Here is a 57,155-nt window from a genome sequence, read left to right on the forward strand (position 1 = left end):
CCGTTCCTGATCGTCGTGGACGACTGCGAGGGGACCGAGGCGCTGGTACGGGAGATCGACGCCCTGCCCGTCCTCGCCGGCCCGCCGCCGGGGCGCGTCCCGGGGCCGTCGCCGTACCGGCGTACCTACTTCTTCTCCGGCTTTCCGCCGGGCGCCGCCTCGGCGCCCTCCAGCGCGGCCAGCGCCGGGTCGAGGACGATGTCCTCGGCCCGCGCCTCGGTCGACGGGTCCTCCGGGAAGTGGCAGGCGGTCAGATGACCCTCGTCGTTCCCGGAGAGCCGCACCAGCGGCGGCTCCTCGGTCGCGCACTTGTCCTGCGCCTTCCAGCAGCGGGTCCGGAACCGGCAGCCGGACGGCGGCATGATCGGCGAGGGCACGTCGCCGGAGAGGCGGATGCGTTCCTTCGCCTGGCCGTCCATGTCGGGCTCCGGCACGGCCGACAGCAGGGCGTGGGTGTACGGGTGCCGGGGCCGGTTGTAGAGGGAGTCGCGGTCCGCGACCTCCACCACCTTGCCCAGGTACATCACCGCGACGCGCTGCGAGAAGTGCCGGACCACGGCCAGGTCGTGGGCGATGAAGAGGAAGGCGATCCCCATCTCGTCCTGGACCTTCTGGAGCAGGTTGACGACCTGCGCCTGGATCGACACGTCCAGCGCCGAGACCGGCTCGTCCGCGACGATCAGCTTCGGCTGGAGCGCCAGCGCCCGGGCGACACCGATGCGCTGCCGCTGACCGCCGGAGAACTCGTGCGGGAAGCGGTTGAAGTGCTCGGGGTTGAGACCCACGACCTCCAGCAGCTCACGGACCTTGTTGTCCCGGCCGCCGGGCGGGTTGATCCCGTTGACCTCCATCGGGCTCTTGATGATGGAGCCGACGGTCTGCCGGGGGTTCAGCGACGAATACGGGTCCTGGAAGATCATCTGGATCTCGGACCGGATCGGTGCCAGTTCCTTGCGCCCGGCGTGGGCGATGTCCTGGCCCTTGTAGACGATCTTGCCCTCGGTGGGCTCCAGCAGCCGGGTGACCAGTCGGCCGGTGGTGGACTTGCCACAGCCGGACTCGCCGACGAGACCCAGGGCCTCACCCTCGTACACCGTCAGATCGATGCCGTCGACGGCCCGTACGGCGCCGACCTTCCGCTTGAAGGGGAACCCCCCGTAGATCGGGAAGTGCATCTTCACACCCTCGACGGAGAGCAGCGGCTCACCGCCCGGGCCTTTGTCGGTCGAACCCTGCTGCTTCGGCAGAGTGACGTTCTCGCTCATGTCTCTGCGTCTCCCTAGCCCAGCCGGGGCTTGATCTGATCGATGAAGATGGACTGCTTCTGCCCGTCCGACAGATGACACGCCGCGGCCCGCCCGGCGGGGAGCGACGGGCGCTCGGCCGAGCACAGACCGCCGTCCACCTGGTGCTTGAAGGCACACCGGGGGTTGAAGGGGCAGCCGGGCGGCGGGTTGAGCAGACTGGGCGGGGAGCCGGGGATAGGAGTGAGTGCCTCGTTGACATCGCTGCTGAGCCGCGGCATCGAGCTGAGCAGACCCCAGGTGTAGGGGTGGCGGGGCGTCCGCAGGACTTCCTCGACGCTGCCGCGCTCCACGGCCCGGCCCGCGTACATCACCAGCAGGTCGTCGGCCATATTGGCGATGACGCCCAGGTCGTGGGTGATGAAGATGATCGCGGAGCCGAACTCCTGCTGGAGGTCCTTGAGCAGATCGAGGATCTGGGCCTGGACGGTCACGTCGAGGGCCGTGGTCGGCTCGTCGGCGATCAGCAGGTCCGGGTCGCAGATCAGCGCCATGGCGATCATCGCCCGCTGGCGCATACCGCCGGAGAACTGGTGCGGGTAGTCGTTGAAGCGGGTCGCGGGCTGCGGGATGCCGACCTTGGCGAGCATCTCGATGGCCCGGGCCTTCGCCTCCTTCTTGGAGGCGCCGGTGTGCTTCATGTACGGCTCGGCGATCTGCCGGCCCACCGTGTAGTACGGCGAGAGCGCCGTCAGCGGGTCCTGGAAGATCATCGCGACCTTGTTGCCGCGAAGCTTCTCCAGCTCCTTCTCGGGCGCGCCGAGCAGCTCCTGGCCGTCCAGGTGGATCTCGCCGTCGATGGCGGTGGTCTTCTTGCTGTGCAGGCCGAGGACCGTCAGGTTGGTGACGGACTTCCCGGAACCCGATTCGCCGACGATACCGAGCGTCTTGCCGCGCTCGACGTCGAAGGAGAGCCCGTCGACGGCCTTGACGATGCCGTCCTCGGTGGAGAACCGCACCCGCAGGTCGCGCACCGAGAGGAAGGCGTCCGGTCCGGTCGGGGCCGGGGTCCCCTCGGTCTTGGTCAGAGTGGTCACGGTCGTTCTCCTAGGCGAGGCGCACGCGCGGGTCGATGTAGGCGTAGGCGATGTCCACGATGATGTTCAGGATCAGGATGAAGAACGCTCCGAACAGCATGATGCCCATGGTCATCGGCAGGTCCTTGGTCAGCGACGACTCCACCGCGAGCCGGCCGACACCGGCCAGGTCGAAGGTGAACTCGGTGACCACGGCGCCGGTCAGCAGTGCGGAGAGGTCCATGCCCAGGATCGTGACGATCGGCGTGAGCGAGCCTCGCCAGGCGTAGCGGAAGAAGACGTACCGCTGGCGCATGCCCTTGGCGCGCGCGGTGCGGACGTGCTCCTCCTGGAGCTGCTCGATCATGGTCGAGCGCGCCATACGCGTGTACTGCGCGGTGAAGATGGTCGCCATCACGGCCCACGGAATGAGCATTCCGGTGAACCAGGCGGCGGGGTCGTCGGCGGGCGATGTGTACTTCGGGAACTCCATCCAGCCGGTGCTGAAGACGAAGATGCCGAGGACGATCGGGCCGAGGAAGTAGATCTGGAAGGAGCTGAGCACCATCGAGGCGCCACTGACGAACTTGTCGACGGGGGTGCCGCGCTTCCAGGCGGCCAGCATGCCCGAGCCGAGGCCCAGGATCAGGAAGACGACCAGGCCGCCGATGGTGAGCGAGAGGGTCAGCGGGAAGCGGTCGACGATCGACTCCCAGACGAAGTCGCCCGAGTCGAAGGAGACCCCGAGACACGGCGCCGGGCAGTGGCCGACGGCGAAGTCGCGTCCGGTCACGATGCCACCCATGAACTCCCAGAACTGGGCGGTGATGGGCTTGTCGAGGCCGAGGTTCTCGCGGATGATCGCGATGTTCTCCGGCGTGCAGGTCTTTCCGCAGGCGAGTTCGGCGAAGTCCTGGGGGATTGTGTAGAACAGGAAGAACGTGAACGCGCCGATCAAGAACATGATCATGACGGCGCCGGTCAACCTGCGGATGAGGAACTGAAGCATCGCGGGAGGCTGCTCTCTTCGAAGGCGGCGGGGGTGAGACGTGGCCCGTGGGGGCGCGCTCCGCCTGGCGCGCGCCCCCATGGGATCAACCGTGAACCGGGGTCAGCGAACCGGTCTTACGGGTTCTTCAGGAACAGGTTGTTGATGTCGATGTAGCTCGCCTCGGTGTCGTACCGCAGACCGCCGATGTTGGAACCGGAGAGCTGGATGTGCTTGGCGTAGTACACCGGGGCGGCCGGGTTGATCTGCTCGACGATCCGCTTGTGGACCTTCTCCCACTCACCCGCGGCCTCGGTCGGCGGAAGCGCCAGGGCCTTCTTGATACCCGCGTTGACCTCGGGGTCGTTGATGTGCGAGTAGTTCGAGCCGCCGTCGGAGACCTTGGTGCCGTCGTAGACGGGGGTGATCACGGTGGAGGCGGACGGCCAGTCCTGGCCCCAACCGGTCATGTACAGGTCGTACGGGTTCTTGACCTTGCCGATCTGCTCGTAGAAGGTCGCGCGGTCGATCTCCTTGGCCTGGACGTCGAAGCCCAGCTTGCCGAGGGTCTCCTTGACGATCAGCATCTGCTTCTGGCCACGCGGCGAGTTGGAGTAGGCGTAGGTGAGCTTGGTGCCGCTCTTGACGCCGGCCTCCGCGAGCAGCTTCTTGGCCGTCGCCAGGTCACCGTTCGGCTTCTTGCCCTTGCCGTACGGGTCGTAGTTCGGGTCGTAGCCCGGGAGCGTCGGGCCCATCAGACCGCCGGCCAGCTCGCCACCGTAGCTACCGCCGTCGGCGCCGATCATCCGCTTGCTGGGAAGCGCGTGGGTGATGGCGTCGCGGACCTTCTTGTCCTTCATGGTCGCGGAGTCGAGGTTGAAGGTCATCTGCCAGACGTAGGGCTGGTAGCCCATCACCGAGCGGGCCTTGACCTCGGGCTTGCTGACGACGTCCTTGATCATGGCGCCGTCCACCGAGTCGGTGAACTGGATGGCGTTCTTGGCCTCGCCCTGGTCGGCGATCAGACGCTTGGTCTGGCTCGCCTGGTCCACCGTGAGGTTGAAGTTGAAGCCGTCCGGGTACGCGTGGCGGACGGAGTCGGTCTTCGGGTCCCAGTGGGTGTTCTTGACCAGCTTGAGCGACTTGCCCGACTTGAACTCGGCGATCTTGTAGGGGCCGAGCGCGACCGGAGCCTTGTCGTACTTCTCCTTGGTGTCGCCCTTCTTGGGGACGATGCTGTAGCCCGGCATGGCCAGCGCCTGCGGCAGGTCACCCTGCGCGGTCTGGAACTTGAAGACGATGGTCTTCGCGTCCGGGGTGGCCAGCACGGTGTCCGGCAGGCTCTTGCCCGTGTACGGACCGTCCGGCAGCGCCTTGCGGTACTCGTCGCCCGAGAGCCAGCTCTGGACGTAGGTCGGGCCGTCGAAGATGAACTTCGCGTACAGCCGCTCGATGGTGTGGCGGACGTCGGCCGAGGTGATCGGGTTGCCGTTGGCGTCCTTGATGCCGTCCTTCAGCGTGTACGTCCAGGTCTTGCCGCCGTCCGACATCTTGCCCGCGTCGGTCGCGAGGTCGCCGACGACGGTCAGGTTGCCGTTGGCGTCCTCCTTCCAGTTGGTCAGACCGCGGTGGATGAGGTTGGACAGCTGCCCGGCGTCGCTCACATAGATCTGGCCCGGGTCCATGTGGCTGATGTTGGACTGCATGTAGACATTGATGAACCCGCCGGGCTTGGCGCCCGGGACCTCGGCGGCGGGGCCGGTGGAGCCCGCCGCGTCGGCGTACTCGACCGCCTTGGACTGAGCCGCGGCGTCCTTCTTGGACTTGGACTCGTCCTTGGTCTTGCCGTCGTTGCTGGAGCAGCCGGTGAGCGCCAGGGAACCGACGACAGCTGCGGCGGCTATGACGCGCACGGGACGTGAGCGAAGTGGCTTCATGATGCTTGATGCACCTACCTGTCCGTTGTCATTCATCAAGTGCTGCCTGCCGTCCGGTTGCCCGGCGCGGGGGCGGCAGCGGCCCCCGCCCTGGGACGTCACCGTCCGGTCTTGGGGTCGAACGCGTCTCGTACCGAGTCGCCGAGGAGGTTGAACGCGAGGATGAAGACCACCATGGCGATGCCGGGGAAGAACATGAACGCGGGGTTCTGTTCGTAGTTCTCGGCGCCGATGGCGAACATCCGGCCCCAGTCGGGGGTCGGCTCCACGAAGCCCACTCCGACATAGGAGAGGAACGCGATGGTCAGGATCGAGCTGGGCAGCATGTAGGTGCCCTGCACCAGGATCGGGGTCACGATGTTCGGCAGGATCTCCTTGCGGACGATCCGCCAGCGCGAGGCGCCGGAGACCTTGGCGGCCTCCACGAACTCCCGCTCCCGGAGGGAGAGGACGGAGCTGCGGACCAGTCGGGCCAGACCCATCCAGCCGAGGAACCACATCACCAGGATGATCGCGACGGCCCGCAGATAGGTGGGCGTCTCGTCCTTCGGGGAGACGAACATCGCGGTCACGACCGGCATGAAGGCGATGAAGAACAGCTGCTGCGGGAAGGCCAGGAAGAAGTCGGTGATCCGGCTGAGCCAGTAGTCGACCTTGCCGCCGAAGTACCCGGCCACCATGCCGATGATCACACCGGTGAGCACCATCAGGACGGTGATGACCAGCGCCATGTAGAGAGAGGTGCGGATGCCGTAGAGCAGCATCGTGAACACATCACGGCCGACGTCGGGCTCGACCCCGAACCAGAACTCCCCGGAGACGCCGCCGAAGGTGCCGATCGGCATGGAGAAGTCGTCGAGGATGTCCTCGTATCCCTCCTCGCCCGGGTAGAGCGTGTACGGGTCCTTGCCGTACAGCCACGAGATCACCGGCGCCAGTGCGGAGATGACGAAGAACGCGATCACCACGACGGCGGAGATCAAGCCGGTGCGGTCGCGCTTGAAGCGCGCCCACATCAGCTGGCCGGGCGAACGGCCGGTCACGGCGTCGCCTGCGGCGCCCTTCTCGGTCGCGGTGTTCTTGTCCAAGGCGACGGAGGAGTCAGCGCCCTCAGTCTCGATTGGACTGGTCATGATGTGTCCATTCACGGGTGTCGGGTGACCCGCGTTCCTGCGCACGGCGGTCCGGACGGCCGAGTGGATGTACTCGTACCGTCACAGCCTCCGGTCGACGATCCCCGCATACCGGCCGCCTCCCGTCTCACGGGTACGGCCGGTTCACCATCCGCCTACGGGCTAGCCGTGGGCAAAACAGCAGCAATGGATGTCTATAGGGATTGATCCCACCCTCATCAGGAGCGCGAGCCGAGCGGTTGACCGGGGCTCAGAGTCGCTGTCCGCCGCCGGGAGCGGCGCGATGGGATGGAATGCGCTGGAAACCGGTCGCCCATACCATCTGCGACGACCCGACCCCGCTGGCGCTCGTGGCACCGCGCATGGGTTCCTCCTCATGAGTCCACGTGTTCACTGCAAGGCTGGGCGCAGTACACCCGCCGACACCCCTGACGGCGAAGAGCTGCACCCCGTGTGCTCGTGAGTCGGCGCTCCCCACAGCGCATGACCCGTTGACCCGAGCTCAGTGAAGCCAACTATTGGGTAAGTTCGCGCCGTAAACCACACTTAAAGCATCTCGTTTTGGCAACATCAGCGGGGGCCGGAGGCTCAGAATCCGGACAAAGTGATCGCAGACAGACACCCCCGAAACGGACTGTTAATACAGGTTTCCGGTGAGCTACGCCCGATAGTCGGACATTCGCTATCCGAAAACCCGTTGACGAACGCCCCCCGGGGCCGCTCCAATCCGGGAGCCTTCCACCCTCGCGCGAGACGCAAACGGCCCGGGTGGCCCCAACCTGGGGGACCGCCCGAGCCGTTCCGGTTCGTGCTTTATGTCTTATTGCTCACATCCGGCTGTGCCGACTCGGCGGAGCGCTGCTCCGTCCGGCCTGCGACCACCGGCCGTGACCGCCCGCCGCGAGGGCGGGCGGGGCCGCGTCAGCCGTGCTTGGCGCGGGAGGCCGCGCGGGCGCGCTCCCGGGCGTCCAGGTTCACCTTGCGGATCCGGACGGACTCCGGAGTCACCTCGACGCACTCGTCGTCGCGGCAGAACTCCAGCGACTGCTCCAGGGAGAGCTTGCGCGGCGGCACGATCGCCTCGAAGGAGTCCGCCGAGGAGGAGCGCATGTTGGTGAGCTTCTTCTCCTTGGTGATGTTGACGTCCATGTCGTCGGAGCGGGAGTTCTCACCGACGATCATGCCCTCGTACACCTCGGTACCCGGCTCCACGAAGAGGACGCCGCGCTCCTGGAGGTTGGTCATCGCGAAGGCCGTCACGGCACCCGAGCGGTCGGCGACCAGCGAACCGTTGTTACGGGTCGTGAGCGTGCCGAACCAGGGCTCGTGACCCTCGTGGATGGAGTGGGCGATTCCGGTACCGCGGGTGTTGGTCAGGAACTCGGTACGGAACCCGATCAGGCCGCGGGACGGCACCACGAACTCCATCCGCACCCAGCCCGAGCCGTGGTTGGACATGTTGTCCATCCGGCCCTTGCGGACGCCCATGAGCTGGGTGACCGCGCCCATGTGCTCCTCGGGCACGTCGATCGTCATGCGCTCGACGGGCTCGTGGACCTTGCCGTCGACCTCCTTGGTGACGACCTGGGGCTTGCCGATGGTCAGCTCGAAGCCCTCCCGGCGCATCTGCTCGACCAGGATCGCCAGCGCCAGCTCACCGCGGCCCTGCACCTCCCAGGCGTCGGGGCGCTCGGTGTCGAGGACCCGGAGCGAGACGTTGCCGACCAGCTCGCGGTCGAGACGGTCCTTGACCTGGCGCGCGGTGACCTTGCGGTCCTTGACCGCGGCCTTGTTGTCGGCGCCCTTGCCGGTACCACCGCGGCCGACGAGCGGCGAGGTGTTCGTACCGACCGTCATGGAGATCGCCGGCTCGTCGACCGTGATCAGCGGCAGCGCGACCGGGTTCTCCGGGTCGGCGAGGGTCTCGCCGATCATGATGTCGGGGATACCGGCGACCGCGCAGATATCACCGGGGCCCGCCACCTCGGCGGGCTTGCGGGTCAGCGCCTCGGTCATCATCAGCTCGCTGATGCGGACATTGGCGACGGAACCGTCGCGCTTGATCCACGCCACGTTCTGACCCTTGCGCAGCTCACCCTGCTCGACCCGGAGCAGGGCGATCCGGCCGAGGAAGTTGTCGGCGTCGAGGTTGGTGACATGGGCCTGCAGCGGGGCCTCGGCGTCGAACTCGGGGGCCGGGACGTACTCCAGCAGGGTGGAGAAGAAGGGCTCCAGGCTGTCGCTGTCGGCGGGAACGGTGCCGTCGGCGGGCTTGGTCAGCGACGCGACGCCGTCCCGGGCGCAGGCGTAGACGATCGGGAACTCGATCTGGTCCTCGTCGGCGTCGAGGTCCAGGAAGAGGTCGTAGGTCTCGTTGACGACCTCGTCGATCCGGGAGTCCGGGCGGTCCGTCTTGTTGATGCAGAGGATCACCGGCATCCGGGCCTGGAGGGCCTTGCGGAGCACGAACCGGGTCTGCGGCAGCGGCCCCTCGGAGGCGTCCACCAGCAGCACGACCGCGTCGACCATGGAGAGGCCGCGCTCGACCTCACCACCGAAGTCGGCGTGGCCGGGGGTGTCGATGATGTTGATCGTGACGGGGGCGCCGCCTGCCTTCGGGTGGTACTTGACCGCCGTGTTCTTGGCGAGGATCGTGATGCCCTTCTCACGCTCCAGGTCGTTCGAGTCCATCACCCGGTCGTCGACCTGCTGGTGGGCGGCGAAGGCGCCGGCCTGCTTCAGCATGGCGTCGACCAAGGTGGTCTTGCCGTGGTCGACGTGGGCGACGATGGCGACGTTACGGATGTCGTGGCGGGTGGGCATGCTGGCTGGCGCTTCTCTCGATCGTGGGATGCGGCGTTCGTGAGGGGCGGTGTCTTCCTCATGCGCCCCGCCGGGGCTGACGCGCCACGGCTGACCTCTATGGTACGGGGCCCCGGGATTCGGGGCCTCCTGGTCCACCGGCCGGGCACCGCGCGGAGGCGCGGAGCGGGGCCGTACGAGGCCCGCGGCGGAGGAATCCGGGGTCACGCGCGGTCGTCGGAAGCGGTGGAACGGCGGACGGACGGGGCGCCGGGCCGGGGCCTTGCGGATCTGCGGCCGGGTCTGGTGGGGGGCGGCGGAACATCGGCGGCCCGGCACGTATGGGGCGCGCCGAGCGGCCCGAACCTGGGTCGAGGAGGCCGGTCACGATCATGCCCACGACGGCCGTCGGCGGGCAAGGTCATTTGAGGCACTTCTGAGGTACCCGAGGTCAGCAGCCATTACCGTCGGTTACACCCCGGATGGTGACAGTCCCGGGGCAGGACCTCCCGGTCCTGCCCCGGGACTGTCACCGGCGCGGTTTCAGTTCGGCATCGGCTACTCGGTACCGCTTTCCTCGGTGTCCTCGGCATCTTCAGCGCCCTCGGACGCGCTCGGCGACGGACTCGGCAGGACCGGGGGAGGTCCGGCCTTCGCCGCCGCGGCCCGGGTGAAGCCGATGTCCTGGAGCCGGGGGGTGGCGAAGCCGAAGGCTCCCGCGTTGAGCACCGTCGGCCGGACCGCGACCAGCTCGGGCCGCTGATAGAGGGGGATCGAACCGGCCGCCGCCCAGATCCTGGCATCGGCCCGGCGCACCAGGTCACGGGCCTCGTCCTGGTCCAGCTCGGCCACGGCCTGGTCGAAGAGCTGGTCGATGTAGTCGGTGCCGACCCGGGTGTAGTTCTGCTCCACCAGCAGGGAGCCGTCGCTGGCTGGCTCCGGCTTGGCGTAGATGGGGCGGGCGTCGGTCGCCGGATAGGCGGTCGCGGGCCAGGAGTAGAGCGCCAGATCGTACTGGCCGGAGGCGATGTGGTCCTTGAAGTAGCTCTCGTCCGCGACCTTGGTGATCTCGGTCCGGACCCCGATCCGCCTCAGCATCCCGGAGATCTTCTCCCCCACGGCCCGCAGGGACTCGGAACCGGGCCCGGAGGGCAGCACGAACCGCAGGGTGAGCGGCTTGCCGTCCTTGCCGAGGCTGCCGCCCGCGGCCACCGGCGCGGCGGTGCCCGCCGGGGCGTAGGCGCCGGTGACTCCGCGCCCGGTGTCCTTGGCGTCCCCGTCCTTCCCGGCGCCGCGGCCGGTCTCGGTGTCGGTATCGGCCATCAGTCCGGCCCGGCGCTGGAGCGACAGGTCCTCGAAGGTGACGGGGGCCGGGGCGAGGACCCGGGTACTTCCGCCCGACTTCTCGTCGCCGACGATGTAGAGCCCGTCCTTGGTGGGAGTGTCCGGGCCGCTGCCTGCCGGGATCGTGACCTCGGCCTGCCGGGCGCTCCGCGCGGTGTTCTTCCCGTCCGGCCCGGCGTCCCCGGAGGGCGAGGCGGCAGGTGAGCCACTGGCCCCGGCTTTGGCGGAACCCGGCTTCTTCAGCGCCCCGCCCGGCGTCCAGCCCGCGTCGGCGAGCAGGGCCTGCGCCTCCTGGGTGTTCTGCTCACCGAGCGCCCCGCTGTTGTCGGTGTAGGCGCGCTGTCCCTTCAGGGCGAGATGGCTGCCGGGAGGCTCGGCCGGGAGGCCGAGGGGGCGCAGTACGGTCTCGGCCAACTCGCCGCGGTCGAGGGCGCGGGCGATGGCCCGGCGTACCCGGTCGTCCGCGAGAGGGCCCGACTCTCCGTTGAGGGCCAGCTGGGTGTAGGCGGGTTCGAGGGTCTTGCGGACCGTGAATCCGCGCAGTCCGGCCTGTTCGGCGGCGTATGCCCGGATGGCGTCGGCGGTCTTCAGCCGGGTGGCCCGGGCGGCTTCGGCGGCCTCCTCGTCGGAGCCGTTGGCGACGGCCCAGAGGTGGAGGGCCTTACCGGGGGTGAGCGCGGCCTGCGGGCCCTGGCCCGGTTGCTTGCCCCCGGTGGACTTGTTGCGCAGGGCGAGGGCGATCCGGTCGGCGGTGTTCCGGTCGATCTCGGCGATGTCGACCTTGCCCGCGGCGAGCGCCGCGGCCCGCTCGTCGCGCGGTACGGCGGTCAGGACCATGGCGTCCAGCTTGGTCTGCTCGCCCCACCAGCGGGGGTTGCGGACCAGGGTGATGTCCTTCTTCTTCCGGTCGATCTCGGCGATCCGGAAGGGTCCCGCGGTGGCCTTGATCGTATTGCGGGCGCCGTCGTTGAACGCCTTGGGGAGTCCGGTGACGTCCTTGGGGTACAGCGGGGTGAAGAGGGACTGCCAGTCGGCGTAGGGCTTCTTGAAGGTGATCCTCACCTCCAGGTCGTCGGCGCCCTTCTGGATCTGCTCGATCCGCTCGTACCCGGCGTTCCGGGCGGTCCAGAACGTGGTGTTCCGTCCGCTGAGCGCCTGCCACTGGGAGACGAAGTCGGCGGCGCCGATCTCCCGGCCGTCGCTCCACACCGCCTTCTGGTTGAGCTTGTAGAGCACCACCTGCTTGGGCTCGCGCTCGACGATCTCCGCGGACTCCACATAGTCGGGGTTGCGCTGGGGGCGGCCGTTGGCGTCGAGGGTGAAGAGGGCGGGCAGAACGGCCTGGGCGACCCGGGCGGTGGTGGCGTCGGCATCGGCCTGAAAGGTGTTGAGCGTCGTCGGCATGGTGTCGACGGCCCAGCGCAGGGTGCCGCCCTCGCCGACCTGCTGGCGCGCGGTCGTCGCGATGTCCTGCTGGGTGGCCCGGCCCGTCAGCTCGGCCTCGTCGGCCCCGCACCCCGCGAGAGCCGGCAGCGCCAGCACTCCGCCGGTGAGCAGCGCGGCGGAGCGGAGTGTCCGGGATCGGAAGGTCCGGGAGGTCCGGTCCTGGGCCATGGGTCCACCTCTTCGTCCTGAAGGTTCCGCGGTCGTACAGATGCGGAGGATGAGGAAATTTTTTGATGATCACACCGATTCCGGTCCACTGAAGTGGACGGACCCCGGGGGGCGGCGCCGACACGGCGCGCGCGGGCGGAAGGTCACCCGGGCAGAGCAGCGGAAGGCCCGCGAAAGCCGCCGAAACGGGATGAGAACCCGAAAATGGAAGGAGTGAGAATCGGACAACCGGAGGCGCACTCGCCACTCCTGCGCGGGAAGTCCCGGCACATCTCTTCACAACCGGGGATGTGACGCGGAACACTCGCAGGCGCATGAGCGACGCCACCGCACCCCGCGGAAGTGAGGGCACGTCATGTCCCAGCAGGAAGACCTGACCACGATGCAGCGCCGCCTCGACGACCTGGTCCAGCGGGTCGAGGAGCTGGAGCGCACCGTCGGCCGACTCGGCGGCACAGCCGGGCGGCCCCGTGGCACCGGCCCCGGTACGGGGACCGGGACCCGCCCCGGGGACCGTGAGGACCTGGTCACCATCCCGGATGTGCCGTACAACGACGCGCTGTGGACCGACTCCGACGACGAGGGGCTGGGCGTCCGAGACCGGCACGCTCCCTAGGAGACCTTCCGTTGGCCACTGGTACCGAACCACCACATGTCCATACGAGCGGGTCGTCGGACCCGGCATCCGGCGCGCGTACGGGGGTGCACGGCCCGACGCGCGCCGCCATCTCCCCCCGCCATCTGCGGACGGACCGCTGGTGGCTCGCCCCCGCGCTCACCGCCGCCGGGCTGTTCGCCTTCGTCGTCTACTCGACCTGGCGGGCCTTCGCCAATGCCGACTACTACGCGGCCCCCTATGTGTCCCCCTTCTACTCGCCCTGTCTGGCGGAGAACTGCGTCCCGATGAAGGGCGGGCCCGAGTGGGGGCTGGTCGGCGACTGGTGGGGGTTCTCCCCCGCCCTGCTGATCCTGATCCTCCCGCTCGGTTTCCGGCTGACCTGCTACTACTACCGAAAGGCGTACTACCGGGGGTTCTGGGCGTCGCCGCCCGCCTGCGCGGTCGCCGAGCCGCACCGCCGCTACACCGGTGAGACCCGTTTCCCGCTGATCCTCCAGAACATCCACCGGTACTTCTTCTATCTGGCGATCGTCGTGGCCGTGATCCTCAGCTACGACACCGTGCTCGCCTTCCGGGACGAGAACTACGACTGGGGCCATATGGGCCTCGGCACCGTCGTCTTCCTGATCAACATCGTGCTGATCTGGGCCTACACCCTGTCCTGTCACTCCTGTCGCCATATCGTCGGCGGGCGGCTCAAACACTTTTCGAAGCATCCGGTGCGCTATCGCCTGTGGGGCTGGGTGGGCAGGCTGAACGAGCGCCACATGCAGCTGGCGTGGGCATCGCTGATCAGCGTCGCGGCGGCCGACTTCTATGTCTATCTGGTCGCCTCCGGTGCCTTCGACGATCCGAGGTTCTTCTGATATGACGCAACTCGAACGCCAGCAGTGGGACGTCGTGGTCATCGGAGCGGGGGGCGCCGGGCTGCGGGCCGCCGTCGAGGCCCGGGAGCGGGGCGCCCGGACCGCCGTGATCTGCAAGTCCTTGTTCGGCAAGGCCCACACCGTGATGGCGGAGGGCGGGATCGCCGCCTCGATGGGCAATGTCAACGCCGGGGACAACTGGCAGGTCCACTTCCGGGACACCATGCGCGGCGGGAAGTTCCTCAACCAGTGGCGGATGGCCGAGCTCCACGCCCAGGAGGCACCGGCCCGGGTCTGGGAGCTGGAGACCTGGGGCGCCCTCTTCGACCGCACCCCCGACGGCCGGATCTCCCAGCGGAACTTCGGCGGTCACGAGTATCCCCGGCTGGCCCATGTCGGTGACCGGACCGGTCTGGAGCTGATCCGTACCCTCCAGCAGAAGATCGTCTCCCTCCAGCAGGAGGACGAGGCCGCCACCGGCGACGCCGAGTCGCGGCTGAAGATCTTCCAGGAGTGCACGGTCACTCAAGTGATCAAGGACGGCGACCGGGTCGCGGGGGTCTTCTGCTACGAACGCGAGTCGGGCCGGTTCTTCGTGGTCGAAGCGCCCTCGGTCGTCCTGGCCACCGGCGGTATCGGCAAGTCCTTCAAGGTCACCTCCAACTCGTGGGAGTACACCGGCGACGGCCACGCCCTGGCCCTGCTCGCCGGGGCGCCCCTGCTCAATATGGAGTTCGTCCAGTTCCACCCCACGGGGATGGTCTGGCCGCCCTCGGTGAAGGGCATCCTCGTCACCGAGTCCGTCCGCGGCGACGGCGGCGTACTGCGCAACTCCCGGGGTGACCGTTTCATGTTCGACTACATCCCGGAGGTCTTCAAGGAGAAGTACGCGCAGTCGGAGGAGGAGGCCGACCGCTGGTACGACGACCCGGACAACAATCGGCGCCCGCCCGAACTCCTCCCCCGCGACGAGGTCGCCCGGGCCATCAACTCCGAGGTCAAAGCGGGCCGTGGGTCGCCCGCCGGAGGTGTCTTCCTCGATGTCTCCACCCGGATGCCGGCCGAGACCATCCGGCGCCGGCTGCCGTCGATGTACCACCAGTTCAAGGAACTGGCGGATGTCGACATCACGGCGGAGCCGATGGAGGTCGGGCCGACCTGCCACTACGTGATGGGCGGGGTCGCGGTCGACTCCGACACGGCCGCCGCGGTGGGGGTGCCCGGCCTGTTCGCGGCGGGTGAGGTCGCGGGCGGGATGCACGGCTCCAACCGGCTCGGCGGCAACTCCCTCTCCGATCTGCTCGTCTTCGGCCGCCGGGCCGGGCTCCACGCGGCCCGGCACGCCCTGGAGGGCGGCCCCCGCCCGGCGGTGGACGACGCCCTGGTCGACGCCGCCGCCGCGGAGGCCCTGCGGCCCTTCAGTCCGTCCGGCGCGCCGGACGGCGGGCCGCCGGAGAATCCGTACACCCTCCATCAGGAACTCCAGCAGGCCATGAACGACCTCGTCGGCATCATCCGGCGGGAGGGCGAGATGCGGCAGGCCCTGGGGAAGCTGGTGGAGCTGCGGGAGCGCGCCGCCCGGGCCGGGGTGGAGGGTCACCGGCAGTTCAACCCCGGCTGGCATCTCGCCCTCGATCTGCGGAACATGCTCCTGGTCAGCGAGTGCGTGGCCCGGGCCGCCCTGGAACGGACCGAGAGCCGCGGCGGCCACACCCGGGAGGACCGGCCCGCCATGGAGCGGGCATGGCGCCGGGTCAATCTGCGCTGCCGGCTGGCCGACCCCGCCGAGCCCGCCCCGGACGGCGGGCGGATCGCCCTCGAACGGACGACGACCGACTCCATCCGACCCGACCTGCTCGCCCTGTTCGAGAAGGAGGAGCTGGTCAAGTACCTCACCGAAGAGGAGCTCCACGAGTGAGTGCGTACCAGGCCAGTTTCCGGGTGTGGCGCGGCGACCAGGACGGCGGTGAGCTGAGGGACTACTCCGTGGAGGTCCACGACGGCGAGGTCGTCCTGGACATCATCCACCGCCTCCAGGCCACCCAGGCGTCCGACCTCGCGGTCCGCTGGAACTGCAAGGCCGGAAAGTGCGGCTCGTGCAGTGCCGAGATCAACGGCCGCCCCCGGCTGATGTGTATGACGCGGATGTCCGTCTTCTCCCGCGAGGAGACGATCACCGTGACCCCTCTGCGGGCCTTCCCCGTCATGCGGGATCTCGTGACCGATGTGTCCTTCAACTACACCAAGGCCCGCGAGGTGCCGTCCTTCGTCCCGCCCCGGGGCGTGGCCCCGGGCGAGTACCGGATGCAGCAGGTCGACGTGGACCGCTCCCAGGAGTTCCGCAAGTGCATCGAGTGCTTCCTGTGCCAGGACACCTGCCATGTGGTCCGTGATCACGAGGAGAACAAAGCCGCCTTCGCCGGGCCGCGGTTTCTGATGCGGGTGGCCGAGCTGGACATGCATCCGCTGGACTCGGCCGCCGAGGAGGGCCTCGACCGGAAGAAGACCGCCCAGGACGAGCACGGACTGGGCTACTGCAACATCACCAAATGCTGTACCGAGGTGTGTCCCGAGGGGATCAAGATCACGGACAACGCCCTGATCCCCCTGAAGGAACGCGCCGTCGACCGCAAGTACGACCCCCTGGTGTGGCTCGGCAACAAGATCAGGCGCCGGGAAGGCTCCTGACCGCGGGGGCCGGGCCTGCGGAGCACCCCGCGCCGCTCCGCAGGCCCGGCCCCCGGCCGTACCGGCCATCTCCACGGCGGATGGCTCTCTCCTCTCTCCCGTCCGTCTCTTCCCTCTCCCGGGGCGGCCCGCGCCGCCGTCCGCCGTCACCCGGGCTCACTGTGCAGTTGTCAAGGAACGGACGCTCTCACGGGCTTCGACCGGCACGGCGCCGTACCCGTCTCGTCCGCGCACCGGATATCTCCCCGCGATTACTCAGAGTGACTCACGGATGGCGAGTTCTCGCCAGGTCGCGAGGCTCCGCATCCGGACATAACCTCCCCATGTGACGCGAATGTCAGCCGGAGTGGCCGCCGCCGTCCTGCTGACGGCCTGGTGGTCGGGCACGCCCGCCGTCCCGCCCGCGACGGCCGCACCCGCCCCGGCGTTTCCCGGTACGACCGCCGGGATCGCTCCGGCGGCCCCGCCCGCCGAGGACCCCGTCACCCTCTCCCGCGACGGCCCGGTCACCGACCGGGTCGACGCGCTCGACGGCCGCCGTACCGAGGTCGTCCGGGCGATCGACCGGCTGTACGCCGCCGAGCGGCTTCAGCTCTTCGTCGTCTACGTCCGGGACTTCTCCGGCCGGACCGCACCGGACTGGGCCGACGCGACGGCCCGCCGCAACGGCCTCGGCACCGACGATCTGCTGCTGGCCGTCGCCACCCACGACCGCCAGTTCGCCTACTGGGCCCCCGTCGAATCCCGCCTCACGGACGCCCAACTGGCGGAGGTCGCGCGGACCGCAGTCGTCCCCCCGCTCCGGCGCGACGACTGGGCGGGCGCCGCCGTCGGCGCCGCGGACGGCTACACCGCCGTGCTCTCCGGCCGCCCCGTCCCCACACCCGCGATCACTCCCGGCGACCCCGATCCGGGTACCCGTACCAGTACCGGTACGGGCGCGGCGGACCTGGTGCTTCCGGTGGGTGTCGCGGTCGCCGTGGGCGGTGCCGTCGCCTACGCGGCCGTACGGCGTCGGCGCCGTACCGCCACCCGTACCACCCCGCAGGGGGGCCGGGCGGGCTGGGGCGGCGGCGACACCGCGTCCGGGCCGACGACGGCCGAGCTGGACGCGAAGGCGCGACAAGCCCTCGTCGACACCGATGACGCGCTCCGAACCAGCCAGGAGGAGCTGGGCTTCGCCGCCGCGCAGTTCGGCGAGGACACGGCGAAACCTTTCGACGAGGCGGTCGGCTACGCCCGGGAGCAGCTCACAGCGGCGTTCCGGCTCCGGCAGCGGCTCGACGACGCCCATCCGGAGGACGACGCGACCCGGCGCCGGATGCTGACCGAGATCCTGACCCGGTGCGCCGACGCCGACCGGCGTCTGGACGCCGAAACCGCCGACTTCGACCGGCTGCGCGATCTGGAACGGAACGCTCCGCAGACCCTGGCCGCCGCCCGGGAGCACTTCACGGGCCTCAACGGGCGGATCATCCCGACCGAGGCGGCCCTGGCGGTGATGCGGGAGCGGTACGCGGAGTCGGCGTCCGCCCCCGTCGCGGGCGACGCCGCCGGGGCCAGGGACCGGCTGGTCTTCGCCAAGACCGCCGTCGACCGGGCCGGTACCGCTCTCGACGCCGGTGAGAACGCCTCGGCCGCCGTCCAGATCCGGGCCGCCGAGGGCGCGCTCGCGCAGGCGGAGCGGTTGATCGAAGCCGTGGACCGGCGAGCCCGTGAGCTGGCCGAGGCGGTCGGCGCTCTGCCGGGTGCCCTGACGGAGACCGACAGTGATCTCGCGGAGGCGCGCGGGACGCTCGCGGGGACCGCGGCCGGGGATTCGACGGCCGGACTGCGGGGCCGGATCGCCCGGGCCGAGACCGTGGCGGCCGAGGTCCGGCGGGAGATGGAGGGGCGCTACGACCCCATCGACGCGCTGCGGCGCCTGGAGGAGGCGGACGCGGCCCTGGACGAGGCGCTGGCGGGGGCACGCGTGGCGGAGGAGGAGGCCCGGCGGGCCCGTAGCCTGCTCGGCCAGGCCACGCTCGGGGCGCGCTCGGCCGTCGGCGCCGCCGCCGACTACATCGCCACGCACCGGGGCGCGGTGGGCAGCCCGGCCCGGACCCGGCTGGCGGAGGCGCAGCGGCGGCTGAGGCTGTCGGAGGAGCTGGCGGCGGGGACGGCGGAACCGGCGGACGGCGGGGGCGGCGGGGACGGCGTCGCCGCGGCGGGAGGGGACGGGCGGCGGAACGCGCGGGCCGCACTCGCCGAGGCGCAGCGGGCGGACGCGCTGGCGCGGGAGGCGCAGAGGCTGGCCGAGGAGGACGTCGACGGATTCGGGAACCCGTTCGGTCCGGGCGGTGCATCTCAGGCAGGAAGCGCGGGGGGCGGTCTCGGCGGAGCGGTGCTCGGCGGGATCGTGCTCGGCGGACTGTTCGGCGGGGGAGGGCGTCATGGTGCGGGTGGTGGCGGGTTCGGCGGCTTCGGGTCCGGGGGGTTCGGCGGCGGGTTCGAGGGGCGGCCCGGCAGCTTCGGCGGCGGGGGTACGCGCGGGCGGATGGGTGGTGGTCGCTTCTGAGGGATCCGCCGGCCCCGGATCGTTCCGGCTCCGCCCGGCGGTCGCGTCCGCTCCGACCGATTCGGCGACTCCGACCGGAGCTGCCGGTGCGGCCGGCTTCTGTGGTCGGGCGGGCCGTACCGATCGCCGCCGTACCCCCGTCATCCCGTTTTCCGCCGGTGGCCGCGGCTCGTGCGCCGCGGTCGTCCCTACCGGATTCCTCGGCTCCGACGACGAGCCCCGCAGCTCCGACAAGGAGAGGTGCCATGACCAAACAGACCATCCTCGGCCGGGTGACCCAGCTGGCCAAGGCCAATATCAACGCCCTGCTCGATCAGGCCGAGGATCCCGAGAAGATGCTGGACCAGCTGATCCGGGACTACGCCAACAACATCAGCGACGCGGAGCAGGCCATCGCGGGCACCATCGGCGATCTGCGGCTGATGGAGCAGGACCATCAGGAGGATGTGGCGGCGGCCCGGCAGTGGGGCGAGAAGGCGCTGGCGGCCAGCCGGAAGGCGGACGAGTTGCGGGCTTCGGGCGGGGCCGCCGAGGCGGACCGGTTCGACGGTCTGGCGAGGGTGGCCCTCCAGCGTCAGCTCCAGTCCGAGAAGGAGGCCGCGACGGCCGAGCCGGTGATCGCCTCCCAGACGGAGGTGGTGGAGAAGCTGAAGTCCGGGCTGGATCAGATGAAGGCGAAGTTCTCCCAGCTCCAGGCGAAACGGGACGAGCTGGTGGCCCGTTCCCGTTCGGCTGACGCGCAGAACAGGATGCTGGACGCGGTGAAGAGCGTCGACGTCCTGGATCCCGCGAGCGAGCTGGGCCGCTTCGAGGACAAGGTCCGCCGGGAGGAGGCCAGGGCGCTGGGCAAGAGGGAGCTGGCCGCCTCCTCTTTGGACGCCCAGTTCGAGCAGCTCGAAGGGCTGGGCGACACGGCGGAGGTGGAGGTACGGCTGGCGGCGCTCAAGTCGGGCTCCTGACCACCCCCGGACCCCCTCCCGGCCCGAAAGGCCCGAGCAGCCCGGACGGCCAGGACGGCCAGGACGGCCCGAACACCCGAAACGGGCGGAACGGTCAGAACATGCTCAGGAGCTGGTCCACGGTCGGCTCGGCGGCGCCCCCGCCCGGGAGGGCGAGTTCGAACCAGACGGTCTTGCCCCGGGGGGTGCGCCGGGAGCCCCAGGCCGCGCTGAGCAGTCCGACGAGCTGGAGGCCGCGACCGCCTTCGTCGGTGTCCCTGGCCCGGCGGCGGCGGGGCTGGACGAGTCCCGAGTCCCAGACCTCGCACACCAGGGTGCGGTCCCGGAGCAGCCTGAGCCGGATCTCGCCCTCGCCGTACCGCAGGGCGTTGGTGACCAGCTCGCTCACCAGCAGTTCCACGGTGTCGACCAGGGGTTCGAGGTCCCAGGCGACGAGCTGGCCGCGGGCCAGCTCCCGGGCCCGGCCCACCGAGCGGGGTTCCCGGGGCAGCTGCCAGTCCCCGACCGCCTCGGCGGGCAGCCCCTGGACCCGGGCCATGAGGAGGGCGATGTCGTCCTCGCCGTGGCGGGTGTCGAGGCTGTTCAGTACGTGGTCGCAGACGTCCTCCAGCGACCGGGGCTCCTGGGGCCGGGCCATGCGCGCGGGCACCGGGGGGCCGGGTATCGGAACGGTGGTGGCGGGCAGCCCTGCGGGGGCCGGGGGACCGGGCGGGAGGCCCGGTCCGGTGAGCAGGGTGGGCGAGGTGAGGGCGGCCCGGAAGGCGCTCAGCCCCTCGTCGAGGTGATGGTCGCGGGACTCGACCAGTCCGTCGGTGTAGAGGGCGAGCAGGGCGCCTTCGGGAAGTTCGACCTCGACCTCCTCGAAGGGTTCACCGCCGACGCCGAGGGGCAGGCCCGGGGGTACGTCGAGCAGCAGGGCCTCCTCCCCAGGTTCGACCAGGACCGGCGGCAGATGTCCGGCGTTGGCGAAGGTGCAGCGCCGGGTGACCGGGTCGTAGACGGCGTAGACGCAGGTCGCCAGGTAGACCTCGGCGAGATCGGCCTCCCGGGACTTGTGGGCCGCGCGGCTGCCCTGCTGGGTGCCGCCGGGGCCGCCGAGACCGCGGGCGATCTCGTCGAGGGCGGAGAGGACCTCGGCGGGTTCGAGATCGAGCAGGGCCAGGGTGCGTACGGCGGTCCGCAGCTCGCCCATGGCGACGGCGGCGCGCAGTCCGCGGCCCATCACGTCGCCGACGACGAGGGCGGTGCGGTGGCCGGGCAGCTCGATCACGTCGAACCAGTCGCCGCCGACCTCGGTGGCGGTGTTGCCGGGCAGATAGCGGCAGGCGATGTCGAGCCCGGCCGCTTCGGGGTCGCCCGGGGGCAGCAGGCTGCGCTGGAGGATGAGGGCCCGTTCGTGCTCCCGCCGGTAGAGGCGGGCGTTGTCGATGCAGACCGCGGCGCGGGCGGCGAGTTCGCCGGCGAGGGCCCGGTCCCGTTCGCCGAAGGGCTCGCTGCCCTTGGCCCGGGAGAACTGGACGAGGCCGACGACGGAGTCGTGGGCCACCATGGGAACGGCGAGGGTGGACTGGACGAGGCCGCCGCTCGTGGCGGGGATGTGCTGGACCCGTGCGGTACGCAGGGCGTTGGCGCAGGGCGAGTTGGCGCCGTAGCGGTGGACTTCGCCGACGGCGGTGGGGGTGGCGCCGCGGGTGCCGCAGCCTGGGGTGGTGATCAGCGGGGCGTCGGATACGGCGCTGGCGAAGGCGACCCGGCGCAGTTCGGCGCTGCCGCCGCAGCCGTCGGCGCCGGGGGCGTCCCAGGGGCCGGGGGCTTCGTCGTCGCCGGTGAGCAGGGCCTGGTAGAGATCCACCGACGCCAGGTCGCAGAAGCCGGGGACGGCGACGTCGAGCAGTTCGCGGGCGGTGGTCTCCAGATCGAGGGAGTTGCCGATCCGGGCGCTGGCCTCGTTGAGGAGGGCGAGATTGCGGCGGGCGCTGGCCGCTTCGCGGGCGGCGACATGACGGCGGGTGACATCGGTACCGATTCCGGCCACCCCGATGGTCCGGCCCGTACCGCTGTGGACGCGGTAGAGGTTGATCGACCAGTGCCGCCGTTCGGCGCTGAGGGGCGGCGCGCCGACGATCTGGAGGTCGAGGGCGGGCTCTCCGGTCTCCAGTACCCGGCGCAGGGACACGGTCATCCGGTCGGCCTCGGACCGGGAGAGATAGTCGTGGACCGTACGGCCCCGGTGGTCCTCGACGGAGCCGCCGAAGACGGTGGCGAAGCGCTGGTTGGCCCGCTGTACCCGCAGATCGGTTCCGAAGAGGAGGAACCCGAAGGGCGATTGGCCGAAAATCGCCTCGGAGGCGGCGAGATCCGTCTCTATCCGCCGCAGGGCCCGGACGTCGACGACGATACAGAGGGCGGCCCGCTCGCCGGTCTCCGTCTCACTGGGCATCACATAGATCTCGGCCAGGCCGCCCGCCCGGGGGCCGCCGGGCGACCTGAAGGGCACCAGGCCGGTCCATTCCTTGCCGTCGAGGATCTCCTTGACGTGCCGGTGGCCGCGCGGACGCAGTTCGGGCGGCAGAAAGACCTCGATCGGATCCCGGCCTCTGACCTGGGACGCCGTAAGCCCGAAGAGGTCGACGGCACGCTGGCTCCACTGGTCCACCAGGCCGTCGGGACCTATCGAGAAGGAGGCGACCCTGATGTAGTCGTAGATCGAGCCAGGCGGGCTGCTCTGCCACACGACATCGCCCGTCGTCCCAGATATCTCGCTCACGCGACCGTCCCCTCCAGCTCACCGCACCGGACCGGCCATGACCGCAGTATTCAGCACTACGGCTCCGACGCACACGGCGTTCACGATCACAGCACGGTCTCGTTCATTTTGCGCCGTCCGAGCCGTGATCGTTGTCCCTTCACACTTTTAACCAGTGAGAGACAGCTCGAACCACACAGTCTTCCCCGTGAGACCGCGTCTGGTCCCCCATCGGCGGGCGTTTCCGGCGACGAGTTGCAGCCCCCGGCCGGTCTCGTCGTCCGGTGCCGCCGTCCGGGCGACGGGCGGATCGGGCAGCGGGTCGGACACCTCGACCAGGAGGGAGGAGGCGCTCTCGGCGGATTCGGGCCGGCTGAGCCGGACGCCGATCGGCCCGGAGGCATAGCGCAGGGAGTTGGTGACCAACTCGCTCACCAGGAGCACCGTCACATCGCAGACGCCGTGGTCGAGACCCCAGTCGCGAAGGGTGTCGCGGACGGCGTGCCGAGCGGATCGTACGGCGTCGGGCTCGGCGGGGAAGGTCCATTCGGCGCACGCGCCGTCGATGTCGATCACGCCGCTCACTTCCTGGACCAGCAGCAGATCCACGTCCCGTGCGGGTGGCTAACCACCACATACCCGAATTACGGCCGGAGATATCCCTTTCATCAGGTTTGGTGGTTATTTGGTGATGGATAGACGCATCCTTGACGCAAACGGCCCAGCGGCCGGGGCGCCTCAGCCGCCCGCCGCCGGGCCCGCCGGGGCGGACCCGGCCCTCAGCCGCCGTGCGACCTCGGCGACGGCGGGACGGTCCTGGTCCAGCCAGTCCACGGAATCGGTCTCGTCGGGGCCGAGCCAGCGCAGGTCGTCGTGGTCCTCCAGCGGGCGCGGCTCCCCCGAGAGCAGCCGGACGGTCCACACCTGGAGCACATACCCCTTCCCGAGGGGCCATTCGCCGGGGATACGGTCCAGCGGCTCCGCCTCCACGCCCAACTCCTCGCGCAGTTCGCGCACCAGGGCGTCCTCGGGCCGTTCACCGGGCTCCGTCTTGCCGCCGGGCAGCTCCCAGCGCCCGGCCAACTCCTCGGGGGCGCTGCGGCGCGCGGCCAACAGGCGCCCCCGGTCGCACAGCGCACCCGCCACGACCACGCGGTCACGATCACGTTCCGTCATGCGCGGGAGCGTACCCCCGGCCGGATCAGCGCGCGGAACCCTCGACGGGCTCCACGGAGTAGAGCCGCCGCTGCCCCTCCGGGTAGAGCGTGTCCACCATCCGGCGGGCCTCGTCCTCGGTGTCGTACCGTCCGACCCGATAGCGGTTGCCGTTGTCGTCCTGGCGTATGACGAGCCAGGAAAGCGCGGCGTTGCCGTCGCTCATCGCACCCCTCCCCCGGTGGGTCCGCAGTACTGAGAAGATCGGAAAGATCGCCGGGAAACCGCGTTATGCATATGCCGGAGCCTACGCCTGACCTTCACTCAGAGCATGCGGTTTACCACAAAGAGATAGGAAAGAGGCCCGATCCCGGGATCTCGCGACCGACTCGTCGGTTACGTCCGGTACGGACGAAGGGCCCGGACCGGACTTCTACGGTACCGGCGGGCCAGCGACCGCGGGCGGCACCGGCCGGATTCTCATCGCACGGGAAGCCGGTAGGCGACCCGGAAACGATCCGCCGGTACGACGATATCCGCGGTTTCCACCGGGCGGCCCGACGCGTAGTAGGTCCGGGCCACCACCATGACGACATGCCCCGGAACACCGCCCAGCGCCAGCAGTTCGTCCGCCAGCCCCGGCCGGGCGCCGACCTCCTCGCTGACGTTGTCCACCACGACGTCGATCGCGGCCATCCGCTCGACCACCCCGCACCCCCCGAGCGGCCCCTCCTCCGGCAGCATCACGGGGGTCCGGCCGGTGACGTCCAGCGGCTCCCAGGAGGTGGAGAGCATCATGGCCTCCCCGTTCTCCCGGAAGACATAGCGGGTCCGCATCACCCGCGCCCCGACCGGGACGCCGAGCCGGGCGGCGATGTCGACGTCCGCCGCCTCCTGCTCGCTCCGGGACTCCCAGGTCCCCTGGACGCCGTCGACCGCCTGCTCCTGCCGGAAGGGGTTGGCGCCCGCGGGCGGCCGGAAGCCGGTCCGGGCGATCGGGCGGGGCACGGGCCGCTCCCGGACATAGGTGCCCGAGCCGGACCGGCCCTCCACCAGCCCCTCGGCCATCAGTACCTTGCGGGCTTCGAGGGCGACGGTGTCGGAGACTCCGTACTCCTCCCGGATCCGGGCCTGCGAGGGCAGCCGGGTGTGCGGCGGCAGCGTACCGTCGACGATCTTCCTGCGGAGGTCGCTCGCCACCCGAAGGTAGGCCGGCTGCTCACCGATGACCACGGACCACTCCCAACCACGCCCGACCGCACGCTGCGGATTGACAGACCGCAATAGCCTGACAACGGTGGGTTGTTGACCGCAACCACGGGCCAAAGCCTTACTCCCGGTAAGAAATCGCGGATGGGAGGGGTGCCGCGGAGGGCTGCCTACCGTTTCCCGGCAAAGCATTGACCTTAATGGTCCAGACCAATAGCGTCCTGTGCTGCACGAAGCCCGTTCACGGAGGAAGCCGGCACCGGCTGCGCGGACGCGCGCCCGACGCCGCGACTACGTACAGGAATGAGCCCCATGCGTCGAAGAAACCTTGTCAGGACGGCCGTTGCCGCCGCTTCCCTCTCGCTGCTCGCCACCCTCGCGCCCGCCGCCGTGGCGCACGGCGGCGATGACGACGACCGTCCCTCGTACAAGCGCATCGGTTACTTCACCCAGTGGGGCATCTACGGCCGGGACTTCCAGGTCAAGGATCTGGACACCAGCGGCCAGGCCGCCCGGCTGACGCATATCAACTACGCCTTCGGAAATGTCAGCCCCGAGGGCAAGTGCATGATCCAGGGCCCGGCGGGCCAGGCCGACCCCTGGGCCGACTACCAGCGCCCGGTGCCCGCGGCCGACTCGGTGGACGGGGTCACGGACGCCTGGGACCAGAAGCTGGCGGGCAACTTCAACGAGCTGCGCGAGCTGAAGGCCAAGCACCCCGGCCTCAAGGTGATGATCTCCCTCGGCGGCTGGAGCTGGTCCACGCACTTCTCCGACGCGGTGCTCACGGCGGAGAAGCGCAAGGAGTTCGTCCGCTCCTGCCTCGACATCTACATCAAGGGCAATCTGCCCGTGGACGGCCCGCGCGGCGGCGACGGCGCGGCGGCCGGGGTCTTCGACGGAATCGACCTCGACTGGGAGTGGCCGGGCTCGTCCGGCGAGGACGACACGATCTACCGGCCCGAGGACAAGCAGAACTTCACCGCGGTGGTCCGGGAGTTCCGCGAGCAGCTCGACGCCTACGCCAAGAGCCAGCCGCGGCAGAAGGACGGCAAGCGGAAGCACTACGAGCTCTCCGCCTTCGTCCCGACCGCCCCGGCGAAGATCGACGCGGGCTTCGAGGTCCGCAAGCTGATGAAGGACTTCGACTTCGTCAACCTCCAGGGCTACGACTTCCATGTCTCCGGCGAGAAGACCACGGCCCAGCAGTCGGCGCTCTACGCCCGGAACGACTTCAGCGTCGACCAGACCGTGAACGACTGGCTCCGCCGCGGCGCGCCCGCCCATAAGCTGGTGATGGGCATGCCCGCGTACGGCCAGGGCTGGACCGGGGTCAAGGGCGGCGGCGACGGCATGGGGCAGCCGGCCGATCGGCCCGCGCCCGCGGTGCACCAGGCGGGCTTCGAGGATTACAAGGTGCTGAAGAAGCTGGCGGAGTCCGGCCAGTACAAGATCTACCGCAAGTACGGTCAGGCATGGCTCTTCGACGGCAGCACCCTGTGGACGTACGACGACCCCAAGGTGCTGCGGGCCAAGACCGAGTACATCCGCGACAAGGGCCTCGGGGGCGCGATGTTCTGGTCCCTGGACGGGGACACGGCGGACGGTGAGCTGATGCGGACGGTCGCCCGCGGGCTGCCGCGCCGCTGACGAGACGGGGCGCGGACCGGGCAGGGGCCGGGAAGCGTCCTTGGAGGAGACCGGTGTCCGGGGGCTGTCGGTGGCTCTCGGTACCGGTCTCCTCCCCTTTTTCAGGTCCTCTTTTCAGGTCCTGTCAGGTCCTTCTCAGGTCCGGGTCTCCGGCGTCGGCTCGGTGGTGGCGAGCTTCAGGTGCTCCCGGATCGACTTCTCGGTCTGCGGCTTCAGCGCCGAGTCGGCGTCGTAGACGTGCAGCCAGAAGCTGTCGTCGTCCCGGGCCCGCGCGGCCAGGTCCCAGGCGGCCTTGGCCTTGGTGAACTCCGCGGCGCGCTTCTTGGCCAGGCCGTCCACGGGACCGGCCCACTGACGGCCCTTGAGCGCGGCGGACGCCTCCGTCAGCGCGGCCGATGTGGTCTTGGCCCAGGCCCGGTGACCGTCGGCGGACTCCGGGAAGTCCTCCAGGGGCATCGCGTCGATGGTGGCCAGCACCTTGTTCTCGGCGGTCAGATAGGCGAGCTGCTCCGGGTCGAAGGAGGCGGCTTCACGACGGACCGAGACCTTCACCTTCTTGCCGCCCTCGGTGGCGTAGCTGCAGGTGACACGGCGGTCGCCCAGCTTCCAGCTCTCGGCGGTCGGGGTGAGGAAGTACCGCTCCATCGTCGGGGGGATCGCCCAGTCGTCCAGGGCGTACGCGCGGTCGACGGCGGTGCACCGGCCTTCGGCGACGGGCGTCAGGGCCTCGTCACCGGGGTACGAGTCGTACCCCTCCAGCTTGAAGACGCCGGTGACCTCCGCCTCGTGCGGCTCGGCGCAGTCGACGACCCGGACCTCCGACACCTCCTCGCCGTCCTTGCCGGTGCTCCCCGGCAGGTTGTAGCAGTGCCCGGTCCGCAGATCCTCGACCGTCTTGTACGACGCCACCTCGTCGGCGGCCTCCTCGAACTCCCGCCATACGTCGTTCGCGGCACCGGTCGCGAGGAAGAGCGTCACGAGCAGGGTGGAGACGGTCGAGAGCACGATGCCCGTGATCGCCATGCCCTTGCCGCGCTGCCCCTTGCGCTTGATCTGCCGGAGCCCGATCACCCCGAGGACCAGACCCAGCGGGGGCATACAGCAGGCGATGCCCGAGATCAGGGACGCGACGGAGAAACCGTTCACCGACGGTGTCACGGGCGCCATGGGGTAGCCCGGGAACTGCTGGAACGGCTGGTACGCGGGGTGCTGGCCGGCCGCTCCGGGGTAGCCGGGCGGCCCGAAACCGGGCTGCCCGGGACCCGGCGGACCGGGGCGCGCGCCCTCCGGGGGCACCGCCCAGGGGTCGGGCTGCCCGGTGCCACCGGCCGGAGCCGTACCGTCCGGCCCTCCGGCCGGTCCGGGTCCTGGTCCGGGTCCTGGTCCGGGCCCCGGACCGGGGGACGCCTTCTCCGGCCGCGGCTCCGGACCTGGCTGCTGCTGCGATGGGTCCACGAAAGTACTGCTCCTCGTCGGGGTATGCGCCGGACCCCGACGGATAGCGGTACAAGCCGGGACCAAAGGGGGCGGGGGAAGGAAGCGCGGAAGGCTGAAATCGTATAAACATCCCGGCGCTGGGGATACAGCGGGGCGCGTCCCGCGGGATCGGCGCAGACTGCGATACGGGAACCCGCCCCGCCACCGTCCGTACGCGCCACCCGCCTGGCGCGCCACCCCGGCCTCCCGGAGGATCCTGTGCATGAGCAGCGCCCGCCCCGCCACCACCGTGGTCAATCTCAAGGGACACCGCGACGACCCCGCGTACGCCGATGTCGTCTATGTGGGCCGCGCCATGAACCGCGGTGGCTGGCAGCTGAAGGGCTCCCCGCTGGCCAGCCCCTTCCGCCCGGGCCCCGACGGCACCCGCGAGGAGGTGGTCGCCGCCTACCGCGACCACCTCCTCGCCCGCCCCGATCTGCTGGCCCTCCTCCCGGCGCTCCGCGGCCACCGGCTTGGCTGCTGGTGCGTCCCGGAGAAGTGCCACGCGGAGGTCATCGCGGAACTGGCCGACGCGGGTCACGGCGAGGGCGGCCCGCAGTCCTGACCCACGGAACGCGACGGACCGCTACGGTGAAGGCCATGACCGCACTGCCCGGCTGAATGCGCCCGCCCCGCGCGGAAGGCTGGTTCGCGGAGGACCTGGACCGCCTCCCCGAGGCTCCTCGCCACACCGCGCTCATCGACGGAGCGCTTGTCTTCAGGCTGTGCCCGCAGCGGTCGTGGCACGGCCGTCTCGTCACCATGCTCACCGTCGCGCTCATGGAACAGGCCCCCGCCGACACGGGAGTCGGCCGTGAGACGACCGTCAGACTCGACCAGCGGAATCGGCCCGAGCCCGACCTGCTGGTCACAACGGCCACCTTCGACAACGACCGGACCTGGTTCGCGCCTGACGAGGTGCGTCTGGTGATCGAGGTCGTCTCCCCTGAGTCCGCCCAAAGACGACGGATGGCCGAGCAGCCGATCCGGCCCCCCTCCTGCGCCGGAAAGGCCAGAGGTCCGACTCCGGAGAGTCGGACCCCTTCCGACCTGCATATCTGCCACGTCGGCGACGCGGTGTTATCCGGTCACACACTGAAACGGGACGTGCAGCACAGCGCTCCCACCTGCGAAACGCGGCTTTTGCAGCCTTCATCCAGCACCGATCCAGCACGGTGCAAGTTCATCCAGTACATCCAGCACCAAAGAAGTGGTGTACACATGGCACACTCGGTACGCTTGAGCGCATGACGCAGCCGCTGCCCATAGAGTCCATCCGAGACGTGCGCGCCCACCTGGCGGAAGTCGTGGAGCGCGCGGACCGCGACGACGTGCCCACGGTCATCACGCGCCGAGGCAAGGAAGTCGCCGCCGTCGTCTCCATCGAGGTGCTGCGCAAGTACCAGGAGTGGGAAGAGCGCGAGATCAACCGGATCATCGACGAGCGCATGGCCAACCCCGCACCCGGCATTCCGATCGAGGACATCATGAGGGAGACGCTGGCGCGCGGTGAGTGAGTACCGAACCGTCTTCCGCCCTGAGGCACAGGCCGAGCTTCGGAAGATCCCTCGCGACATGGCACTACGCATCCTCGCCAAGCTGACCGAGCTGGAGAGCGATCCCCTCGGCTTCAATACGACCGCGCTCGTGTCGCAGCCGGAACGCCGTCGACTACGAGTCGGCGACTACCGAGTCGTCTACACGATCGACAACGGGGAGCTCGTGGTCTGGGTGGTACACGTCGGGCATCGCTCCACCGTTTACGACACCTGACGCCAGCTGATTCGGCGTCAGAATATCCAGCACCGATCCGGCACGGTGACGACGAAGGGGTCGGCTCCCGGAGGAGTCGACCCCTTCTGACCTGCCCACTTGACGAGTTATCTAGCGTGCAGTGGTAGGTGGCTTACACGTTGAACCTGAACTCGACGACGTCGCCGTCCTGCATGATGTAGTCCTTGCCCTCCATACGGGCCTTGCCCTTGGCGCGGGCCTCGGCGACCGAGCCGGTTTCGACCAGGTCGGCGAAGGAGATCACCTCGGCCTTGATGAAGCCCTTCTGGAAGTCGGTGTGGATGACTCCGGCGGCCTCGGGGGCCGTGGCGCCCTTCTTGATGGTCCAGGCGCGGGTTTCCTTGGGGCCGGCCGTCAGATAGGTCTGGAGGCCCAGGGTGTCGAAGCCGACGCGGCCGAGGGTGGCGAGGCCGGGCTCCTCCTGGCCCATGGACTGGAGGAGTTCGAGGGCTTCCTCGTCGTCGAGTTCGATCAGCTCGGACTCGATCTTGGCGTTGAGGAAGATCGCCTCGGCGGGGGCGACCAGGGCGCGCTGCTCGTTCTTGAACTCCTCGTCGACCAGCTCGTCCTCGTCGACGTTGAAGACGTAGAGGAACGGCTTGGTGGTCAGCAGGTGCAGCTCGTGGAGGAGGTCGCCCTGTTCGGTGCCCTTGGTGATGCCCTCGGAGAAGAGGGTCCGGCCGGACTCCAGGATCTTCTGCGCCGACTCGACCGCCGCGAGGACCGCCACCTTCTCCTTCTGGAGGCGGGACTCCTTCGTCAGCCGGGGGACGGCCTTCTCGACCGACTGGAGGTCGGCGAGGATCAGCTCGGTGTTGATCGTCTCGATGTCGTCCTTGGGCGAGACCTTGCCGTCGACATGGACCACGTTCTCGTCCTTGAAGGCCCGGATGACCTGGCAGATCGCATCCGACTCGCGGATGTTCGCCAGGAACTTGTTGCCCAGGCCCTCGCCCTCGCTCGCGCCCCGGACGATGCCCGCGATGTCGACGAAGTCGACGGTCGCCGGGAGGATGCGCTGGGAGCCGAAGATCTCCGCCAGCTTGGCGAGCCGGGGGTCGGGGACGCCCACGACACCCACATTGGGCTCGATGGTGGCGAACGGGTAGTTGGCCGCCAGCACGTCGTTCTTGGTCAGGGCGTTGAACAGGGTCGACTTGCCGACGTTCGGCAGGCCGACGATTCCGATCGTGAGCGACACGGTGACGACTTCCTCGATGGGTGAGCGGGAGGTGCCGGGCCGGTCGGGTCGCGGGCGCGGCTGATCCCCCAGTCTACGGTCCGGCCGATTCCCCCCGCGACGAGACCACCGGCGGCCGGGGCCGTACGGTCCGGGGACACCGGCGAATCCGGGGCCCCGGGGACCGGACAGATGTCCCGAGGCGGCTGGTGGAGTCGAACTCTTCCCCAAGGTCATCCAAAGGGCGTGTCCTGTCCCTCCTTCGTCCCCCTCGGAGACCTACGTTGTTCGGGTGGACCAGCCAAGGACGAGTCACCCCCAGCGCCGGCAGCGGCCGCAGGCCCCCGTTTCCCAGGGTCCGCTCTCCCCGCAGAGCGCCCTCGCGGACCGTCCCGTCCTGTACGGGGTACGACCCGCCCGGCCCGCACCCCTCGCCCAGGTACTGCGGCGGCTGCCCGCGCCCCGGCTCACCGGGCTCGGCGCCGGGCTGTTCGCGGTGGTCACCATGGTGCTCGTGGGGTTCGCCGCCCGGCTGCTCCTGGACAGTTCGGCGGTGGTCTACGGGGTGCTGTTCCTGCCGGTCAGCGCGTTGACCGCACTCTGGGTCCGGGAGGCCGACCTGGTCACGGCCCCGATCGGGGTGCCGATCGCCTTCGCCGCCGGGGTCGTCCCGATCGCGGGCGGCGAGGGCGGGCTCGGCGGCCAGGTGATGGCGGTCGTCACGGCCCTCGCGGTCCACGCGGGGTGGCTGTACGGCGGCACCCTGGTCGCGGGTGTCATCGCCTCGGTCCGCAAGGTACGGCGGATCCGGCGCCGCAAGCGCCGCACGGGTGGGGCGGGTGGGGCGGTGCCCCCGGCGGCCCGCCGCTGAGCCCGCCGCCGAGAGTCGGCCGACGGCCCGTAGAGCCCGTACGGCCCCGCGCCGGGCGAGCCGGGCCGTACGACACCTTTACGCTCCCGGGGCCGTAGCGCCCCCGTCAGCGAGCCGCCGACGCCGCCGAGCAGGCCATCGCCGCGCCGACGATGCCCGCGTTGTTCTGGAGCCGGGCCGGGACGATCTCCGCCCTGATCCCCTCGATCAGGGGCAGGAACTTATCCGCCTTGCGGCTCACCCCGCCCCCGATGACGAACAGCTCGGGCGAGAACAGCATCTCCACATGGGCCAGATACTTCTGGACCCGGCGGGCCCAGTGCTGCCAGGTGAGGTCGCCGTCCTCCTTGGCCTTGGTGGAGGCGTGGGTCTCGGCGTCCCGGCCGTGCAGCTCCAGATGGCCCAGTTCGGTATTGGGGACCAGGCGCCCGTCCACGAAGAGGGCCGAGCCGATACCCGTACCGAAGGTCAGCAGCATCACCGTGCCGTTCCGGCCCTTGCCCGCGCCGAAGGTCATCTCGGCGACCCCGGCCGCGTCGGCGTCGTTGAGTACGGTGACGGCGCTGCCGTTCAGCCGGGCGCTGAGCAGCCCGGCCGCGTCGGCGTCGATCCAGCCCTTGTCGACATTGGCCGCGGTCCGGGTGATCCCGCCGGTGACGACGCCCGGGAAGGTGATCCCGACCGGACCGGTCCAGTCGAAGTGCCGGACCACCTCGGCGACGCCGTCCGCGACGGCCTCGGGTGTCGCCGGATGCGGGGTCAGGACCTTGTGGCGCTCCCGCGCCAGGTCCCCGCGGTCGAGGTCGACGGGCGCGCCCTTGATGCCGGATCCACCGATGTCCACTCCGAAGACGTTCATGGACACCACGTTACGGGCACCCCGGCGCCCCCACCCGGGAAACGTCAGTCGGCGGAGCCCGTGCCTCCACGGGCCGCCATCAGCTCCGCGGCCTCGGACCGCAGGTCCCGGCGGAGCTCCTTGGGCAGCGAGAAGGTGATCGACTCCTCCGCCGACTTCACCAGCTCCACGTCCTCGAAGCCACGCTTCGACAGCCACTCCAGCACGCCCTCGACCAGGATGTCGGGGACCGAGGCGCCCGAGGTCAGACCGACCGTCGACACGCCCTCCAGCCATGCCTCGTCGATCTCCTCGGCGAAGTCGACGAGGTGGGCGTCGCGCGCGCCCGCGCCGAGGGCGACCTCGACCAGCCGGACCGAGTTGGAGGAGTTCTTGGAGCCGACCACGATCACCAGATCGGCCTCGGAGCTCATCTCCTTCACCGCGATCTGCCGGTTCTGCGTGGCGTAGCAGATGTCGTCGCTGGGCGGCGAGATCAGCTGCGGGAACTTCTCCTTCAGCTTGTCGACGGTCTCCATGGTCTCGTCGACGGAGAGGGTGGTCTGGGAGAGCCAGACGACCTTGGAGTCGTCGCGGACGGAGACGTTGGCGACGTCCTCGGGGCCGTCGACCAGGGTGATGTGGTCCGGCGCCTCGCCGGAGGTGCCGATGACCTCCTCGTGGCCCTCGTGGCCGATGAGGAGGATGTCGTAGTCCTCGTTGGCGAACCGGACGGCCTCTTTGTGGACCTTGGTCACCAGCGGGCAGGTGGCGTCGATGGTGGCGAGCCCGCGCTCGGCCGCCTCCTGGTGGACGACGGGGGACACGCCGTGCGCCGAGAACATCACGATGGAGCCCTCGGGGACCTCCGCCGTCGCGTCGACGAAGATCGCGCCCTTCCGCTCCAGGGTCTGGACGACGTACTTGTTGTGGACGATCTCATGACGGACGTAGATCGGGGCGCCGTACTGCTCGATGGCCTTCTCGACGGCGATCACGGCACGGTCCACGCCCGCGCAGTAGCCACGGGGGGCGGCGAGGAGGACGCGACGGGCTGGAGGCGTAGCAGTCATACCCCCCATCGTAAGGCGGAGCAGAACAGGCGAAGGATCACCACGGGCGGAAGACTGTTCCCGACCACGCGACGAGCGCACGACGACCGCGTCATGACCAGGTCATGACCGCGTACAACCGCGTTACGACCACGCACGACCGGGCCCGACCGCGTCACGCCGTGCGGGCCCCGGGCGCGGCACGGACGGAGGGGCCGATGGCCGGTGCGAATGTTCCCGATGAGCCGGACCGGCCCGAAAGGACCGAAAGACCCGGTGCGCCCCATGCGCCCGATGTCCCGGAGTCGCGGGCGAGTGCGGAGAGCGGCGGCGAGCTGCGGCGGACGCTCGGCTTCCGCGATCTGGTCGTCTATGGGCTCCTCTTCATCGCGCCCATGGCACCGGTCGGCGTCTACGGCGCCCTGGACGCCCGCTCGCACGGCGCGGTCGCGCTCGTCTACGCCGTGGCGACGCTGGCCATGGCCTTCACCGCCCTGAGCTACGCCCAGATGGTGCGCGTCGCGCCCCGCGCGGGATCGGTCTTCACCTATGCCACCAAGGGCCTGGGCCAGGGCCCCGGGTTCATCGCGGGCTGGATGGCGATGCTGGACTATCTGCTGATCCCGGCGGTCGCGTATCTCTTCTCGGGGATCGCGATGGAGGCCCTGGTGCCGTCCGTGGACCGGTGGATCTGGACGGCGATCGCGGTGGTCGTGACGACGGCGCTCAATCTCCGGGGCGTACGGGCGGCGGCCCGGGTCGGCTTCGCGGTCCTCGCCATGGAGATCGTGGTGCTGCTGGTCTTCGTGGTCTCGGCGGTGGTGGTGCTGGTACGGGACGGGGCGCAGCGCGGCTGGCTGTCGCCGGTCACCGGCGATCTGTCCTTCTCGCTGACGGCGGTACTGGGCGCGGTGTCGGTGGCGGTGCTGTCGTATCTGGGTTTCGACGCGATCGCCTCGTTCGCGGAGGAGGTCACCGGCGGCTCGCGGAAGGTGGCGAGGGCGGTGCTGTTCTGTCTCGTGCTGGCGGGGGTGCTGTTCTTCGTCCAGACCTATTTGGTGGCGCTGCTGGAGCCCGCGTCGTCGGCGGAGCTGGCCCGGGAGCCGGAGAAGCAGGGGACGGCGTTCTACGACGCGGTGGACGCCTCGGTCGGCGCCTGGCTGCACGATCTGATCGCGGTGAGCAAGGCGATCGGGGCGGCCTTCGCGGCGCTCGCGGCCCAGGCCGCGGCCGGCCGGCTGCTGTTCGCGATGGGCCGTGAGCGGCGGCTGCCGCGCGGTCTGGCCCGGACCGACGGCGGCACGCCCCGGGTGGCGCTGCTGGTGGCGGCGGTGATCACCCTGGTGGCGGCGGTGTGGGCGGCCCGGCGGCCCGACGGGCTCGACCATCTGGTGTCGGTGGTGGACATCGGGGCGCTGACGGCGTTCGTCCTGCTGCACGCGAGTGTCGTGGGCTGGTTCGTCGTGCGCCGGATGGAGGGGCCGCCGGACTGGACGCGTCATCTGGTGCTGCCGGTGGTCGGGGCGGCGATCCTGATCGCGGTGATGGTGGAGGCGACGACCTCGGCCCAGGTGGTGGGTGTGGTGTGGCTCGGAGTGGGTCTTGTGGTGCTGGCGGTGCGGTGGGAGCGGCCGGGGGAGTCGTAGGACGGTCCGGCGGGCCGTCGTGGAGGCCCGCTGTCGGACCCGGCCGATACGCTCCCCGTATGGCTCTCAACACGTCTCCGGAAGCCCCCCTGCCGGTGGGTGAGGTCTCACGGCTGATCGGGGGCTGGATCGACCGGCTCGGCGCGGTCTGGGTGGAGGGGCAGATCACCCAGATGTCGCGGCGGCCGGGGCAGGGCGTGGTCTTCATGACCCTGCGCGACCCGTCGCACGACATCTCGGTGAGCGTCACCTGCTTCCGGCAGGTCTTCGACGCGGTGGCCGATGTGGTGTCGGAGGGCGCCCGGGTCGTGGTGCACGCCAAGCCGGAGTGGTACGCGCCCCGGGGGCAGCTCTCCCTGCGGGCGGCGGCGATACGGCCGGTCGGCGTGGGCGAGCTGCTGGTCCGGCTGGAGCAGCTGAAGCGGAGCCTGGGCGCGGAGGGCCTGTTCGCCCTGGACCGGAAGAGACCGCTGCCGTTCCTGCCGCACCGGGTGGGGCTGGTCTGCGGCCGGGCGTCGGCGGCCGAGCGGGATGTGCTGGAGGTGTCCCGGCGGCGCTGGCCCGCGGTCCGGTTCGAGGTGCGCAATGTGGCCGTCCAGGGGGTGCACGCGGTGCCGCAGGTGGTCGCCGCGGTCAAGGAGCTGGACGAGCACCCCGAGGTCGATGTGATCGTGGTGGCCCGCGGCGGGGGCAGTGTGGAGGATCTGCTGCCGTTCTCGGACGAGCAGCTGGTGCGGGCGGTGGCCGGCTGCCGGACGCCGGTGGTCTCCGCCATCGGCCACGAACCGGACTCGCCGCTGCTCGACCTGGTCGCGGACCTGCGGGCGTCGACACCGACGGACGCGGCGAAGAAGGTCGTCCCGGACGTCGGCGAGGAGCTGGAGCGGGTACGTCAGCTCCGGGACCGGGCCCTGCGGACGGTCCGGGGCGTGCTCGACCGGGAGGAGCGGGGTCTGGCGCACACCCTGGCCAGACCCGCGATGGAGCGCCCGCACCGGATGGTGGACGAGCGGGCGGCCGAGCTGGACGCGCTGACCGCGCGGGCCCGGCGGGTCGTGGGGCATCTGCTGGACCGGGCCGACTCGGAGCTTTCGCACACCTGGGCCCGGGTGGTGTCGCTCTCCCCCGCCGCCACGCTGGAACGGGGGTACGCGGTGCTCCAGCGGCCGGACGGCGCCGTGGTGCGCTCCCCCGGCGATGTGGGCGACGGGGACGAGCTGCGGGCCCGGGTGGCGGAGGGCGAGTTCGCGGTACGGGTCACGGGGCCGACGGCCGCCGGATAGCCGCCGCGCGGGGGTGCGGGCGAGGGCGGGGGGGCGCGGGCCCCGATGCGCCCGATGTCCCCGATGCCCGGGCGGGCGCCGGGGCGGGATCGGAAACCACGGGGTTCCCGGGGAACCCGGGAACCAGAGGAAGGGAAGACGAGGACCACATGGCCGGGAAGACGGAGAAGACGGAGTCCGCCGAGGCGGCGGCGGAGGCGTCGGAGCGCGCCGCCCTCGGCTACGAGCAGGCCCGCGACGAGCTGATCGAGGTCGTACGGCGGCTGGAGGCGGGCGGTACGACGCTGGAGGAGTCGCTGGCTCTCTGGGAGCGGGGCGAGGAGCTGGCGAAGGTCTGCCGGCACTGGCTGGAGGGCGCGCGGGCGCGTCTCGACGCGTCTCTGGCGGCGGAGGGGGACGGGTAGCCCGCGGGTGCCGGAGGCGGCGCCCGGCCGGAGGCCCCGCCTCGGCCCTCCCGGGCCGCGCCCGGCGAACTGATCTTGTCGGCGGCCTGCGGACCGCCTGTAGCTGGTCGCGCGGTTCCCCCGCACACCTGGGTTGCCCTTCTGGCCGCCCTTGACCCGGCACCCACACACGGTCAGGGTTCGACCGACCGCCGACCGCCGACCGTGGCCGGCTGGTCGCGCAGTTCCCCGCGCCCGTGGTTGCCTGCGGCAACCGGAGCGCGGGCCGGAACGCCCCCGGGCGTGCCGTGCGGTGGGTCACATTCGCACACCCCGGGGCAAGTAGTTGAAATTTAATCTATTGCGTTACCGTTGGACCCTCCGTACCTCCCCCCACGGATCACACCGGAAGGTTTGCCGCTATGCCCATGGCCCTCGACACCACCGCCCAGGACCTGCTCTTCCGCGAGGCCCGCACGACCAGCGCCTTCACCGGCGAGCCGGTCAGCGACGAGCAGGTTCAGGAGATCTACGACCTGGTGAAGTTCGGACCGACGGCCTTCAACCAGACCCCGCTGCGGGTCGTGCTCGTCCGCTCCGACGAGGCCCGGGCCCGGCTGCTGCCGCATATGTCGGACGGCAACCGGGAGAAGACCGGCGCGGCCCCGCTGGTGGCGATCCTCGCCGCCGACAACGAGTTCCACGAGGAGCTGCCGGCGCTGCTGCCGCACTTCCCGCAGGCCAAGGAGCTGTTCTTCGCCGAGCGGCCGGTGCGTGAGCACTCCGCCGGGATGAACGCCGCCCTTCAGGCCGCGTACTTCATCGTGGGCGTCCGGGCGGCCGGGCTGGCGGCCGGGCCGATGTCCGGCTTCGACCACGAGGCCGTCCAGCGGGAGTTCCTGGACGACGACCACACCCCGCTGATGATCGTGAACATCGGCCGTCCGGCCGGGGACGCCGCGTTCCCCCGCTCCCCCCGGCTGGCGTACGACACGGTCGTCACCACCGTCTGACCGACCGCGCGCCGGCGCGCGAACACGGCGACGGGGCCGCCGCACCTTCCGGGTGCGGCGGCCCCGTCGTGGGTGACGCGCGTGATCAGGACTTGGGCGACGGCGCGGTCGACGCGGGCCAGGACGCCTGGTCCTTCGGAATGGTCGAGCCGCCCTTCAGGGCCTCCGCCATCTCGGTCAGCCGGGCCAGCGGGGCCGTACCGGTGACGACCGTGGTGACCCCCTTGTCACGGAGGACCAGGGCGTCGTACTTGGGGCCGGTCCAGCGCTCCCACGCCACCCCGTTGACCAGCTGGGTCCGGCCGGTGCCGGTCGCCTTCAGCGTGACCTTCGAGACGTACTTGGCGTACGGCTGGGTCGACTGCTCGATCGCCACGTACTCCCGGTCCGGGTCGAGGAAGCCCAGATGCCAGGCCGCGCCCGCGTTCCGGTCGTACCGCACCGAGGTCGGCTTCCAGCCCTGGGTCAGCCCCTCGGGGGCCATCACCGGGTAGGGCGCCGCCCGCTGGGCGGTCACCAGCTCGACCCGGTAGTCGACCGGCTTCATCCGGTCCTCTTCGTCGTTCGGGAGGAAGAGATAGATCACCGCGACGACGGCCCCGACGACCGTCATCGACAGCACCATGTCCCGCACCGTCTGTTTGCCTCGCATACCTGCCACGGGTCCATGGTCGCATCCGGGCCGCGCGCTCAAACGTGGGCCCCGCTGCTCATTGTGTCGACCTGAGGATAAAGTCGAAGCACCCTCATTCCGGCCGTCGCCGTACAGAAAGGTGCGCTCCGATGACCGAGCACAACCTGCCGCCCCATCTGGAGGTCTCGCCCGAGGCCCCCGACCGCAATCTCGCCCTCGAACTGGTGCGGGTCACCGAAGCCGCCGCGATGGCCGCGGGCCGCTGGGTCGGCCGCGGTGACAAGAACGGCGCCGACGGGGCCGCGGTCAAGGCCATGCGCACCCTGGTCCACACCGTCTCGATGAACGGTGTCGTCGTCATCGGCGAAGGCGAGAAGGACGAGGCGCCGATGCTCTTCAACGGGGAGCGGATCGGCGACGGCACCGGCGCGGAGTGCGATATCGCCGTCGACCCGATCGACGGGACGACGCTCACCGCGAAGGGCCAGCCGAACGCGATCGCCGTACTCGCGGCGGCCGACCGGGGCGCGATGTTCGACCCGTCCGCGGTCTTCTACATGGACAAGCTGGTCACCGGCCCCGAGGCGGCGGACTACGTCGACATCGACGCGCCCGTCCCGGTCAACATCCGGCGGGTCGCGCGGGCCAAGGGCTGTATGCCCGAGGACGTCACCGTCGTGGTCCTGGACCGGCCGCGGCACGAGGGCATCGTCAAGGAGATCCGGGAGACCGGTGCCCGGATCAAGTTCATCTCCGACGGCGACGTGGCCGGGGCGATCATGGCGGTACGGGACGGTACCGGCGTGGATCTGCTGATGGGCATCGGCGGTACGCCCGAGGGCATCATCACCGCCTGTGCGATCAAGTGCCTCGGCGGCACGATCCAGGGGAAGCTCTGGCCCAAGGACGAGGCCGAGCGGCAGCGCGCCCTGGACGCGGGGCACGACCTCGACCGGGTGCTCTCCACGGACGACCTGGTCGGCGGGGACAACGTCTTCTTCGTCGCGACCGGGATCACGGACGGCGAGCTGCTGCGCGGGGTGCGCTACCGGGCCGAGACCGCGACCACCCAGTCACTGGTGATGCGCTCCAAGTCGGGCACGATCCGGCAGATCGACTCCACCCACCGGCTGTCCAAGCTCCGCGCCTACAGCCAGATCGACTTCGACCGGGCCCAGTAGCCGGAGAGGCGGACCGTCAGCCGGCCCGGCCCGGCAACCCGCCGGACCGGCGCCCGGCGGATCCGGCGGCCCGCGCCGTCGCCGCCCGGGCCGCGTGGACCGCGACCGCCTACGCCGCCGCGGTCTTCTTGGCCTCGGCGGCCCGGCGGCGGCGCCGGGCCAGCAGCACCCGGCGCTCCGCGGCGGTCAGTCCGCCCCAGACGCCGTACGGCTCGGGCTGGAGCAGGGCGTGGTCCCGGCACTCGACCATCACCGGGCAGCGGGCGCAGACCCGCTTGGCGGCCTCCTCACGGGAGAGCCGGGCGGCCGTCGGCTCCTTGGAGGGGGCGAAGAACAACCCGGCCTCGTCCCTCCGGCACACGGCCTCCGCATGCCAGGGCCCGTCTAGGTCTTCCCTGTCCTTCCCGGCGGGTACCCGCTGGGAAGGCACGGCGGCCACCTGCAAGGACTGGTACGGCAGTTGCAGCACGGGTCTACTCCTGACGACGGCTTCGCGAGCGAGAGACGATGCAGCAGTCCCTACCCGCTGTACGCACGCCTATGCACTGAGTGGCACCCGGTTCCGGCGCACGGCGCCGCGCACAGGGGCTCGTGACCGGAAACCGCCCCTGCCACGCGCCTGCCCCGAACCCGCTCAGCTCAGGTATTTCCGCAGGCGGTTATGGAGATCGGCGACCCGGCGGCCGCGCTTGGGACGGGCCTCGACATTGCCGAAAACCGCATAACCGTTCACGATCACCACCGGCGCGTCCGGATCCTCCGCCTCCGCTCCGCGGATCTCGAAGCTGCCGAGGATCCCGCTGCCGGTGCCGCGCAGGCTGATGTTCTCCGGGACCCGTACCTCCACATTGCCGAAGACGGAGGTCGCGTTGATCACCGTGACGCGCTGCTGGAAGAGGGCCTCGGTGAGGTCGATCTCGATACTGCCGAAGATCGAGTAGGCGTTGGTCCGCGGCCCGATGCTCCAGCGGCCCTTGCGGACGGTGCTGGAGCAGAAGGCGAGGAGATTGGCCGCGGGAGAGGCGTCCGCCTCGGGGCCGTAGGCGTACGGGGCGGAGCCGCCGGTCCTGGCGGGCGCCTGCGGGAGGTCGTGGACGATGGGCTGCAACTCGCCCAGCGTCTTGGCCCGGAAGACGGCCTCGACGCGCTCGGAGTGCTCCTCCGCGTCCAGCCGGCCCTCGGCCAGCGCCTCGCGGAGGATGTCGGCGATCCGGTCGCGGTCGGCGTCCGACGCGCGGATCGAGCCGGGGGTCCCGGGAGCGGGCGCGGGACCGGGCGCTGCGGGGGCGGTGGGCTGCTGGGGGCGGTGCTTGGAGAGGTCCACGGACCCAGGGTAGCGATACGCGATAGATCGCGACCAGGGGCAATACCCCGGAAAGGCCCGGGTTCCCGGCGCGGCGATCCCCTACGGGGCGGGAGGGCGGCGCTACTGAGCCTTACCTCACACGCCCGGCCCGAAGCGCGCGCTCTACGCTGGGGGCGCGCCGTCGCCCATCGATGCCGTCCAGTTTTTTCCGCTGTGTGAGGAATAGCCGCTATGCCGGAATTCGTGTACTCCGATCTGCTCCCGCTGGGAGAGGACACCACTCCCTACCGTCTGGTGACCTCCGAGGGCGTCTCCACCTTCGAGGCGGACGGACGGACCTTCCTCAAGGTGGAGCCGGAGGCCCTGCGCAGGCTCGCCGCCGAGGCGATGCACGACATCTCCCACTATCTGCGGCCCGCGCACCTGGCCCAGCTGCGGCGGATCGTGGACGACCCGGAGGCGTCGTCCAACGACAAGTTCGTCGCCCTCGACCTGCTCAAGAACGCCAATATCGCCGCCGCGGGCGTCCTGCCCATGTGCCAGGACACCGGTACGGCGATCGTGATGGGCAAGCGGGGCCAGAACGTCCTCACCCCGGGCCGCGACGAGGAGGCCCTGTCGCGGGGCGTCTACGACGCGTACACCAAGCTCAATCTCCGGTACTCCCAGATGGCCCCGCTGACCATGTGGGAGGAGAAGAACACCGGCTCCAACCTGCCCGCGCAGATCGAGCTGTACGCCACCGACGGCGGCGCCTACAAGTTCCTCTTCATGGCCAAGGGCGGCGGCTCGGCCAACAAGTCGTTCCTCTACCAGGAGACCAAGGCGGTCCTCAACGAGACCGCGATGATGCGGTTCCTGGAGGAGAAGATCCGCTCCCTGGGCACGGCCGCGTGTCCCCCGTACCACCTGGCGATCGTCGTCGGCGGCACCTCGGCCGAGTACGCGCTGAAGACCGCCAAGTACGCCTCCGCCCACTACCTGGACGAGCTGCCGACCGAGGGTTCCCCGACCGGCCACGGCTTCCGGGACCAGGAGCTGGAGCAGAAGGTCTTCGAGCTGACCCAGCGGATCGGGATCGGCGCTCAGTTCGGCGGCAAGTACTTCTGCCACGACGTACGCGTGGTCCGGCTGCCCCGGCACGGCGCCTCCCTGCCGGTCGCCATCGCCGTCTCCTGCTCCGCCGACCGGCAGGCGGTCGCCAAGATCACCGCCGAGGGCGTCTTCCTGGAGCAGCTGGAGACCGACCCGGCGCGCTTCCTGCCCGACACCACGCACGAGCAGCTCGACGACGGCGGCGACGTGGTCCGGATCGACCTCAACCGGCCCATGGACGAGGTCCTGGCCGAGCTGACCAAGTACCCGGTCAAGACCCGGCTCTCGCTCACCGGACCGCTGGTCGTGGCGCGCGACATCGCCCACGCCAAGATCAAGGAGCGGCTGGACGCGGGCGAGGAGATGCCGTCGTACCTGAAGGACCACCCGGTCTACTACGCGGGCCCCGCGAAGACCCCCGAGGGGTACGCCTCCGGCTCCTTCGGGCCCACCACGGCGGGCCGGATGGACTCCTATGTGGAGCAGTTCCAGGCGGCGGGCGGCTCCAAGGTGATGCTGGCCAAGGGCAACCGGAGCAAGCAGGTCACCGACGCCTGCGGGGCGCACGGCGGCTTCTACCTCGGCTCCATCGGCGGCCCCGCGGCCCGGCTCGCCCAGGACTGCATCAAGAAGGTCGAGGTCGTGGAGTACGAGGAGCTGGGCATGGAGGCGGTCTGGCGGATCGAGGTGGAGGACTTCCCGGCGTTCGTCGTGGTCGACGACAAGGGGAACGACTTCTTCACCGAGCCCGCGCCCGCGCCGACGTTCAGCTCGATCCCGGTCCGGGGCCCCGGCCTGGGCTGAGGCCGCTGCGCAGACCCGCGGCGGTACGACCCCGAGCGCCGGTGGCCGCCCCGTCCCCGGAGGCGGCCACCGGCGCGGGGGCGCGTCAGCCGAACCGCTGGTTCGCCGCGCCCGTGCAGGGACGCAGCCGCAGCGGCGCGCGGGACGCCTCATGGGTGGCGCAGAGCGACGGCGCCGCCGACGGGCGCAGGGTGCCGTCCGAGGAGCTGGTGAAGCGCTGGTTGACGGCGCCGGAGCAGTTCCAGACGATCAGTTCGGCGCCGGTACGATAATCGGCTCCGGGCACGTCCAGGCAGCGGTCCTGGGTGAGTTCGGTATGGACGGAGCCCGCGGCCGGATCCTGCCACCAGCCCTGGTTGCGGCCGTCGTGGCACTCCCAGCCGACTGTCCTGGTCCCGTTGCGGGTCACCGACGCCTCGACGTCGGCGCACTCACCGGTGGCCTGGTTCCGCAGCGGCTTGAAGACATCGTCCCAGGCGAGCGGGCGCAGTACGGGCCTGCCGTCGGAGTTGGACTCGGCGCAGCCGCCCTCCCGGACGCCGGAGCCGTAGATCTGGGTCAGACAGGCGGCGAAGGCGGCGTGGCCCCGGGCGTTGGGGTGGAAGGACTGCCGGGCCGTGTTCTCGTCCGGCGGGACCGGGTTGGAGAGCTCCAGGTGGAGGCCGCGGGCCCAGGTGTCCTCCGCGCAGACCTCGTGGCCGTGGAAGAGGCGCGAGTTGTCGAGATAGGTCGCGCCGGTCGTCCGGGCGGCCTGGCGGATGCCCTTCTCGAAGGCCGGTACGGCGGTGTTCCGGGCCCAGACCGTGTCGGCGTCGTACCCCATCCCGCCGCAGATCAGCTTGCCGGGGAACTTGGGGTTGTCCCGGAAGTCGGGTCCTATGGGGCCGGGGTAGCCCATCACGACCAGCTTGTAGTCGGTGTCCGCGTACCCTGCGCCGCGCATCACGGTCCGCAGGTCCCGGACGGTCGCCTCCACCTTGGGCACCAGGGCGTCCACCCGGGCCTGCCAGCCGGGGTCGTACTTGGGCGCGCACGGGCCCTGGAGGGTGACGTACCGGACCACGCAGTCCGTCATCACCGGGCCGAACTGGAGATCGTCGTTGGCCCCGGCGACCAGCAGCACCATCTTGATCCGGGTATTGCGGGCCTTGATGGCCAGATTGTCGCTCTGGACCAGCTCGTCGGCGTACTGCTTCCGGCCGCCGATCCGGATATTGCCGGTGTAGGCGCCGGAGCAGGCGACGTTGAAGGTGACGTCGGCGGGGATGCCGGTGCGGTGGATGGCCGCGTCGGACGAGCGGTGGCACCAGTTGGAGGGGCCGTCGGTGCCGGGCTCGTAGGGCGTGCCGACGCCCTCGCCGGAGATCTCGCTGTCGCCGAGGGAGATCAGCCCGGTCCTGCGGTCGGCGAGCGGGCGTTCCCCGGGGCTGCCGTAGAGCTTCACGGCCTCGGCGGCGCGGATGGTCTCCAGCTCGGGCGGGAGCGGTACGGACGCGACCGCCGCCGGTGCGACGGCAGCCGTGGCCGTCGGGGCTCGGGTACGTCCCTGGTCCGCTCCGGCGCTCGGCGCGCTCAGACCGACGAGTCCGGCCGCGACCGCGGCGACGGCGGCGATCCCGGTACGGAGTCTCCGCTGGACGGTGCGTTTTCCGTTGGTCATGTGCGCCTCCCCGGCTCTTGGGTTACCCCGGGTTCTACTGGCTGGTAGCGCGCAGGGGAATAGCCGGAACCAGACAAGTGCTCACCTTTTCAGGAGCCTTGCAGCAGCCATCAGGAGGTACACAGCCCATGTCCGTATCGGAATCCGGCGTATCCCACGGCACGGGCGGCCCCGGCGGCGGTCCGGCCGGCGACGGCGGGCGGTACCGCGTCGAACACGACTCGATGGGCGAGGTCCGGGTCCCCGCAGACGCCAAGTGGCGGGCCCAGACCCAGCGGGCCGTGGAGAACTTCCCGGTCTCGGGGCAGCGGCTCGAACGCTCCCATATCGCGGCGCTGGCCCGGATCAAGGCGGCGGCGGCGACGGTCAACGCCCGGCTGGGCGTGCTGGACGGGGACGTCGCGGCGGCGATCGCGGCGGCGGCGGACGAGGTCGCGGCCGGCCGGTGGGACGACCAGTTCCCGGTGGACGTCTTCCAGACCGGCTCCGGCACGTCGTCCAATATGAATATGAACGAGGTGCTGGCGACCCTCGCGGAGGAGCGGCTGGGACGGCCGGTCCACCCCAATGACCAGGTCAACGCCTCCCAGTCGTCCAATGACGTCTTCCCGTCCTCCATCCATATCGCCGCCACGGCCGCGGTCACCGGGGAACTCGTACCGGCGCTGGAGCATCTCGCGGGCGCGCTGGAGCGCAAGGCGGCCGAGTTCGCGCCGGTGGTGAAGTCCGGCCGGACCCATCTGATGGACGCCACACCGGTCACCCTCGGGCAGGAGTTCGGCGGCTACGCGGCCCAGGTGCGCTACGGCGTGGAGCGGCTGCGGGCCGCGCTCCCCCGCCTCGCCGAGCTGCCGCTGGGCGGTACGGCGGTGGGCACCGGCATCAACACCCCGCCCGGCTTCCCGGCCGCGGTGATCGCGGAGGTAGCGGCGGCGACCGGGCTGCCGCTCACCGAGGCCCGGGACCATTTCGAGGCGCAGGGCGCGCGGGACGGACTGGTCGAGACGTCCGGGCAGCTGCGGACGATCGCGGTCTCCCTCACGAAGATCGCCAACGATCTGCGCTGGATGGCGAGCGGGCCCAGGACGGGGCTGGCCGAGATCAATCTGCCCGACCTCCAGCCCGGCTCCTCGATCATGCCGGGGAAGGTCAACCCGGTCGTCCCGGAGGCGGTCCTCATGGTCGCCGCGCAGGTCACCGGCAACGACACCACGGTGGCCGTGGCCGGGGCGGCAGGGAACTTCGAGCTGAACGTGATGCTGCCGGTGATGGCGAAGAACCTGCTGGAGTCGGTCCGGCTGCTGGCGGCGGCGTCCCGGCTGCTGGCCGACCGCACGGTCGACGGCGTGACCGCGAACGAGGAGCGGGCCCGGGAGTACGCGGAGTCGTCGCCGTCGGTGGTGACACCGCTGAACAAGTACATCGGGTACGAGGAGGCCGCGAAGGTCGCCAAGCGGTCGCTGGCGGAGCGGAAGACGATCCGCGAGGTGGTGCTGGAGTCGGGCTATGTGGACCGGGGCGATCTGACCCTGGAGCAGCTGGACGAGGCGCTGGACGTCCTCCGTATGACCAGGCCGTGATGTCCCGGGCGCGGGCGGTGGAGGCGGGTGCCGCCTCGGGTGCCTTGCCGGACGCGGCCCCGACGGTGGCTCGTCGCGCCCCCGCGCCCCCGAAGCCCTTCCGGGGCCCGGCCGGGCGGGAGCGGCCCAGGGGCGCCGGGGGTCCCCCGTTGCCGAAGGCATAGGGGCGCGGGGAACTGCGCGAGCAACCCGCGACCGGGCGCGGTCGGCACTCCGCGCGAGGGCCCACGGCGGGATGCCGTTCCTCGGCAAAGGCGGCGGAACGCGCTGCCGCGAACACTAAAATCCCGTCATGAGTGGCATCGAGCAGCAGACGGAGGCAGAACCGGCGCGGCGGTGGCGGGCGGGGGAGCACATCCTCTGGCGGTACCGGGATCACGGCGGACCGGGCAGACCCGACGGTGATCCCGGGTTCGCGATCTGCCGTCCGGTGACCGTCGTCCGGGACTCCCCCGACCTGCTGGCGGTCTGGCTGGCGCCGGATACCGAGTGCGTGCGTCCGGCGCTGGTCGCGGACGGCTCCCCGCTGCACGAGCAGCCGCTGGCCACCCGCTACACCGCGCCGCGTACCGCCGTACGGGACCGCTGGCGGGGCGCCGGGGTGCTGAAACTGGCCCGGCCCGGTGATCCCTGGTCGGTCTGGCTGTTCTGGGACGAGGACTGGGTCTTCCGGAGCTGGTACGTCAATCTGGAGGAGCCGCGTACCCGGTGGAGTGAGGGAATCGATTCCGAGGATCACTTTCTGGACATCTCGGTATTCCCGGACCGTAGTTGGCTCTGGCGGGACGAGGACGAGTTCGCCGAGGCCCAGCGCGCGGGGCTGATGGGGGCGGAGAAGGCCGATCGGGTGCGCCGGGCGGGCCGGGCCGCGGTGGCCGCGCTGAGCGCCTGGGAGGCGCCCTTCTCGGACGGCTGGGAACACTGGCGGCCCGACCCTTCGTGGGAGGTGCCGGGGCTGCCCGCGAGCTGGGGGCGCACGCCCGCGCGCGCGGCCCTCTGAGCGCGGCACCCCACGGCCCGCGCGCCCGGGAGACCTCCGAGCACCGGAGACCATGACCGGCGCTCCCGTCAAAGCGGCGCGCGGGGCGGAGCCCGTACCGAAAGAGGGACAAAAACCGCCGCGACGGAGCAGATGTGCGACTTCTTGCCCAGATGTGACCGAGATCGCGTCCTCAATCTGTCCGACTCCGGTCCGAGAACGTACTCCGGCGTGAAGGACGTCGTGAGACTCTTGATGCACCCCCAGGGGGCAAACGTAGGATCGTCGTCCACAAGGCTCGCCGTTCGGGGACTGTTCGGTAACCATGGAGCTCAGCGCAGGACCTGACCGTGAGTCATCGGCAGGCCGGCGGCCGGCCGACGCGGCGGGCGCCGTCCGCCGGTTCAGCAGCACCATGTCGTCACACGCAGCACACTCAGCACACGCATCACGAGACAGGTCACTACGAGGGGGTGGAGCCGTGCGGCAGGTCTGGCACCTCGTCGGCGTCGCCCGCGGAGCGGACGTACGGCCCCCCGGGGCGTATGTACCGCCCACCCGGCCCAGATGGACGGAAGCCCACGCGTGACGGAGCAGCCCACCTCCCATGAAGGCCGACAGCCGCTGGCTGCCCGGTCGCAGGAACGCACCCGGCCGCGCACCGAGGCGGCCGGCGGCGCGGCGGTCTCCGCCGCGCTCTCCTCACCCGTCCCGGCGCCGAACGGCCCGGTCGGCGGGGGTGTGCCGCATCCTCCCGGCGGTCCGGCGACCGCTCCGGGCGGACCCGGCTCGCCCGGTGGCCCCGGCGGTCCCGGAGTGCCCCCCGGTACGCCCGATCCGGCCGGAGCCGCCCGGCGCGAGGGCGACCGGCTGCGTTTCGTGGGCGCGGCGACCCGCCGGATCGCCCGCGGTATAGACCTGGACGAGATCGTGCTGGGCCTCTGCCGGGCCACGGTGCCGACGTTCTCCGACGCGATCCTGGTCTATCTGCGCGATCCGCTGCCGGTCGGCGACGAGCGCCCGGTCTCCCCGTTCGTCCTCCGGCTCCGCCGCACGGACCGGCTGCGTTTAGCTGAGGACGGTGCCGATTTCGGTGGTACGGGCCTGCTGCCCGTCATCGATCAGCACAACGAACTCACCCCCGCGGCCGAGCACTGCGAGGTCCGCTCCGGCGGCGCGCTCTCGGAGGTGCTGCGCGGGGTCCGGCCCGTCTTCGGCGACTCGGCGGCGGCCCGCGCCGCGCTGCCCGAACTGCTGGGCGCGGACCGTACGGTGCCCAACGGCCACCGGGCGATCCTGGCCCCGCTGCGCGGGCGGCGCCGGGTGATCGGTGCCGCGGTCTTCCTGCGCCGTCCGGACCGGCCCGCCTTCGAGACCAACGATCTGCTGGTCGCCGCCCAGCTCGCCACGCATACGGCGCTGGGCATCGACAAGGCGGTGCTGTACGGCCGGGAGGCGTATATCGCGGACGAGTTGCAGCGGACCATGCTGCCGGACTCCCTGCCGCAGCCGACCGGGGTCAAGCTGGCCTCGCGCTATCTGCCCGCGGCCGAGACGGCCCGGGTCGGCGGCGACTGGTACGACGCGATCCCGCTCCCCGGCAGCCGGGTCGCGCTCGTCGTCGGTGACGTCATGGGCCACTCCATGACCTCGGCCGCGATCATGGGCCAGCTGCGGACCACGGCCCAGACGCTGGCCGGGCTGGACCTGCCGCCGCAGGAGGTCCTGCACCATCTCGACGAGCAGGCCCAGCGGCTCGGTACCGACCGGATGGCCACCTGCATGTACGCGGTGTACGACCCGGTCTCGCACCGGATCACCATCGCCAACGCGGGCCACCCGCCGCCCATCCTGCTCCATCTGGGCGGCCGGGCCGAGGTGCTCCGGGTGCCCTCCGGCGCGCCGATCGGCGTCGGCGGGGTCGACTTCGAGGCGGTGGAGCTGGACGCCCCGGCCGGGGCCACCCTGCTGCTCTACACCGACGGCCTGGTGGAGTCCCGGCTGCGGGACGTCTGGACCGGGATCGAACAGCTGCGGGAGCGGCTGCACGCCACCGCGCAGCTCACCGGCTCGGACCACGCCCCGCCGCTGGAGGCGCTCTGCGACGACGTCCTCGACATGCTGGGCCCCGGTGACCGGGACGACGACATCGCCCTGCTCGCGGCCCGTTTCGACGGGATCGCGCCCAGTGACGTCGCCTACTGGTTCCTCGAACCGGAGGACGCCGCCCCGGGCCGGGCCCGCCGGCTGGCCCGGCGGGCGCTGACCCGCTGGGGCCTGGAGGAGCTGTCGGACTCGGTGGAGCTGCTGGTCAGTGAGGTGGTGACCAACGCGGTCCGGTACGCGGAGCGCCCGGTCACCCTGCGGCTGCTGCGGACCGACGTACTGCGCTGCGAGGTCGGCGACGACTCGCCGCAGCTGCCCAGGCAGCGCAAGGCGCGGGACACCGACGAGGGCGGCCGCGGGCTGTTCCTGGTGAACCGGCTGGCCAGGCGGTGGGGAGCGACCCGGCTCTCCAGCGGCAAGGTGGTCTGGTTCGAGCTGCCGACCCGGTCGTAAGGGCTCCGGCCGTCAGGGGCCCGGGGACCGGTCTCCGGGGCCGGGTCTCCGAGTCCGGGCGGACAGGTCATGAGCATGTGTGACGGTGGGTGACGCTCCCGCCCGGGTTCGCCCGGGCGGGGGTACCGGGGCGGCGACCGGTTGCCGACATGGTGTCGGCGGCGTGTACTGGGGTACACGGCGGCCGTAGCGACCCAGCCATGCCTCCCGACGGGAGTACGCTCGTGACCGAAACCCCCTACACCACCAACAACGTCGGCATTCCGGTGGAGAGCGACGAGCACTCCCTCTCCGTCGGCCCCGACGGCCCGGTCCTGCTCCAGGACCACTATCTGATCGAGAAGATGGCCCAGTTCAACCGGGAACGGGTCCCCGAGCGGGTGGTGCACGCCAAGGGCTCGGGCGCGTACGGCTTCTTCGAGGTGACGAACGACGTCAGCCAGTACACCAAGGCCGACCTCTTCCAGCCCGGGAAGCGCACCGAGATGCTGGCCCGGTTCTCCACCGTCGCCGGTGAGCTGGGGTCGCCCGACACCTGGCGCGACCCGCGCGGCTTCGCGTTGAAGTTCTACACCGAGCACGGCAACTACGACATGGTCGGCAACAACACGCCGGTCTTCTTCGTCCGGGACGCGCAGAAGTTCCAGGACTTCATCCGCTCGCAGAAGCGCCATCCGGCGACCGGACTCCGCAACAACGACATGCAGTGGGACTTCTGGACCCTCTCACCGGAATCGGCCCACCAGGTGACCTGGCTGATGGGCGACCGCGGCGTACCGAAGTCGTACCGGCATATGAACGGCTACAGCTCCCACACCTATATGTGGGTCAACGGCGGTGGCGAACGGTTCTGGGTGAAGTACCACTTCAAGACCGACCAGGGGGTGGATTTCCTCACCCAGGCCGAGGCGGACGAACTGGCCGGACACGACGCGGACCGGCACCGCCGGGATCTGTACGAGTCGATCGAGTCCGGGAACGCCCCGAGCTGGACGCTCCATATGCAGATCATGCCGTTCGACGACGCGCCGGACTACCGCTTCAACCCCTTCGATCTGACGAAGGTGTGGCCGCACGGCGACTATCCGCTGATCGAGGTCGGCCGGATGGTGCTGGACCGCAATCCGGAGGACTACTTCATCCATATCGAGCAGGCCGCGTTCGAGCCGTCGAACCTGGTCCCCGGGATCGGTCCGTCGCCGGACAAGATGCTGCTCGGGCGGTTGTTCTCCTATCCGGACACCCACCGCTACCGGATCGGCCCCAACTACACCCAGCTCCCGCCGAACCGGGCGCGGTCGGCGGTCAACTCGTACGCCAAGGACGGCCCGATGCGGTACGAGCCCGCCCGGACGGCCCGGCCGTACGCGCCCAACTCCTACGGCGGGCCCGCGGCGGACACCGACCGGTTCGGGGAGATCGCGGGCTGGGCGAGCGCCGGGGAGATGGTCCGGGAGGCGTACTCCCCGCACCGGGACGACGACGACTGGGGCCAGCCCGGCACGCTGGTCCGGGACGTGCTGGACGACGCGGCCCGGGACCGGCTGGTGTCGAACATCGCCGGGCATCTCCTCCAGGGCGTCTCCCGGCCGGTGCTGGAGCGGGCCTTCCAGTACTGGCGGAATGTCGACGCCAAGCTGGGCGACCGGGTCGCCGAGGCGGTCAACAACGCCTGATCCGTCGTACGAACGGGCGCACCCGGCGAGGGTGCGCCCGTTCGTACGGCAAACGACGCCGGGTCCTGGGCCGTGTCGTCAAAACAGCGCCGTCCGCCCGCAGGGCGGGGCCCGCGGTGTCCGGTGTGTGCGATGCGCGACTGGTATCCGGTTCGGCGCCCGATACGACAGCGGTGCCCGCGGTCCTCGTCGAGAGGGCCGCGGGCACCGTGTCGTACGACCCGCCGGGTCAGGAGTTCGGCGGTCTGATCGGGCGGGAGCCGGGTTCACCGGGGTTGGGCGGCTGTCCCCCCGGACCGCCGGGGCCGCCGGGTTCACCGGGGCCGCCCGGTTCGCCCGGTCCCTGGATGTCGCTCGGCGACGGCGACGGGGTGGTCGGCCGGGTGCTCGGCGACGGCGAGGGGCCCGGATCGGCCGGCGACTCGGACGTACGGGACGGGGCCGGGGCCGGCTCCTCGGCCGACCGCTCGGCGCTGGGCCTCGGGGAGGGCTCGCCGCTGTCGGAGGGCGCCGGGGAGGGCTCGCCGCGCGCCGGGTCCTCGACCTCCAGGTCGAACCGCTCCCGGGCCTCTGCGGCGCTCAGCGCCTCGGCGGTGTACGCCTTCCAGATCTTGGCCGGAACGCCGCCGCCGTTGGCGCGGCCGGGGTTGATGGCATTGGTCAGGGTCTCCTGGCCGGTGCCGTCGGGCCGCTCGCCGAACAGGCCGACGGCGGTCACCAGGTTCGGGGTGTAGCCGACGAACCAGGCCGAGCGGTTGTTCTCGGAGGTGCCGGTCTTGCCCGCCGCGTCGTACGAGCCCTGGGCGCGGCGGCCCGAGCCGTCCTGGACGACGCCCTCCATGGCGGCGGTGACCGTGTCGGCCGCGCCGCGCGAGAGCACCCGGTCGCCGATCGGGTCCTTCAGCTCGGCCTTGCGGGCCCGGTGCTCGGCGGAGGCGACGATGGAGGGGGTGACCTTCACACCGTGGTTGTCGAGGGTGGCGTAGGCCCCGGCCATGTCCCAGGTGGAGGCGAGCATGGTGCCCAGGGAGACGGCGGGCGCGACGGGGAAGTCCTCGCCGTCGCGGATCCCGAGGTCGAGGGCCAGCTCCTTGGTCTTCGCCGGGCTGACGTCCACGATCATCTGGGCGTAGACCGAGTTCACCGAGTGGTTGGTGGCCTTCTGGACGGTGATCCGCTCGCCCCAGTTCCGGTTGTCCTCGTTCTGCGGGTTGAACGGGATGTCACTGCCGACGACGGGGCGCTTGCTGGTGCCGTCGTAGATCGCGTTCAGCCCGATGGGCTCACCGGCGCGGGTGGTGGCCTCGTTCTCCAGGGCGGCGGCGAGGACGAGGGGCTTGAAGGTGGAGGCGGGCTGGTAGTCGCGGCGGGTGGCGTTGGAGAGCCAGTGCTCGGTGGCCCCGACACCGCCGTAGAGGGCGACGACCTTGCCGGTCTTCGGGTCGACGGAGGTGGCCCCGGCCTGCACGGTGGCGGCCCGCTTGTTCTTCTCGCGGTCCAGCTTGGACTCCAGCTCCTTCTCGACCGCGGCCTCCAGGTCCTTCTGCTTGGCCCGGTCGATGTTGAGGGTGATCGTCCAGCCGCCGGCCTCGATGTCCTCCTCGTCGACGCCCTGGCGGGCGAGTTCGGCGTTGGCCGCCTCGACGAGATAGCCGGTCTGGCCCTCCATCCCGGGGGCGGCCTTGGGGGCCTTGGGCACCTGGAACTTCTGGGCGTCCCGGACGGACTTGTCGAGCTTGCCCATCTCGACCATGTTGTCGAGGACGTACCCCCACCGTTCGGTGGCGAGCTTCTTGCCGGTCTCCGAGGCGAGCGCCCAGTCGTACTGGTTGGGGGCCTGGAGCAGGGCGGCGAGATAGGCGGCCTGGGAGACGTTCAGCTCCGAGGCGTCGACCCGGTAGTACGCCTGCGCCGCGGCCTGGATGCCGTAGGCGCCGCGCCCGAAGTAGCTGGTGTTGACGTACCCGGCGAGGATGTCGTCCTTGGACTTCTCCCGGTCGACCTTGAGGGCGATCACCAGCTCCTTGAGCTTCCGGCTGACCGTCTGCTCCTGGCTGAGGTAGTAGTTCTTGACGTACTGCTGGGTGATGGTCGAGCCACCCTGCTTGCCCTTGCCGGAGATCGTGTTCAGCACACCGCGCGCGGTGCCCTTGAAGTCGATACCGCTGTCCTTGTAGAAGCCCTTGTTCTCGGCGGCGACGAAGGTGAAGCGGACGTCCTGCGGGAGCTGGTCCAGCTCGATGATCTCGCGGTTGATCTCACCGGTACGGGCGAGGACTGTGCCGTCGCTGTACTTGTAGACATTGGACTCCATCTCGGCCTGCGCGTTGGCGGCCGGGACGGGGGTGATCATATAGATCACCGCGAAGGCGCCGATCCCGAGGACGACCAGACCGAGGAAGGCGCCCAGCGTCTTCTTCCAGGTGAAGAGGCGGCGTATGCCCGTACGCCCGCTCTTCCCGCCCCGGCGCGTGCCGCGCTGGCGGGCCCGCCGTTCCTCCGCTCGGCCCATGGCTCGTCCGCTCCGCTTCCTCTTCCGCACCGGAGTTCTCCGCCGTCCCCGGCGGTCCGGGGGCCGGGAGGGGGCCGGGTGGCCCGGTCCGGTCCCGCCACCGTTCGACCGGAGGCGGCTCAGAAAACTAACACCGTTCGACCCGAAAAAATCTGACTGATCCGATCATTTCGGACGTGAGAATCAGCACCCCACGCACAGGATCGACGTTCGAGAGAGGCGGATAGTTGCCGGATGGATTAATGTGTAATCACATTGCTAGCAGTGGTTCGCCGCCGGAAGGGCGGACGGCCACCGGGTGACACAGGGGGGTTCGATGTCCCACGACATCGCGACGACGGACCGGCACGACAGACCGGAGCCGTCCGTACCGGCGGTACGGGAGTTCCCGGCCCGCAGCATCGCCGGCGGGCTCGCCCTGCTGCTGGGCACGGCCGGAGTCGTGGCCGGTGCCCTGCTGGTGGTCGCGGCGGCCCTGATGGAGTCGGTCGCCGCGCGGGCGACCCTGATCCCCCTGGGCATCGTGGTGGCGACCGCCGCCGCCGTCGCCATGGCGGGGCTGAACATGGTGGCGCCCGGTGAGGCCCGGGTCGTCCAGCTCTTCGGCCGCTACCGGGGCACGATCCGCACCGACGGACTGCGCTGGGTCAATCCGCTCACCTCCCGCGAGCGGATCTCCACCCGGGTCCGCAACCACGAGACCGCCGTCCTCAAGGTCAACGACGCCTACGGCAATCCGATCGAACTGGCCGCCGTGGTGGTCTGGCGGGTCGAGGACACCGCACAGGCGATGTTCGAGGTGGACGACTTCCTGGAGTTCGTCTCCACCCAGACCGAGGCGGCCGTCCGCCATATCGCCATCGAGTACCCGTACGACGCCCATGACGAGGACGGGCTCTCCCTCCGCGGCAACGCCGAGGAGATCACCGAGAAGCTCGGCCTCGAACTGCACGCCCGGGTCGAAGCCGCCGGGGTCCGGATCATCGAATCCCGGTTCACCCATCTCGCCTACGCCCCGGAGATCGCGTCCGCGATGCTCCAGCGCCAGCAGGCGGGCGCGGTCGTGGCCGCCCGGCGGCAGATCGTCGACGGCGCGGTCGGCATGGTCGAGGCGGCGCTGCACCGGCTGGCGGAGGACGATGTCGTCGATCTCGACCCGGAGCGGAAGGCGGCGATGGTCTCCAACCTGATGGTGGTGCTCTGCGGGGACCGCTCGGCGCAGCCGGTCATCAACACGGGCACGCTCTACCAGTGACACCGCCGCCCGCGCCACCACCACCGCCGCCCCCTCCGCCGCGTAAGCAGGTGCTGCTGCGGCTGGACCCCGCGGTGTACGAGGCACTCGCCCGCTGGGCCTCCGACGAACTGCGGAGCGCCAACGCGCAGATCGAGTTCCTGCTCCGCCGGGCCCTGGCGGAGCAGGGCAGACTGCCCGGCGATACGGCCCCGATCCGCAGACGGGGACGTCCGCCGAAGGCCGCGCCGGACGCGGACACCGGCGGCGACGGGGCCGGCGGGGCCGGCGACGGGACCGGCGACCAGGGCTGACGCTCCCGGCGGGGTGTCGTACGCGACGTCCGTTTACCGCCGGAACCGGCACCCCCGGTTCGCCAGGATCGGTCACATGAACCGAATCGATGGAAAAGCGGCACTGGTCACGGGCGGCGGACGGGGCATCGGCGCGGCCGTCGCCGTCCGGCTGGCCGAGCAGGGCGCCGATGTCGCGATCACCTACGCACGGGACGCCGGACGGGCCGCCGCCGTCGTGGCCCGGATCGAGGCCGCCGGGCGGCGGGCGCTCGCCGTCCGGGCCGACAGCGCCGACCCCGACGCGGTCCGGGCGGCGGTGGACCGCGCCGCGAAGGCCTTCGGACGGCTCGACATCCTGGTCAACAACGCCGCCGAATTCACGGTCGCGCCGCTGGAGGAGCTGACCGTGGAACAGATCGACCGCACCCTGAAGGTCAACGTCCGGGCTCCCCTGCTGGCGGCCAGGGCCGCACTGCCGCATATGTCCGACGGCGGACGGATCATCGGCATCGGCAGCAATGTCGCGGGCTATATCCCCTTCCCCGGCTTCTCCCTCTACTCCACCAGCAAAGCCGCGCTGATCGGCATGACGAAGGCGCTGGCGCGGGAAGTGGGCGACCGCGGCATCACGGTCAACGTCGTCCACCCCGGCGCGACGGACACCGACATGAACCCCGAGGACGGTCCGCTCGCGAAGACGATCCACGGCTATACGGCGGTCGGCCGGTACGCGCGGCCGGAGGAGATCGCGGCGATGGTGACGCACCTGGCGGGGCCGGAGGCGGCGTATGTGACGGGCGCGCAGATCGCGGTGGACGGCGGCTTCACGGCATAGCCGGAGCGCCGCATCACCCCGCGATGCCCCTTGCCCCGGGCGCCCTCGCCGCCGAAGCCGCGCCCCCACTTGAAGACCGGGTCGGCCCGGCGGCCTGATGTCGTCGGCGGCCCGCAGACCGTGCGTGGCTGGTCGCGCAGTTCCGCCCCCTATGCCTTCGGCAATGGGGGGACCCCCAGCGCCTTGGCCCTCCTGGGCGCCGTCCCGAACTACCCGGGTCTCGCCCGGCGACCGCTGCTTGTTCGCGGTCCGCAGCCCGCATGTGGCTTGTCGCGCAGTTCCCCGCGCCCCTGGTTGCCCTCCTCATCGCCCTCACGCAGAGGCGGGGGCCTTATTTTCAGGGCCGGTGCCGGGGAGAGCATTTAGGGGCGCGGGGAACTGCGCGAACAGCCACAGGCGGTCCGCAGACCGCCGACGACATCAGGCCGCCGGGCGAGACCCGGGTAGTTCCGGGCGATGCTCGGAGGGCCAAGGCGCTGGGGGTCGCCCACCCGGGTCTCCGTGGCGGGGTACCGCAGGGGGAGCGGCGGAGGCACGGGGGCCCGGAGGGGGTCGCGCCCGGTTCCCATGAGGGGGCCGGGCGGCCGACGGGCCTGCGGAACACCGTCTCGTCCATGATCACCCACAGTCTGGGTGCGTCGGGCTGGAGCAGCAGGGACTGCCGCTCCATCCGCAGCG

The 57,155-nt window shown here is 70.7% G+C and carries 45 protein-coding genes and 2 pseudogenes; 25 read left to right on the top strand and 22 right to left on the bottom strand.

Annotation, left to right across the window (positions count from 1 at the left end; genetic code table 11):
• Window positions 1-125: 125 nt before the first annotated feature.
• The 7 genes from ABZ714_RS27275 to ABZ714_RS27305 form a co-directional block, all read right to left on the bottom strand.
• Window positions 126-1,265, bottom strand: a complete 1,140-nt coding sequence (locus ABZ714_RS27275) for an oligopeptide/dipeptide ABC transporter ATP-binding protein (protein ID WP_358827995.1) — start codon at window positions 1,263-1,265, stop codon at window positions 126-128.
• Between the two features lie 14 nt (window positions 1,266-1,279).
• On the bottom strand, window positions 1,280-2,341 hold the full coding sequence (locus ABZ714_RS27280) for an ABC transporter ATP-binding protein (RefSeq protein WP_358827996.1): 1,062 nt from the start codon (window positions 2,339-2,341) through the stop codon (window positions 1,280-1,282).
• A gap of 10 nt (window positions 2,342-2,351) precedes the next feature.
• Window positions 2,352-3,329, bottom strand: coding sequence for an ABC transporter permease (locus ABZ714_RS27285; protein WP_358827997.1), 978 nt, complete (start codon window positions 3,327-3,329; stop codon window positions 2,352-2,354).
• 116 nt (window positions 3,330-3,445) lie between these two features.
• Window positions 3,446-5,245 carry an ABC transporter substrate-binding protein gene (locus ABZ714_RS27290; protein WP_358827998.1) on the bottom strand — a complete coding sequence of 600 codons (1,800 nt, stop codon included), beginning with the start codon at window positions 5,243-5,245 and terminating at the stop codon, window positions 3,446-3,448.
• A 98-nt stretch (window positions 5,246-5,343) separates the two neighbouring features.
• Complete coding sequence (locus ABZ714_RS27295) at window positions 5,344-6,378, bottom strand: ABC transporter permease (RefSeq protein WP_358827999.1); 1,035 nt, start codon at window positions 6,376-6,378, stop codon at window positions 5,344-5,346.
• A gap of 921 nt (window positions 6,379-7,299) precedes the next feature.
• Window positions 7,300-9,201, bottom strand: a complete 1,902-nt coding sequence (gene typA / locus ABZ714_RS27300; RefSeq protein WP_358828000.1) for a translational GTPase TypA — start codon at window positions 9,199-9,201, stop codon at window positions 7,300-7,302.
• Between the two features lie 537 nt (window positions 9,202-9,738).
• Window positions 9,739-12,138 carry an ABC transporter family substrate-binding protein gene (locus tag ABZ714_RS27305; RefSeq protein ID WP_358828001.1) on the bottom strand — a complete coding sequence of 800 codons (2,400 nt, stop codon included), beginning with the start codon at window positions 12,136-12,138 and terminating at the stop codon, window positions 9,739-9,741.
• A 355-nt stretch (window positions 12,139-12,493) separates the two neighbouring features.
• Between ABZ714_RS27305 and ABZ714_RS27310 the strand changes: the two genes are divergently transcribed.
• From ABZ714_RS27310 to ABZ714_RS27335, 6 genes are all read left to right on the top strand, one after another.
• Entirely contained in the window at window positions 12,494-12,754 is a 261-nt protein-coding gene (locus ABZ714_RS27310; protein WP_358828002.1) for a hypothetical protein, read from the top strand.
• Window positions 12,755-12,840: 86 nt separating this feature from the next.
• A complete protein-coding gene (locus tag ABZ714_RS27315; protein ID WP_358828033.1) occupies window positions 12,841-13,623 on the top strand; it encodes a hypothetical protein in 783 nt (260 codons plus the stop codon).
• A gap of 1 nt (window position 13,624) precedes the next feature.
• On the top strand, window positions 13,625-15,541 hold the full coding sequence (locus ABZ714_RS27320) for a fumarate reductase/succinate dehydrogenase flavoprotein subunit (RefSeq protein ID WP_358828003.1): 1,917 nt from the start codon (window positions 13,625-13,627) through the stop codon (window positions 15,539-15,541).
• Window positions 15,538-16,311, top strand: coding sequence for a succinate dehydrogenase/fumarate reductase iron-sulfur subunit (locus ABZ714_RS27325; protein ID WP_358828004.1), 774 nt, complete (start codon window positions 15,538-15,540; stop codon window positions 16,309-16,311). Before ABZ714_RS27320 ends, ABZ714_RS27325 begins: the two co-directional genes overlap by 4 nt.
• Window positions 16,312-16,645: 334 nt before the next feature.
• Window positions 16,646-18,868: a TPM domain-containing protein gene (locus ABZ714_RS27330; RefSeq protein ID WP_358828034.1), complete on the top strand. Its 2,223-nt coding sequence runs from the start codon at window positions 16,646-16,648 to the stop codon at window positions 18,866-18,868.
• A 245-nt stretch (window positions 18,869-19,113) separates the two neighbouring features.
• Window positions 19,114-19,827 (top strand): PspA/IM30 family protein, encoded by a 714-nt coding sequence (locus ABZ714_RS27335; RefSeq protein ID WP_358828005.1) that lies wholly within the window; start codon window positions 19,114-19,116, stop codon window positions 19,825-19,827.
• 94 nt (window positions 19,828-19,921) lie between these two features.
• Here ABZ714_RS27335 and ABZ714_RS27340 read toward each other — a convergent pair whose 3' ends face one another.
• From ABZ714_RS27340 to ABZ714_RS27360, 5 genes are all read right to left on the bottom strand, one after another.
• The gene (locus ABZ714_RS27340; protein WP_358828006.1) at window positions 19,922-22,594 is read right to left on the bottom strand and encodes a SpoIIE family protein phosphatase; all 2,673 of its coding nucleotides are present in this window, start codon (window positions 22,592-22,594) and stop codon (window positions 19,922-19,924) included.
• A 147-nt stretch (window positions 22,595-22,741) separates the two neighbouring features.
• A complete protein-coding gene (locus ABZ714_RS27345) occupies window positions 22,742-23,158 on the bottom strand; it encodes an ATP-binding protein (protein WP_358828035.1) in 417 nt (138 codons plus the stop codon).
• A gap of 153 nt (window positions 23,159-23,311) precedes the next feature.
• Window positions 23,312-23,749 (bottom strand): (deoxy)nucleoside triphosphate pyrophosphohydrolase, encoded by a 438-nt coding sequence (locus tag ABZ714_RS27350; protein ID WP_358828007.1) that lies wholly within the window; start codon window positions 23,747-23,749, stop codon window positions 23,312-23,314.
• 25 nt (window positions 23,750-23,774) lie between these two features.
• Complete coding sequence (locus tag ABZ714_RS27355; RefSeq protein ID WP_358828008.1) at window positions 23,775-23,954, bottom strand: SPOR domain-containing protein; 180 nt, start codon at window positions 23,952-23,954, stop codon at window positions 23,775-23,777.
• 254 nt (window positions 23,955-24,208) lie between these two features.
• Window positions 24,209-24,961 carry a GntR family transcriptional regulator gene (locus ABZ714_RS27360; RefSeq protein WP_358828009.1) on the bottom strand — a complete coding sequence of 251 codons (753 nt, stop codon included), beginning with the start codon at window positions 24,959-24,961 and terminating at the stop codon, window positions 24,209-24,211.
• A 288-nt stretch (window positions 24,962-25,249) separates the two neighbouring features.
• On the opposite strand from ABZ714_RS27360, the gene ABZ714_RS27365 reads away from it, so the two are divergent.
• The gene (locus ABZ714_RS27365) at window positions 25,250-26,587 is read left to right on the top strand and encodes a glycoside hydrolase family 18 protein (RefSeq protein ID WP_358828010.1); all 1,338 of its coding nucleotides are present in this window, start codon (window positions 25,250-25,252) and stop codon (window positions 26,585-26,587) included.
• A gap of 135 nt (window positions 26,588-26,722) precedes the next feature.
• Here ABZ714_RS27365 and ABZ714_RS27370 read toward each other — a convergent pair whose 3' ends face one another.
• A complete protein-coding gene (locus ABZ714_RS27370) occupies window positions 26,723-27,745 on the bottom strand; it encodes a DUF4190 domain-containing protein (RefSeq protein ID WP_358828011.1) in 1,023 nt (340 codons plus the stop codon).
• Between the two features lie 541 nt (window positions 27,746-28,286).
• On the opposite strand from ABZ714_RS27370, the gene ABZ714_RS27375 reads away from it, so the two are divergent.
• The 4 genes and pseudogenes from ABZ714_RS27375 to ABZ714_RS27390 all read left to right on the top strand — a co-directional run bounded on the left by ABZ714_RS27375 (window position 28,287) and on the right by ABZ714_RS27390 (window position 29,839).
• Window positions 28,287-28,631 carry a DUF4326 domain-containing protein gene (locus ABZ714_RS27375; protein WP_358828012.1) on the top strand — a complete coding sequence of 115 codons (345 nt, stop codon included), beginning with the start codon at window positions 28,287-28,289 and terminating at the stop codon, window positions 28,629-28,631.
• A 56-nt stretch (window positions 28,632-28,687) separates the two neighbouring features.
• Window positions 28,688-29,023: pseudogene (locus ABZ714_RS27380) on the top strand (Uma2 family endonuclease); the annotation flags it as partial.
• Between the two features lie 290 nt (window positions 29,024-29,313).
• On the top strand, window positions 29,314-29,583 hold the full coding sequence (locus ABZ714_RS27385; RefSeq protein ID WP_019434848.1) for a type II toxin-antitoxin system Phd/YefM family antitoxin: 270 nt from the start codon (window positions 29,314-29,316) through the stop codon (window positions 29,581-29,583).
• Window positions 29,576-29,839, top strand: a complete 264-nt coding sequence (locus ABZ714_RS27390) for a type II toxin-antitoxin system RelE/ParE family toxin (protein ID WP_093677539.1) — start codon at window positions 29,576-29,578, stop codon at window positions 29,837-29,839. The genes ABZ714_RS27385 and ABZ714_RS27390 overlap by 8 nt, the downstream gene beginning before the upstream one ends.
• A gap of 133 nt (window positions 29,840-29,972) precedes the next feature.
• On the opposite strand, the gene ychF is transcribed toward ABZ714_RS27390, so the two are convergent.
• Window positions 29,973-31,061, bottom strand: coding sequence for a redox-regulated ATPase YchF (gene ychF, locus ABZ714_RS27395; protein ID WP_358828013.1), 1,089 nt, complete (start codon window positions 31,059-31,061; stop codon window positions 29,973-29,975).
• Window positions 31,062-31,332: 271 nt separating this feature from the next.
• Between ychF and ABZ714_RS27400 the strand changes: the two genes are divergently transcribed.
• Entirely contained in the window at window positions 31,333-31,911 is a 579-nt protein-coding gene (locus ABZ714_RS27400; protein ID WP_358828014.1) for a DUF6542 domain-containing protein, read from the top strand.
• Between the two features lie 106 nt (window positions 31,912-32,017).
• Here ABZ714_RS27400 and ppgK read toward each other — a convergent pair whose 3' ends face one another.
• Together ppgK and ABZ714_RS27410 are read right to left on the bottom strand one after the other, a co-directional pair.
• Complete coding sequence (gene ppgK / locus ABZ714_RS27405) at window positions 32,018-32,770, bottom strand: polyphosphate--glucose phosphotransferase (RefSeq protein WP_358828015.1); 753 nt, start codon at window positions 32,768-32,770, stop codon at window positions 32,018-32,020.
• 44 nt (window positions 32,771-32,814) lie between these two features.
• On the bottom strand, window positions 32,815-33,831 hold the full coding sequence (locus tag ABZ714_RS27410; protein WP_358828016.1) for a 4-hydroxy-3-methylbut-2-enyl diphosphate reductase: 1,017 nt from the start codon (window positions 33,829-33,831) through the stop codon (window positions 32,815-32,817).
• Between the two features lie 365 nt (window positions 33,832-34,196).
• On the opposite strand from ABZ714_RS27410, the gene ABZ714_RS27415 reads away from it, so the two are divergent.
• The 4 genes from ABZ714_RS27415 (at window position 34,197) to ABZ714_RS27430 (ending at window position 38,126) form a co-directional block, all read left to right on the top strand.
• Window positions 34,197-35,447 carry an APC family permease gene (locus ABZ714_RS27415; protein WP_358828036.1) on the top strand — a complete coding sequence of 417 codons (1,251 nt, stop codon included), beginning with the start codon at window positions 34,197-34,199 and terminating at the stop codon, window positions 35,445-35,447.
• 59 nt (window positions 35,448-35,506) lie between these two features.
• A complete protein-coding gene (xseA, locus tag ABZ714_RS27420; RefSeq protein WP_358828017.1) occupies window positions 35,507-36,730 on the top strand; it encodes an exodeoxyribonuclease VII large subunit in 1,224 nt (407 codons plus the stop codon).
• Window positions 36,731-36,879: 149 nt separating this feature from the next.
• The gene (locus ABZ714_RS27425; protein WP_358828018.1) at window positions 36,880-37,134 is read left to right on the top strand and encodes an exodeoxyribonuclease VII small subunit; all 255 of its coding nucleotides are present in this window, start codon (window positions 36,880-36,882) and stop codon (window positions 37,132-37,134) included.
• Window positions 37,135-37,535: 401 nt separating this feature from the next.
• Window positions 37,536-38,126 carry a malonic semialdehyde reductase gene (locus tag ABZ714_RS27430; protein ID WP_358828019.1) on the top strand — a complete coding sequence of 197 codons (591 nt, stop codon included), beginning with the start codon at window positions 37,536-37,538 and terminating at the stop codon, window positions 38,124-38,126.
• Between the two features lie 85 nt (window positions 38,127-38,211).
• On the opposite strand, the gene ABZ714_RS27435 is transcribed toward ABZ714_RS27430, so the two are convergent.
• A complete protein-coding gene (locus tag ABZ714_RS27435) occupies window positions 38,212-38,778 on the bottom strand; it encodes a DUF4245 domain-containing protein (RefSeq protein ID WP_358828037.1) in 567 nt (188 codons plus the stop codon).
• 131 nt (window positions 38,779-38,909) lie between these two features.
• Between ABZ714_RS27435 and glpX the strand changes: the two genes are divergently transcribed.
• Window positions 38,910-39,941: a class II fructose-bisphosphatase gene (gene glpX / locus ABZ714_RS27440; protein WP_358828020.1), complete on the top strand. Its 1,032-nt coding sequence runs from the start codon at window positions 38,910-38,912 to the stop codon at window positions 39,939-39,941.
• 109 nt (window positions 39,942-40,050) lie between these two features.
• Here the strand turns inward: glpX and ABZ714_RS27445 are convergent, their stop codons facing one another.
• Both ABZ714_RS27445 and ABZ714_RS27450 read right to left on the bottom strand, forming a co-directional pair.
• Window positions 40,051-40,410, bottom strand: coding sequence for a WhiB family transcriptional regulator (locus ABZ714_RS27445; protein ID WP_358828021.1), 360 nt, complete (start codon window positions 40,408-40,410; stop codon window positions 40,051-40,053).
• A gap of 165 nt (window positions 40,411-40,575) precedes the next feature.
• On the bottom strand, window positions 40,576-41,265 hold the full coding sequence (locus ABZ714_RS27450) for a DUF1707 domain-containing protein (protein ID WP_358828022.1): 690 nt from the start codon (window positions 41,263-41,265) through the stop codon (window positions 40,576-40,578).
• A 213-nt stretch (window positions 41,266-41,478) separates the two neighbouring features.
• Between ABZ714_RS27450 and ABZ714_RS27455 the strand changes: the two genes are divergently transcribed.
• On the top strand, window positions 41,479-43,146 hold the full coding sequence (locus ABZ714_RS27455) for a fumarate hydratase (protein WP_358828023.1): 1,668 nt from the start codon (window positions 41,479-41,481) through the stop codon (window positions 43,144-43,146).
• Window positions 43,147-43,231: 85 nt separating this feature from the next.
• Here ABZ714_RS27455 and ABZ714_RS27460 read toward each other — a convergent pair whose 3' ends face one another.
• On the bottom strand, window positions 43,232-44,806 hold the full coding sequence (locus ABZ714_RS27460; protein WP_358828024.1) for a ricin-type beta-trefoil lectin domain protein: 1,575 nt from the start codon (window positions 44,804-44,806) through the stop codon (window positions 43,232-43,234).
• A 128-nt stretch (window positions 44,807-44,934) separates the two neighbouring features.
• Here ABZ714_RS27460 and ABZ714_RS27465 point away from each other — a divergent pair, with 128 nt between their 5' ends.
• The 4 genes from ABZ714_RS27465 to ABZ714_RS27480 all read left to right on the top strand — a co-directional run bounded on the left by ABZ714_RS27465 (window position 44,935) and on the right by ABZ714_RS27480 (window position 51,600).
• The gene (locus tag ABZ714_RS27465) at window positions 44,935-46,386 is read left to right on the top strand and encodes a class II fumarate hydratase (protein WP_358828025.1); all 1,452 of its coding nucleotides are present in this window, start codon (window positions 44,935-44,937) and stop codon (window positions 46,384-46,386) included.
• 292 nt (window positions 46,387-46,678) lie between these two features.
• A complete protein-coding gene (locus ABZ714_RS27470; protein WP_358828026.1) occupies window positions 46,679-47,386 on the top strand; it encodes a DUF402 domain-containing protein in 708 nt (235 codons plus the stop codon).
• A 564-nt stretch (window positions 47,387-47,950) separates the two neighbouring features.
• A complete protein-coding gene (locus tag ABZ714_RS27475; RefSeq protein ID WP_358828027.1) occupies window positions 47,951-49,924 on the top strand; it encodes an ATP-binding SpoIIE family protein phosphatase in 1,974 nt (657 codons plus the stop codon).
• A 224-nt stretch (window positions 49,925-50,148) separates the two neighbouring features.
• Window positions 50,149-51,600, top strand: a complete 1,452-nt coding sequence (locus tag ABZ714_RS27480) for a catalase (protein ID WP_358828028.1) — start codon at window positions 50,149-50,151, stop codon at window positions 51,598-51,600.
• Window positions 51,601-51,829: 229 nt separating this feature from the next.
• Here the strand turns inward: ABZ714_RS27480 and ABZ714_RS27485 are convergent, their stop codons facing one another.
• Window positions 51,830-54,112 (bottom strand): transglycosylase domain-containing protein, encoded by a 2,283-nt coding sequence (locus ABZ714_RS27485; RefSeq protein ID WP_358828029.1) that lies wholly within the window; start codon window positions 54,110-54,112, stop codon window positions 51,830-51,832.
• Window positions 54,113-54,428: 316 nt separating this feature from the next.
• On the opposite strand from ABZ714_RS27485, the gene ABZ714_RS27490 reads away from it, so the two are divergent.
• The 3 genes from ABZ714_RS27490 (at window position 54,429) to ABZ714_RS27500 (ending at window position 56,477) form a co-directional block, all read left to right on the top strand.
• Complete coding sequence (locus ABZ714_RS27490; RefSeq protein WP_358828030.1) at window positions 54,429-55,367, top strand: SPFH domain-containing protein; 939 nt, start codon at window positions 54,429-54,431, stop codon at window positions 55,365-55,367.
• Window positions 55,364-55,660, top strand: a complete 297-nt coding sequence (locus ABZ714_RS27495; protein WP_358828031.1) for a hypothetical protein — start codon at window positions 55,364-55,366, stop codon at window positions 55,658-55,660. The genes ABZ714_RS27490 and ABZ714_RS27495 overlap by 4 nt, the downstream gene beginning before the upstream one ends.
• 76 nt (window positions 55,661-55,736) lie before the next feature.
• Window positions 55,737-56,477, top strand: a complete 741-nt coding sequence (locus tag ABZ714_RS27500) for an SDR family oxidoreductase (RefSeq protein ID WP_358828032.1) — start codon at window positions 55,737-55,739, stop codon at window positions 56,475-56,477.
• Between the two features lie 577 nt (window positions 56,478-57,054).
• Here the strand turns inward: ABZ714_RS27500 and ABZ714_RS27505 are convergent.
• Window positions 57,055-57,155, bottom strand: a pseudogene (locus ABZ714_RS27505) (Scr1 family TA system antitoxin-like transcriptional regulator); the annotation flags it as partial.

It is taken from the genome of Streptomyces sp. NPDC006798 (assembly GCF_040635975.1).
Taxonomy (GTDB): Bacteria; Actinomycetota; Actinomycetes; order Streptomycetales; family Streptomycetaceae; genus Streptomyces.

What these genes read in the sequence shown, in the direction of transcription:
- ABZ714_RS27275 (WP_358827995.1), bottom strand. Translation starts at nt 1,265, where the DNA reads ATGAGCGAGAACGTCACTCTGCCGAAGCAGCAGGGTTCGACCGACAAA.
- ABZ714_RS27285 (WP_358827997.1), bottom strand. Translation starts at nt 3,329, where the DNA reads ATGCTTCAGTTCCTCATCCGCAGGTTGACCGGCGCCGTCATGATCATG.
- ABZ714_RS27290 (WP_358827998.1), bottom strand. Translation starts at nt 5,245, where the DNA reads ATGAAGCCACTTCGCTCACGTCCCGTGCGCGTCATAGCCGCCGCAGCT.
- ABZ714_RS27295 (WP_358827999.1), bottom strand. Translation starts at nt 6,378, where the DNA reads ATGACCAGTCCAATCGAGACTGAGGGCGCTGACTCCTCCGTCGCCTTG.
- typA (WP_358828000.1), bottom strand. Translation starts at nt 9,201, where the DNA reads ATGCCCACCCGCCACGACATCCGTAACGTCGCCATCGTCGCCCACGTC.
- ABZ714_RS27305 (WP_358828001.1), bottom strand. Translation starts at nt 12,138, where the DNA reads ATGGCCCAGGACCGGACCTCCCGGACCTTCCGATCCCGGACACTCCGC.
- ABZ714_RS27310 (WP_358828002.1), top strand. Translation starts at nt 12,494, where the DNA reads ATGTCCCAGCAGGAAGACCTGACCACGATGCAGCGCCGCCTCGACGAC.
- ABZ714_RS27320 (WP_358828003.1), top strand. Translation starts at nt 13,625, where the DNA reads ATGACGCAACTCGAACGCCAGCAGTGGGACGTCGTGGTCATCGGAGCG.
- ABZ714_RS27330 (WP_358828034.1), top strand. Translation starts at nt 16,646, where the DNA reads ATGTCAGCCGGAGTGGCCGCCGCCGTCCTGCTGACGGCCTGGTGGTCG.
- ABZ714_RS27335 (WP_358828005.1), top strand. Translation starts at nt 19,114, where the DNA reads ATGACCAAACAGACCATCCTCGGCCGGGTGACCCAGCTGGCCAAGGCC.
- ABZ714_RS27350 (WP_358828007.1), bottom strand. Translation starts at nt 23,749, where the DNA reads ATGACGGAACGTGATCGTGACCGCGTGGTCGTGGCGGGTGCGCTGTGC.
- ABZ714_RS27355 (WP_358828008.1), bottom strand. Translation starts at nt 23,954, where the DNA reads ATGAGCGACGGCAACGCCGCGCTTTCCTGGCTCGTCATACGCCAGGAC.
- ABZ714_RS27365 (WP_358828010.1), top strand. Translation starts at nt 25,250, where the DNA reads ATGCGTCGAAGAAACCTTGTCAGGACGGCCGTTGCCGCCGCTTCCCTC.
- ABZ714_RS27375 (WP_358828012.1), top strand. Translation starts at nt 28,287, where the DNA reads ATGAGCAGCGCCCGCCCCGCCACCACCGTGGTCAATCTCAAGGGACAC.
- ABZ714_RS27385 (WP_019434848.1), top strand. Translation starts at nt 29,314, where the DNA reads ATGACGCAGCCGCTGCCCATAGAGTCCATCCGAGACGTGCGCGCCCAC.
- ppgK (WP_358828015.1), bottom strand. Translation starts at nt 32,770, where the DNA reads ATGAACGTCTTCGGAGTGGACATCGGTGGATCCGGCATCAAGGGCGCG.
- ABZ714_RS27410 (WP_358828016.1), bottom strand. Translation starts at nt 33,831, where the DNA reads ATGGGGGGTATGACTGCTACGCCTCCAGCCCGTCGCGTCCTCCTCGCC.
- ABZ714_RS27415 (WP_358828036.1), top strand. Translation starts at nt 34,197, where the DNA reads ATGGCACCGGTCGGCGTCTACGGCGCCCTGGACGCCCGCTCGCACGGC.
- xseA (WP_358828017.1), top strand. Translation starts at nt 35,507, where the DNA reads ATGGCTCTCAACACGTCTCCGGAAGCCCCCCTGCCGGTGGGTGAGGTC.
- ABZ714_RS27425 (WP_358828018.1), top strand. Translation starts at nt 36,880, where the DNA reads ATGGCCGGGAAGACGGAGAAGACGGAGTCCGCCGAGGCGGCGGCGGAG.
- ABZ714_RS27430 (WP_358828019.1), top strand. Translation starts at nt 37,536, where the DNA reads ATGCCCATGGCCCTCGACACCACCGCCCAGGACCTGCTCTTCCGCGAG.
- ABZ714_RS27435 (WP_358828037.1), bottom strand. Translation starts at nt 38,778, where the DNA reads ATGCGAGGCAAACAGACGGTGCGGGACATGGTGCTGTCGATGACGGTC.
- glpX (WP_358828020.1), top strand. Translation starts at nt 38,910, where the DNA reads ATGACCGAGCACAACCTGCCGCCCCATCTGGAGGTCTCGCCCGAGGCC.
- ABZ714_RS27455 (WP_358828023.1), top strand. Translation starts at nt 41,479, where the DNA reads ATGCCGGAATTCGTGTACTCCGATCTGCTCCCGCTGGGAGAGGACACC.
- ABZ714_RS27460 (WP_358828024.1), bottom strand. Translation starts at nt 44,806, where the DNA reads ATGACCAACGGAAAACGCACCGTCCAGCGGAGACTCCGTACCGGGATC.
- ABZ714_RS27465 (WP_358828025.1), top strand. Translation starts at nt 44,935, where the DNA reads ATGTCCGTATCGGAATCCGGCGTATCCCACGGCACGGGCGGCCCCGGC.
- ABZ714_RS27470 (WP_358828026.1), top strand. Translation starts at nt 46,679, where the DNA reads ATGAGTGGCATCGAGCAGCAGACGGAGGCAGAACCGGCGCGGCGGTGG.
- ABZ714_RS27485 (WP_358828029.1), bottom strand. Translation starts at nt 54,112, where the DNA reads ATGGGCCGAGCGGAGGAACGGCGGGCCCGCCAGCGCGGCACGCGCCGG.
- ABZ714_RS27490 (WP_358828030.1), top strand. Translation starts at nt 54,429, where the DNA reads ATGTCCCACGACATCGCGACGACGGACCGGCACGACAGACCGGAGCCG.
- ABZ714_RS27500 (WP_358828032.1), top strand. Translation starts at nt 55,737, where the DNA reads ATGAACCGAATCGATGGAAAAGCGGCACTGGTCACGGGCGGCGGACGG.